Genomic DNA, 42,145 nt, shown 5'->3' on the forward strand with positions numbered 1-42,145 from the left:
TACTGCCCGCCCACCTCGTACAGCGCGCGGGAGATCTGGCCCAGCGTGCAGACCTTACAAGCGTCCATCAGCGCGGCGAAGATGTTCCCGTTGTCGAGCGCGGCGCGCTTCACGGCCTTCAGCGCCTCGGGACCGGCCGCCTCGTTGCGCTTCCAGAACGCGTCGCGCGAGCTGATGGCGTAGTCCTTCTCCTCCTTCGTGGCGCGGATGACTTCCGGCGGGATGATCGTCGGAGAGCCCTTGGGATCCAGGAAGGTGTTCACGCCGATGATGGGCAGCGTCCCATCGTGCTTGAGCGTCTCGTAGTAGAGCGACTCCTCCTGGATCTTCGAGCGCTGGTACATGCGCTCCATCGCACCGAGGACACCGCCGCGCTCGGAGATGGAACGGAACTCCGTCAGCACGGCCGCCTCGACCAGGTCCGTCAGCTCCTCGACGATGAAGGAGCCCTGGTTCGGGTTCTCGTTCTTGGAGAGACCGAACTCCTTGTTGATGACGAGCTGGATGGCGAGGGCCCGCCGCACGCTCTCCTCGGTGGGCGTGGTGATGGCCTCGTCGTAGGCGTTGGTGTGCAGCGAGTTGCAGTTGTCGTTGAGCGCCAGCAGGGCCTGCAACGTGGTGCGGATGTCGTTGAAGGCGATCTCCTGGGCGTGGAGGCTCCGGCCAGAAGTCTGGATGTGGTACTTGAGCTTCTGCGAGCGCTCGTTGCCGCCGTACTTGTCACGGAGGGCCTTGGCCCAGATGCGCCGCGCGACGCGCCCGAGCACGGTGTACTCGGGGTCCATGCCGTTGGAGAAGAAGAACGACAGGTTGGGCGCGAAGTCGTCGATGTGCATGCCTCGCGAGAGGTAGTACTCGACGAAGGTGAAGCCGTTGGCCAGGGTGAAGGCCAGCTGGGAGATGGGGTTCGCCCCCGCCTCGGCGATGTGGTAGCCCGAGATGGAGACCGAGTAGAAGTTCCGCACCTTCTGCTCGATGAAGTACTGCTGGATGTCCCCCATCAGCCGCAGGGCGAACTCCGTGGAGAAGATGCAGGTGTTCTGCGCCTGATCCTCCTTGAGGATGTCCGCCTGCACGGTGCCGCGCACGGCCTGCAGCGTGGAGGCGCGGATCTTCTCGTACGTCTCGCGCGGGAGGACCTCGTCGCCGGACACGCCGAGCAGCAACAGGCCCAGGCCGTCGTTGCCCTGGGGCAGCTCGCCCTGGTAGCGCGGCCGGGGAACACCGCGGCGCTGGTAGAGCTCGGCGATCTTCTTCTCCACCTGCTCGGCCTGGCCCTGGGCGCGGATCCACTTCTCGCACTGCTGATCCACCGCGGCGTTGAGGAAGAAGCCGAGCAGCATCGGCGCCGGACCGTTGATGGTCATCGACACCGAGGTGGACGGATCCGCGAGATCGAAGCCCGAGTAGAGCTTCTTCGCATCGTCCACGTTGGCGATGGACACGCCGGAGTTGCCCACCTTGCCGTAGATGTCCGGGCGGTGATCCGGGTCCTCGCCGTAGAGCGTGACCGAGTCGAACGCCGTGGACAGGCGCTTGGCGGGCAGCCCACGCGAGACGTAGTGGAAACGCTTGTTGGTGCGCTCCGGACCCCCCTCCCCCGCGAACATGCGCGCGGGATCCTCGTTCTCACGCTTGAGCGGGAAGACGCCGGCGGTGAACGGGAAGGCACCCGGCGCGTTCTCGCGCAGGAGCCACGTGAGGACATCGCCCCAGTCCTCGTACCTGGGCAGGGCGATCTTGGGGATGCGCAGGTGCGAGAGCGACTCGGTGAAGAGATCGATCTCGATGACCTTCTCGCGCACCTGGTACTGGTACTTGGCCGCGGCGTAGCGGCGCTTCGTGGCCGGCCACTCGTCCAGCAGCCGCTTGCACTCCGGGTGCAGGCGCGACTCCAGGTCCCCGTAGAGCTCCACCAGCTCGGACAGGAAGGCCGGCTCGCCCTCGACGCGCTGGGTGACGTGCACCACGTCCGAGGCGTCGCGGGGCTCGACGATCTCCAGCCGCTTCTTGCCCACGTTGGCGCGCAGCGTCTCGATGGTGCCGTGCAGCTGGTACATGCGCCGGGCGATGGCCGCCTGGGCGCGGACGAACTTGTCGTAGGACTCGCAGGTCTCGACGATCTCCGCGAGGTACCGGGTGCGCTCGGGCGGGATGATCCACTTCTTCTCGCTCATCCCCGGGGTGAGCTCCATGTGCGACTGGAGCGGGGCCCCCGTCTTCCGGACGAGCGTGTCGATGATGGCCCGGTAGAGCTGGTTCATGCCCGGGTCATTGAACTGCGAGGCGATGGTGCCGTAGACGGGCAGCGCGTCGTCCGGCGTGGAGAACGCGTTGTGGTTGCGCTTCCACTGCTTGCGCACGTCCCGCAGCGCGTCCAGCGAGCCCCGCTTGTCGAACTTGTTGATGGCGATCACGTCCGCGAAGTCGAGCATGTCGATCTTCTCGAGCTGCGTCGCCGCGCCGTACTCGGCCGTCATCACGTAGAGCGAGATGTCCGAGTGCTCGGTGATCTCCGTATCGGACTGGCCGATGCCGGACGTCTCCACCACGATGAGATCGAACCCGGCGGCCTTGCAGATCTCGATCGACTCGCCGACGTGCTTGGACAGGGCGAGGTTGCTCTGGCGGGTGGCCATGGAGCGCATGTACACGCGCGGGTTGTCGATCGCGTTCATGCGGATGCGGTCGCCGAGCAGTGCGCCGCCGGACTTGCGCTTGGACGGATCGATGGAGAGCACCGCGAGCGTCTTGTCGGGGAAGTCCGCGAGGAAGCGCCGGACCAGCTCGTCCACGAGGCTCGACTTGCCCGCGCCACCGGTGCCGGTGATGCCGAGCACGGGAACGCGCTGGGCGTTGGCGTTGAGCTTCGTGAGCGCCTCGCGGAGCGCGTCACCCGCGGAGGCGAAGTTCTCCGCGACGGTGATGAGCGAGGCGACCTTGGACGGCTCGCGCTGGGGCAGCGAGGACAGCACGGGCTCGAAGTCCGGCGAGCGCTTCTCGAAGTCGCACTTGGAGATGAGGTCGTCGATCATCCCCTGCAGGCCGAGCGCGCGCCCGTCGTCCGGCGAGTAGATGCGCGTCACGCCGTAGCGGTGGAGCTCCTCGATCTCGGTGGGGAGGATGGTGCCGCCACCGCCGCCGAACACCTTGATGTTCGCGCCGCGCTCGCGCAGCAGGTCGATCATGTACTTGAAGAACTCGACGTGCCCGCCCTGGTACGAGGTGATGGCGATGCCCTGGGCGTCCTCCTGGATGGCGCAGTCGACGATCTCCGCCACGGAGCGGTTGTGCCCCAGGTGGATGATCTCCGCGCCCGAGGACTGCATGAGCCGGCGCATCACGTTGATGGCGGCGTCATGCCCGTCGAAGAGCGAAGCGGCCGTCACGATGCGTACGTGATGCCGGGGCTTGTAGGGCGTGGGGATGGGGTTGGGTTGGGGGTTTCGCATGTGGAATGGCGTCAGGTGGTGGCCCGGCGATTCGCCTTCTTCTCGCGCTCGCCCAGGGCCGCTTGGAGGAACTTGCCCGCGAGCTTCCGGCCGATGAGCTCCTGGGCGACCATGCCCGCCTCGACGAGCTTGTCGAGCTGGATGCCCGTCTTCACGCCCATGCCATGGAGCATGTAGACGAGATCCTCGGTGGCGAGGTTTCCGGCCGCACCCGGGGCATAGGGGCAGCCGCCCAGGCCGCCGATGCTGGCGTCGAAGGTCGTCACGCCCAGTTGCAGGCCGATGAGCGCGTTGGCCAGGGCGGTGCCGCGCGTGTCGTGCAGGTGCAGCGCCAGCTTCTCCACCGGCACGTGCTCGAGCAGCGCGTTCAGCAGGGTCTCCGTCTGCCGCGGCGTCCCCACCCCGATCGTGTCACCCAGGCTGAGCTGGTAGATGCCGCCGTCCACCAGGGCGCGGCTGATCTCCACCACGCGGGAGACGGGCACCTCGCCCTCGTAGGGGCAGCCCCACACCGTGGACAGGTAGCCGCGCACCCGCAGGCCCGCCTTCAGCGCGGCCTCGGTGGTCTGCCGAGCCTCGGCCACCGCCTCGGCGATGGTCTTGTTGATGTTCTTCTTCGAGTGGGCCTCGGACGCGGAGATGAAGACGGCCGCTTCCTCCAGGCCCGCCTCCTTGGCGCGCGTCAGGCCCTTGAGGTTGGGCACCAGCGCCGAGAAGGTGACGCCCTCGCGCCGCCCCACCAGACGCAGCAGCTCCTCCGCGTCGGCGAGCTGCGGAATCCACTTGGGTGACACGAAGGAGGTCACCTCGATGCGCTTCTCCCCCGCCGCGATCAGCGCCTCGATGAGGCGTGCCTTGTCGCGCGTGGGCAGCGTGCGCAATTCGTTCTGCAAGCCGTCCCGAGGCCCCACCTCGTAGACGTCCACCTTCTCCGGCAGATTGCCGAGCCCGGTCACGCGCGGGCGGCGTTTTTCGTTCGAGTCCACTGGACGATGTCCCGCGTCGAGCTTCCGCTCATGTCGAGCTTCCACTCCTGTAATTCACCGTTTCGGATCCCTGGTGCAACCGCAGCCCGGCGCCCACGATGAGATCCATCGATGTGTCCGAGGGCCGCTCCTCCTCCAACCCGCCGTGCACCCAGCACACGGAAAAACCCGTGGCTTCCAACAGCCGCGTCAGATCCGCAAGAGGATAGTAACGAATGGCATAGTGGCCAGACAGAACACGACCATCCGGCATCGTGAGCCTCCTCGTGGCCTCGTCGCGACCACGCACTGCGTCGAACCGGCTCCGCTCCTCGAGCAGGCCGCCGTCCGGCAACCGGGTAGAGAAGGATGCCTCCGGTTGTGACGCCAGGCGCTCGTACGGCACGGTGTGCAGCACCAGCAGGCCGCCGGGCCTCAGGCACCGTGCCACCTCTCGCAGCAGTGCCGCATGCTCCTCGTCCGAGAAGACGAAGAGCGTGGAGTACCAGGCGTACGCCCCCGCCAGGGAGCCCGTCCGGAATGGAAGGGAGCGGAGGTCCGCTCGCACCGCTGGAAATCCGGGCAGCCGCTCCTGGAGGGACAGCGCATCCAGCTCCAGGCCGATGATCCGGTCCGCCAAGGGGCCCCGGGCATTCAGGCGCGCGGCATGCCGGCCATGGCCACAGCCCAGATCCACCACCGGGCCGGGCACCTCGAGCTGCTCGAAGCGCCTCGCGAGGTACGCCACCTCCTTCGCCGTCGTCTCCTCGGAAAGGAACGGCAGTGTGGAGCGGAGGTAGAGTTCGCCGAAGAAGCTCACGGTGTTGGCGCGGGGGTGTAACACCCGGGTGTAGGGGTCGCAAGCCGCCCGGCCCCCGAGCAACCAGGCGTCAGCGGCCCCGAGCCAGCCCCGCCTTCAACCGGCGCACCGCCTCATCCAGCACCGCCTCCGTCTTGCAGAAGGCGAAGCGCACCATCCCCTGCCCCAGGTGCTTGTGCTCGGGACTGTAGAAAACACTCGGAGGGATGGCCGCTACTCCCACCTCCGTCACGAGGTGCCGGCAGAAGGCCACGTCATCCGCGAAGCCCCTGCCCGCGATGTTCGCGATGATGAAGTAGCTGCCCTCGGGCGCATACGCCTCGAGCCCCGCCTCCGCGAGCCCCGCCAGCAGCCGATCCCGCTTGGACAGGTACATGGCGCTCAGCTCCTGGAAGTACGAGTCCGGGAGCCGCAGCGCCGCCGCCGTGGCCGCCTGCAGCGGCGAGGCCGTGGCGAACGTCACGAACTGATGGGCTCGCTGCACCGCGTCACGCAGGGGCGGCGGTGCGATGACCCATCCAATCTTCCACCCGGTGAGGCTGAACGACTTGCCGGCGCTGCTCACCGTCAGCGTCCGGTCCGCCAGAGAGGGCACCAGGGCGGGCCGCACATGACGCGCCGGGCCGAAGAGGATGTGCTCATACACCTCGTCCGAGAGCACCTTCACATCGTGTTCGGCGCACAGGCCGCCGAGGAACTCGAGCTCCTCGCGGGTGAAGACCTTGCCGGTGGGGTTGTGGGGCGAGTTGAGGACGAGCAGCCGCGTGCGGGGACCGAAGGCCGCGCGCACCTCCTCGCGCTCGAACCACCACGTGGTGTGCGAGCCGTCCGGCGGGCGCAGCGGCACGTAGCGCGCCTTCGCCCCGAGGAAGGCGACGTTGGCGTCGTACGAGTCGTAGAAGGGCTCGAAGAGCACCACTTCATCGCCCGGATCCACCAGGCCGAGCATCACGCAGAGGATGGCCTCGGTGGCACCGCTGGTGACGGTCACCATGGTGTCCGGATCGATGCCGGTGTGTCCGTGGAAGCGCGCGCCGTGCTCGGCGATGGCCACGCGCAAGTCCCGCAGGCCGGGGCTGGGAGCGTACTGGTTCACGCCGTCGGTGATGGCCTTGCGAGCGGCCTCCTTCACGGCCTCGGGTCCGTCGAAGTCAGGGAAGCCCTGCCCCAGGTTCATGGCCCCGTGCTCGAGGGCCAGCGCGCTGAACTCGGAGAAGACGGTGGTACCGAGATGGGCCACGCGGCCCGCGAGGATCTGCCTGCTCATGCATACGCTCCCTTGCTCAGGGGCGTACGATAGCGTCCATCGTCACCGGGCGCGCTACGGGATCGCGCCGGGCGAACGTCCGGCTCCACCCCATGGACAGGCCCACCACGGCGATCACCAACGGCACCGCGCACAGCAGATCCGTGGCGTAGTGGAAGCGGCCCACCAGGGTGGCGGCGATGAGCAGCAGGCCCGGCACCAGCATCACCCGGAAGAACCGGGGCGCGAAGCGCAGCGCGTACACGAACACCACCAGCGTGGTCCCCGTATGGCCCGAGGGGAAGCAGTCCCGCGTGAAGGGCGGCAGGCGCATCACCGAGTCCAGGAAGGACGTCACCCACAATCCCTGGAGCGGCTTGTCGAAAGCGGAGAAGAGGAAGTAGCGCGGGCCGATGGCCGGCACCAGCGCGTAGAACAGGTAGTTGAAGGTGAAGAAGAGGCTGAGGGCCAGCAGGTACTCGTCGAAGCCCTCCCGGCGGCCGGTGAAGTACAGCACCACGCCCAGCATCAACGGCCAGACGAAGTGGCCGTAGTAGCAGATCATCAGGATGTCGGTGAGCCAGGGCGGCACCAGGTGCCCGAGCACCACCGAGGCCTGGAAGCCGAACAGCCGCTGATCCAAGGCGACGAGCTGGGCATCGCGCAGCACCGGGGTGACGGCGGTCACCAGGGGGCTGAGCACCCCGTGGCTGAGGCTGAGCACCGGCAGCAGCCAGAAGTTGGCCGCGAAGGCCACCAGCCGGTGCCGGGGGAAATAGGACTCCAGGGTGCGCAGGACCAGGGGGCCGAGCGCGAAGATGGCGAAGTGAACGGCGGACCTCGTGGAGCCAGGAGCCCAGCTCGCTGGCCCCAGGAGCGTCAGAGCGGCGAATGCGCACGAGACGACGATGACGACGTCGACTGCTCGCAGGTGGACGTTCCTGACGCCCGCTCGGGCGCGCTCATACGAGGTCCAAGCGTTCACGCAGACTTACGCTCCCCCGGTTCCGCGGCGGGTTCCTTCACGCCGATGTCCAGGCTCCGAATCATGCCCCCACCCTTCTTCCGGTCCTTCCAACGCTCCAGCAAGGCGAGCATCGCCGGGAAGAAAACCGTTGTACCCAGGAAGGTGCACATCACCCCCAGAAGTGCAATCTGTCCGATGGACCGCAATCCGGCGTGATGGGAGATCAACAGAGCCCCATAACCGGCCGCGTTGGACAGCGTGGCCACCACCGCCGCGAAGCCCGTATTGCGCACCACATGGCCGAGCGAGCCAGGGCCCTCTTCCTCGTAGCGGTGGAAGAGGTGCACCGAGTTGTCCACGGCGATGGCGAGCAGATTGGGGAGCACCACGGCGTTGATGAAGTTCAGCTGCACATCGAAGAGGTACATGCCTCCAGCCAGGCACAACATGCCCAGGAACAGAGGGCCCGCCACCAGGCAGGCACGCTTGAAGCTGCGCAGGCTGAGGAGGATCGTCAAGAACACCACCGACGCGGCCGCCCAGAGGATGAAGGGGCCGTCCCCCCGCACCATCGAGAAGATGCGGGCGGCGATCCGATTGCTATCCAACACCGCGAGATCCACGCCCCGGGCCTTCGCACCGGTGATGACCTCGTCCAGCTGCGCGGCCCACGCCGACAGCTCCCGCGTGTCGTGGTTGGACACCGAGGGGAACAGCAACAGGAACATGCCCTTGCCGTCCTGCGCCTCGAAGCGGCGGCGCACCTCGACGGGAAGCTGCTCCGCCCCATACGGCTGGGCCTCCAGCATCTTCTTCACGTTCTCCAGGCGCGGATCCTTCTGGGCCTCCTCGGGCAACTTCTCCAGCGTCGCGCGCAGGGCGGCGAGCTGCTCCTGATGCCCCGGCACGTCCTGGGGCAGCAGCTCGTTGAGCGAGGCGTACTGCTTGAAGGTGGACTCCGCGCCGTGCCGCGTCTTCACCTCGGTGATGACTTCCTCGACCACCTGGGCCTGCTTCAGGTCGTCCACCAGGAGGATGGCCGGATTGAGGTGCGTGCCGAGCTGCGCGCTGATGTGGTCATCGAGCACGACCGAGGGCGACTCGCCCCGGAGCTTGCGCATGTTCGTCTCGAAGCCGATGCGCGGCAGCACGTAGACGGAGTACGCCGCGAAGCCGAGCACCGCCACCAGCAGGCCCGCGATGACGGACGTGGGCCAGCGCTTGTGGGACGTGGGCGGCACCTGCTTCGCCGGAGCCTCGGGCGCGTGGACCTCGGCCGCCTTGCGCCCACCCGGACGCAGACGCTCGGCGAGCACCAGCAGCGCCGGGCCCAGCCCGTACGCCACCAGCACCGCCATCAGCACGCCCACGCCAGCCAGCAGACCGAACTGCTTGAAGGCCTCGAACTGGGCGAACACGAGCACGAAGAAGGCCGCCGCGTTCGTCAGCGCCGAGGTGAGCGCTCCGGCGAAGGTGCCCCGCACGGCCTCGCCCAGCGCCTCGGCGGCCGGGTGCTCGCGCCGCTCCTCCCAGTAGCGCATGGCCAGGTGGATGCCGTACTCCAGGCCCAGGCCGATGAGGATGGCCACCAGGAAGCCCGTGACGATGTTGAGGTGGCCGATGGCCAGCTCCGCGAAGGCGAACGTCAGCGACACGCCGAAGACGACGGGCACGCCCACCACCGCCAGCGCCCACAGCCGCCGCGTGGCCAGCAGGATGATGCCCACCGCCATGATCGCCGAGAGGATGGCGGCGCGCGACAGATCCTTGCGCATCACCACGTCTTCCTCGATGCGGGCCTGGAAGGCGCCAGCGTAGTCCAGCGTCACTCCGGGGAAGCCCTGGGCCACCTCGGCGGACACGCGCTGCACGTCCTCCACCAGCTTCTGCGCGAAGACGATGTCGCCCGCGGTGCCGCCCGGCTTCACCATCAGGTACACCTCGGAGCCGTCCGCGCTGCCGAGGTACTCACGCATGGGCGTGTCCGGGCTGTACTTCTTGACGATGGCGTCGAAGTCCGGCGGCGCGTCCGCCTCGTCGAGCAGATCCACCGCGATGGCCTGCTGCTTCTCGTAGCGCAGCCGCGCGTCCACGTCCGCGCGCAGCTCCTTCAGCTTCTCCGTGGGCAGCAGCAGCAGGCCGCGCTCCTCGAAGAAGCCCACGTCGAAGTGGTTCTCCACGTAGCGGACCTCGGGAAGCGTCTCGAGCTTCCGGGACAGCGCGTTGGAGAGCTCCCGCAGCTTCTCGGGCGCGGCGCCGCGCGCGCGCACCACGAGGTAGCCGTCACCGCCGGCCTTCTGGGCCACCCGGTTCAGGTCCTGGACCTCCTGGGTCTCGCTGGGCAGCAGCTCCACGAAGGAGCCGCGGAAGTCCAGCCGTCCAGCCAGCAGCGCGCCGCCGAGCGCCAACACCGTGAACGCCAGCAGCACCCGCCAGGGCCGCGCGAGCGTTCCCCGGATGAAGGCCTCGGACCCACGCCGTCGAAGAGAGTCAGCCACGCATTTCCCCAGTGGAAGGAGGCCCGCCAGAAAGCAGACTTCCCGCCCCCTGTCACGGCCTCAACGAATCTGGGAACGAACACCCCCCAGCCTGGAAGCCTTCCACCCCGTGTGGGGGAGCCATCCGTGTGACATCCCCCCCTGAACCAGGGCACCCGGATCCCGGTTGTGCAACCGGTTGCGCACTCGCCTGCCCTGCATCGGGAATAACCGCAGGTGTCAACTCCTACCCGGGGATTCCCGGCCAACCCCGGGGCTCGCGGGCCACGGTCCGTGTCTTGACACTCGAAGGTCGACTCAATAATGACGGCGACTCCTAGCCCCCCGAGGAGGAGGTCGCGCGCTTGTGGTGCCCCGGATCGGAGAGAACACCGCAAGAAGCGCGCCCTGGAGATCCGCGGAGGCGGAGCTCCCCCATGAGAGAAGAGCGCCATGAGTGACGTATTCGAGAAGTGCCGGAGCTGGAAGGACTACCGCATCGCCAAGGCCACGGGACTCTATCCCTACTACCGGGCGATCGAGGAGTCGTACGGTGCCACCGAGGTCCAGATCGAGGGTCGCCGTATCATCATGGTGGGCTCGAACAACTACCTGGGACTGAGCGCGGACCCCCGGGTGAAGGAAGCGGCCATCAAGGCGGTGGAGCGCTACGGCACCACGTGCTCCGGCTCGCGTCTGCTCAACGGCACCCTGGCGCTGCACGAGGAGTTAGAGCAGCGGCTGGCGAAGTTCCTCAACCGCGAGGCCGCGGTGGTCATCTCCACCGGCTTCCAGACGAACCTGGCGCTCTCCTCCATCCTGGGCCGCCACGACATCGTCTTCGCGGACCGGCAGAACCACGCCTCGCTGGTGGATGGCATCCGGCTGTCCTTCGCCACCGAGCGCAAGTTCCGTCACAACGACCTGGAGCACCTCGAGCAGCTGCTGCAGCAGGCCGCCGAGAAGGAGCCCAAGGCCGGGAAGATCATCATCACCGACGGCGTGTTCTCCATGGAGGGAGACGTCTGCAACCTGCCCCGCATCGTGGAGCTGGCGCAGAAGTACGGCGCGCGGGTGATGACGGATGACGCCCACGCCATGGGCGTGCTGGGCGAGAAGGGCCGCGGCACCTCGGAGTACTTCGGCCTGGAGAAGGAGACGGACCTCGTCATGGGGACGTTCTCCAAGAGCTTCGCCTCGCTGGGCGGCGTGCTGGCGGGCCCCTCGGACGTCATCAACTACATCCGCCACAAGTCGCGCTCGGTCATCTTCTCCGCGTCCATGACGCCGGCCTCCATCGCCTCCGCGCTCAAGGCGCTGGAGATCATCGAGGCCGAGCCGCAGCGGCGCGCGCGGCTGCTGGACATCGCCGAGAAGATGCACAACGGCTTCCGGGCCATGGGCTTCGACACGGGCGTGTCGGTGACGCCGGTGGTGCCGGTGCACATTGGCGATCAGGTGAAGTGCTTCCGCTTCTGGAAGGCGCTGCACGAGGCGGGTGTGTTCGCCAACCCGGTGATTCCGCCCGCGGTGGAGGCGGGCCACGCCCTCATCCGCACCAGCTACATGGCCACGCACACGGACGAGCAGCTGGATCGGGTGCTCGACATCTTCGAGCAGATTGGCAAGAAGATGGACGTCATCCCCCAGACGCGGCCCTCCACGTACACCCCGGTGCAGATCGCCCGCCCGGGCACGATGGTGCGCAACAACAAGGCCTCGGAGAAGTGGGCCGCCGCCAGTGAGGGCCACAACAGCCACAACGGCTTCACGCTGGATCAGCTCTCGCGCATGTCCTCGCGCGAGGTGGCCGGCAGGCTGTTCGACGCGGTGGAGACGCTCACCTGGCGCGCCGCCAACCTCCAGCCGGAAGACATCCGCAAGCTGGGCCAGATGCCAATGAAGCTCTGGGAGAAGCGCGCGAACATCCCCGGCATCCTGCTGGAGAAGGGCGCCAACTTCTTCATCCGCAACGGGCACGAGGACAGGAGCTAGGACACCCCATGGCCGCCGCCGCCGAGATGCAGAACACCGATTCCAAGCAGCCTCCCCTGCCCTCCGACGTGGAAGTGACTCCCGTCCGGAGCTCGGCGGACCGTACGGCCTTCATCCGCCTCACCTACTCCATCTACGAGGGCGACCCGAACTTCGTGCCGCACCTGGAGATGGAGCGCCGGGACTTCATGGACCCGAAGAAGCACCCCTTCTTCGAGTTCGGCGAGGTGGAGTTCTTCCTCGCCCGCCGGGCCGGGAAGACGGTGGGGCGCATCGCGGCGGTGAGCAACCCCCGCTACAACGAGTTCCAGGGCACCAACGTCGGCTTCTTCGGCCTCTTCGAGTGCGTGAACGACGCCGGCGTGGCCCGCGCCCTCTTCGAGAAGGCCGCCGAGTGGCTGCGCGCCAAGGGCTTCACCTCGGTGATCGGCCCGATGAGCTACTCCACCAACGGTGAGGTGGGCCTGCTCATCGAGGGGTTCAACACCCCGCCGGCCATCATGACGACGTACAACCCGTCCTGGTACGCCGCCCTCATCGAGGCCAACGGCTTCACCAAGGCCAAGGATCTGTACGCCTGGGAGCTCTCCTCCTCCACTCCGCCTCCGGAGAAGGTGGCGCGCATCGCGGAGAAGATCCGCCAGCGCGAGGGCGTCACGGTGCGCCCGGTGAACCTCAAGGATTTCGACGCCGAGGTGGCCCGGGTGAAGACGATGTACAACTCGGCCTGGGAGAAGAACTGGGGCTTCGTCCCGATGACGGAGGGCGAGTTCGACCACCTGGCGCGCGATCTCAAGCAGATGGTGCGGCCGGAGCTGGCGCTGGTGGCCGAGGTGAAGGGCGAGCCCGTGGGCTTCGCGCTCACCATCCCCGACGCCAACGAGGCCATCAAGGCCGCCAACGGCCGGCTCACCACCTTCGGCCTGCCCATCGGGCTCGCGAAGCTGCTGCTGGCCACGCGCCGCATCCGCCGGCTGCGCCTCGTCCTGCTGGGCACCGTCGAGGGCTACCGGCGCCGCGGCCTGGATGCCATCCTCTACCTGGACACGCTCAACAAGGCGCGCGAGCTGGGCTACGAGGGCGGAGAGATCTCCTGGACGCTCGAGGACAACCACCTCGTCAACCGCGCCATCGAGTCCATGGGCGGCAAGCAGTCCAAGCGGTACCGCGTCTACGAGAAGCCCCTGTAGGGGCGGGCACGTGGACGCGGCCCGGGCGGGCGCTACTCGAGGGACTTCTCGAGCTGCGCCCGCTTGGACTTCAGGGTGGTCAACAGCCCGTCGAAGCCCTTGTTGGCGAGGATCTTCCGGAACTGGCCCTGGTACGTCTCCAGCAGCGAGATGTCATCCGTGACGATGTCGTAGATGCGCCACTCGCTCTTGTCGTTCGCGCGGAAGAGCTTGTAGCGCACGGGCAGCCGATCCCGGCTCATGATGACCTTGGTGTCCACGGTGGCCTCGTTGCCCTGGATGGACTCCTGGCCGTACTGGATCAGCGCCCTCCCCTGGCTGAACGCCTTCTGGGCGTAGGAGGCGCGCAACAGCCCCTGCATCGTCTCCGAGAAGTCCTTGCGCTGGGCGGGCGTCAGCTTGTCCCACGTCCCGCCGAGGGCCCTCTTGGACAGCTCGCCCCAGTCCACGAAGCGAGCCACCGCCTTGGAGAGCTGCTCCGGGGTGCCCCCCTTGGACGTGATGATCTTCTGGACCTCGGCGTTGCCCGACTTCACGACCTCGAGCGGAGCGGGTGCCGCGGCGAACAGCACGGCGGCGAGCAGGGAAGCGAACATAGGCGATGTGACTCCGGAACGATGATGGGACCGACCAGAGGGATGACCCTCCAGGGCGCGAACTTATTCACGAGGCCACCGCGTGATCTCCGAGCGTTCGCGTCGCGACGAAGCTACGAATGATCTGCTTGGTACATGGCGCGCGCATGGGCAGAATCCGACCCGCCAAGTCAAGGGGGCCTTCCGCCCCCAACCCGAGGAGCACATGGCGTATACCGACCGCGTCAAGCAGATCCTCTCGTGGTACCCCTCCGATAACCCCGGCACGCTGACCAACCTGGCCCGCCTGCTCAACACCGGTACGCTCGCCGGCACCGGCAAGATGGTCATCCTCCCGGTGGACCAGGGCTTCGAGCACGGCCCGGCCCGCTCCTTCGCCCCCAACCCGGCGGGGTACGATCCGGACTACCACATCCAGCTCGCCATCGACTCCGGCTGCAACGCCTACGCCGCGCCCCTGGGCTTCCTGGAGTCCGTGGCCGGCAAGTACGCCGGTGAGATCCCGCTGATCCTCAAGCTCAACAACTCGGACACGCTGGGCAAGCCCGAGCACCCCATGTCCGCCGTCACCGGCTCCGTGAAGGACGCGGTGCGCCTGGGCTGCGTGGCCATCGGCTACACCATCTACCCGGGCTCCGGTTACCGCAACGAGCAGTACGAGGCCCTGCGCGATCTGATCGCCGAGGCCAAGGATCACGGCCTCCCCACGGTGCTCTGGGCCTACCCGCGCGGCAGCATCTCCAAGGAGGGTGAGCAGGCCATCGACGTGATCTCCTACGCGGCGCAGATCAGCGCGCAGCTCGGCGCCCACGTCATCAAGGTCAAGCCGCCCAAGGACTTCCTGGAGCAGGCCGAGGCCAAGAAGGTCTACGAGAAGTTCAACATCCCCACCAAGACCATGTCCGACCGCATCCGCGACGTGGTGAAGTCCGCCTTCAACGGCAAGCGCATCGTCATCTTCTCTGGCGGTGAGTCCAAGACCACCGAGGACCTCCTGGAGGAGATCCGTCAGATCGCCGCGGGCGGCGGTTTCGGCTCCATCATGGGCCGCAATGCCTTCCAGCGCCCCCATGACGAGTCGGTGAAGCTGCTGAAGGACGTGATGAACATCTTCAAGAACGCCAAGTAATTCCACCCCTGGCGGATCCGAGCGGCCGACGTCCTTTTGGACCGGCCGCTCTTTTTCCATGAGGATGTACAAACAGGGGGGTGAGTCAGAAAAGACATCTGGGTAAATCAAGACCCGTTACGTCTTTTTCCCTCTGAGAGGCTTCCGTCTCTCCTCAAACGGCAATATTTCTCCACGAGATTCCACGATTGCCTGTATAAAAGTTTTCTGATATTAAAATCCGTAAGAATATCCATGGGGCTTGCCCGACCCCCCAAGCTGCACAGCCCCGGAGGTTCGCTATGCTGACGTTGGTTGCCGCTGTCCAGGATACGATGCCGACGCGCGGAACCTCGGGTGACACCTCCCCCGTCATGAAAGAGCGGAAGTCTCCACAGGCCGGGCCTCCGGCGGCAGAGCAGCAACAGTCTGCGTCCCCGTCGCCCGTGGACTTCGTGTCCTGGGCCAAGACGGTGCAGTACCAGACGCAGGTGGTGCTGCATCAGATCCTGGAGCTCGAGGACGAGCGGCACCTGGATCCGGCATGGAACAAGGTGCTGGAGCAGGTGCGCAGCTACAGCCTGCGTCCCTCCAAGCGCATCCGTCCGGGCCTGGTGCTCGTGGGCTACGCGCTGGGGCGCGGCGACACGCGGGCGCCCTCGGGTCTGTGGCGGTTCGCGGCGGCCACCGAGCTGCTGCACACCTTCATGCTGATCCACGATGACGTCGCGGATCAGGCGGACACGCGCCGCGGCGGCGCCGCGCTCCACAAGATGCTCGGCGAGGGCAGGCTCGGGGAGAACCTGGCGATCGTGATCGGAGATCACCTCTATGGGCGCTCGCTCGAGGTGATGCTGGGCTGCAACCTGCCGGACGCGGACGTGGCCACGCGCTACTTCCTCAAGGTGTGCCGCTACACCGCCGCCGGGCAGTACATGGACATCCGGCTGCCGCACCAGCCGCTGGCCGAGCTGTCCATCTACAACGCGCTGCGCGTGGCCTACCTGAAGACGGCCCTCTACGGCTTCACCGCGCCGCTCGTGTGCGGGGCGATGCTCTCCGGCGGGGATCCGGAGCTGATCAACAAGCTGGAGCGTTTCGGCCGCTACGTGGGCACCGCCTACCAGCTTCGCGACGACCTGCTCGGCCTGTACGGGCAGTCCTCCGTGGTGGGCAAGCCGACGGACTCGGACCTCGCGCAGGGCAAGCGCACCTTCCCGCTGCTGGCCGCCTACCTGCGCGCCACGCCCGAGGCCCGCCAGGAGCTGGAGACGCTCTGCATCCCCGGCCCCAAGGACGAGACGATGCTGCAGCGCGCCCGTGAGCTCGTGGAGCAGCACGAGGGCCGCGCCGCCACCGAGCGTCTCATCGAGCGCTCCACCAACGCCGCCTCCCGCATCCTCCACAGCCTGCCCGAGGCCGGCGGCCTCAAGCAGATGCTGCGCGATCTGCTCCAGATGCTGATGATCCGCGAGGCCTGAGCGGCGACGCCCCGAGCGTCGCCCCGGCCGTCCGCGGACACCCTCCCCCGTCACCCTCTCCTCGAGCTGAGCGAGACACACCTCGCCCGTGGGGATGGCGTGCGCTTCCCTTCACTCCGATTCCGTTGATTCAGTGGATGCCACCGGCCGCGAGCGTGCGCTCGAGCGGTGCGGCGGAAATGAAAAGGCCCGCCTGGTTCGCACCGGGCGGGCCTTCTTCATTGTGGAGCTAATCGGGATCGAACCGATGACCTCTTGAATGCCATTCAAGCGCTCTCCCAGCTGAGCTATAGCCCCGTATTCACTTGTGCCTTCGAAGGAGAGAGACGAGGCCCGTCAGCTTTTCCTGACGGGCCTCTTCTCTGAGTGGAGCTAATCGGGATCGAACCGATGACCTCTTGAATGCCATTCAAGCGCTCTCCCAGCTGAGCTATAGCCCCACAATGTGCAACCGCCTGGGGAGCGGTTGCCAACGTCGAAAGCGGCGCCCTTCTACAACTTCTTCGTGCGGGACGCTACTCCCGAATTCGCCCCACCCGCGTTTTTTTGCTTCAGCCGCTGGGCCGTCTCCTCTCCTTCCTGGAGGAGATCGCTGATCTCCCGGGCCTGGGCCTCGGCCTTCTGCTGCGCCTGCTCGACCGCCTTGAGCAGCGGGGCGAACGTGGAGGACAGCTCCAGCTTGCCCTTCTGCACCTGCTTGAAGACGGCCTCGCCCAGCTCCCGCAGGGCGCGCTCCTTCTCCTTCTGGATGAAGTCGTTCTGCGTCTTCGCCCGGGCCAGCTCGGCGTGCTTCTCCACCTGCTGGCGCAACTGGGTCATCTGCGACTGGGCGGACTGGAACGCCTCCTGGATCTGACGGAGCGTCTCGGACTGCTTTGGGTCGGCTGCCACCGGATGCGACCTCGCGGAAAGAAGGATCGCCTTCCTGCGTAACGTGCGGCCACCAGGACTGTCAATCCTGCCTGCCCTCGGGCCCGCCCGCGCCCCTCAGGCCTTGCGCAGCCGGGCCGCGAAGAAGCCCCCACCCGGCACCCTCGACGGCAGCGCCCGGAGGAAGGGGCCGTCACAGAGCACGGCCGCCCGCTCGGGGCCAAAGAGAGGGGCCAGGGGCTCCACCGTGAAGCCCGGCACCTTGGCGAGGAAGTCGCGCACCACCACGTCATTCTCCTCGGGCAGCAGCGAGCACGTGGCGTACACCAGCAGCGCCCCCGGCTTCACCTGGCCCGCCAGCTCCTCCAACAGCCCCAGTTGGGTGTCGTGGAACTCCTGCACCGACTTCGCGGTGAGCTTCCACTTCTGATCCGGCTCCCGCGCCAGCGAGCCCGTCCCACTGCACGGCGCGTCCACCAGCACCACGTCCGCCTGCTCCAGCGGCAGGGGATGCGGGAAAGACACGTGCCGCAGGGACAGCTCCTTCGCCCGCTCGCGCGCCTGCGCCAGCCGCCGACGGGAGCGGTCTCCCGCCACCACCCGCCCTGCCCTCCCCACCTCGTCCGCCAGCGCGAGCGTCTTGCCGCCCGCCCCCGCGCACACGTCCGCCACCACCCGCCCCGACAGCGTCCCCTCCAGCGGCCGGCACGCCTCGACGATCAGCTGGCTGCCCACGTCCTGCACCTGCAGGCGGCCCTCCTTCATCACCTTCGTCTCGAAGACGCGGTGGCTCGCCTCCGTGATGCGCACCGCGTCCAGCGCCACGTCCACCGGCTCCACCGCCACGCCCTCCTCCACCAGCCGCGCCACCACCTCGGCCCGCGTCCCCGAGGGCCTCACCCGGAAGTGCAGCGAGGGATCCTCGTCCAGCGCCGCCAGCATCGCCTCCAACAGGGGCTCCGGGTGCAGCTCGGCCAGCCGGTTCACCAGCCAGTTGGGGAACGAGTAGCGCGTGGCCAGCCGCTCCGCGGCCGACTCCGGCAGCGGCGGCTCCGGCAGCGGCGACTCCGCCACCTGGATCAGCAGATCATCCTTGATGGTGCGCGGGCGCACCGGGCCGGGCAGCTTCACCTCGGGGCCGATGCGCGCCCAGCTCGCCCCGCAGAACAGCCGACGCCAGAGCACGTAGCGCACCAGCGTCTGATCCTCGAGCAGGCCGATCTTGCTGGGAGGGTGCCCCAACGTGCGCGCCGCCAGGTCCAACAGCCGCTGGTGCCTCGAGAGCTCGCGCACCGCCAGCGCCGTGAAGCGCCGCTCCTGGCCGCCCAGGCCCTCCGCGTCCTTCAACGCATTGGCCAGCGCCGCCTTGAGGGGATCGCCCTTCAACACCGCCAGGTGTGCCTCGAGCGCCGCCGTCGCCGCGCGCCGCGAGGGACGCCCCAGGCGATCCTCATCCACGAATGTGCCAGGCCAGAGAGTCGTGCTCACGCTCGAACCGCCAGCGCTCCGCTACGCGCGAAGCGCCATCGAGACGGCCAGACATCCTTCGTGGGTCCGCACCTCACGCGGTCCGGCCGCCAGATAGAAATATTGGTGCCCCGTCCGCCGCTCGCCCTCCACCTCCAGCGAGCCCTCCACCACCATGAAGCCCGCCCGCCCCCGGTTCACCGGCCGGCCCTGGCTCACCCCGGGCTCCATCCGCACCCACAGACACCCGCCCGGCTCCTCCACCACCCGCACGCCCGCCGCCTCCTCCGTCCACCCCTCGCGCGGTGGCTCGCGCCGCGCCGCCGTCTCCACCTGCTGCCGCAGGGTGACGAAGCGCTCCACCAGGTCCAGGATGTCCTCGATCTGGAAGGGCTTGGCCAGCACCGCGTCCGGCTCGTGCGGCCGCAGCACCTTCACCACCTCTTCGGCCGTGGCCGCGCTGACGATCGCCACCGGCTGCAGCCGCTGCCGCGCCGCCTCCAGGATGATCCGCCCGCCCTCGCCCTTGTCTCCAATGCGCAGGTCCGTCACCACCAGGGCGAAGCGCTCCTCCTTCAGGGCCTCCAACGCCTGGGCCACGCTGCCCGCCTCGCGTACCTCGGCCTGCTCGGCGATCAGCTCCCCCATCCCCTCGCGGAGACTGGCGTCATCCTCCACCAGCAACACCTTCATCAGAGGACCTCCCGCCTGGGACTCCGGAGTCTCACTGCACGCCTGGGGGGAGTAGTTGCCCCTTCCCATCGGGCGAGAACTCCCCGGAATGGCCCTCCCCGGACTCGAACCGGGACGCGGGGTCAGCCGCAGCGGATTTTGAGTCCGCCTCGTCTACCAATTTCGACAGAGGGCCCCTTGGGGCTGGAACAAGCGAACGTATACCGCGATGCCCGCCCGGACGCATCTGAAGATTGCGGTCCTACACACTGATGGATAAACGGGGCGCCATGTACAACCTTCTCATCGCCCTGGGTGTGGGTCTCGTCATCACCCTGGGTATCAAACTCTCTGGCGTCGGTTCCATCTGGGCCGGCATCATCCCAGGCTCCATCGCCTTCGTGGCGACCTACCTCCTGCTCGCCCGGCGGATCGGCAACCAGCTCCAGGTCCTCATGGAGTCCGTCCAGAAGGAGCTCCAGGGGCAGCCCACCAGCCAGAAGGAAGCCCAGGCGCGCGTCGAGCGGGCCATCAAGATGCTGGAGGGCGGGCTCGCCTACGACAAGTGGCAGTTCATGGTGGGGCCCGAGATCCACTCGCAGCTGGGCATGCTCAAGTACATGTCCAAGGATCTGGACGGGGCGCAGGTGCACTTCAACAAGGCCAGCCCCCGCAACTACATGGCCAAGGCCATGCAGGGCGCCCTGTACTACCAGCGCAAGGACTTCGGCGCGATGAAACGCTCCTTCGAGACCGCGGTGACCGCCGGCAAGAAGGAGCCGCTGCTGTGGGCCGCGTACGCGTGGTGCCTCGTGCAGAACAAGGAGAAGGACGAGGCCCTCCGGGTGCTGGGACGCGGCGTGGAGGCCAACCCCTCCGATGAGAAGCTCAAGAACAGCCTGTCCGCCCTGCAGAACGACAAGAAGCTGAAGATGAAGCCGTATGAGCCCGGGTGGTGGCAGTTCGGCCTGGAGGCGCCTCCGCCCCAGGTTCTGGGCGGCGGTGGGGGCCGGCGCGTTCAGTTCACCCCCCGACGCTGATCCCGCTCCCCGGGAATTCCTACTGGTGGGATAACCGGGAACGCTGCAACTCTTGCCTAGTCGGGGGCGCCTTCTCCCGAGACGGATGCTGCAAGTCCCTGGAATCACTCCCCCCTCTGTCGCCGTGAAGAGGGGCACGGCCCTTGCTCCTGGGCTGACACATGATCGGGCCCGAGCGGCCCGGCGAAGTGGTGGAGATCGGATTTGGCAGCCGGGGGTCTCGGGTGAAGGAGGCGGAGGACGTGGGTGCGCCAGGGGCGACGGCCGGGGACGGGCGGGATGGCTCACCCTCTAGCGGGCGTGGCACTCGAGACTTTCGGCCTGCCATTACCAGGCAAGCGCGGGAAGTGGAGCGGACCATGGAACGGCACGAGCGCCCCAGCGAGAGGGCCCTGATCCTGGTCGTGGAGGACGACCCGGGGACACGCGACAGCCTGGTGGAGCTGCTCGCCGCCCGGTTCGATGTGCTGGGCGCCAGCGACGGCCAGTCGGGCCTGGTGCTCGCCCGCGAGCGTCACCCGGATCTGGTCCTGCTGGATCGCTTCCTGGATCACGAGGACGGCCTGGCGGTGCTCGAGTCGCTGCAGCACGACAAGGCGACCGAGTCCGTGCCCGTCATCTTCCTCACCGGCGACTCCGACGAGGCCACGCTGGAGAAGTGCCTGGAGATGGGCGCGGTGGACTTCGTCCACAAGCCGGCCAGCGCGCGCGAGTTGATGGCCCGCATCGACCGGGCCCTGCGCCAGAGCGAGCAGCAGCAGCGGCTCCAGGTGCTGGCCCAGACGGACGCCCTCACGGGCCTGGCCAACTTCCGGGCGCTGTCCATGCGGCTGGAAGAGGAATTCAAGCGCGCCAACCGCTACGAGTACCCGATGTCCGTGGTGGTGATCGATCTGGATCACCTCAAGGCCATCAACGACGGCATGGGCCACGACGTGGGCAACCGGGCGATCCTCGCGCTGGCCAGCCACCTGCGCACCAACCTGCGCGAGGTGGACTTCGCGGCCCGCTTCGGTGGCGATGAGTTCGTCGCGCTGCTGCCCCACCAGACGGCGGCCGAGGCCGCGGTCTTCGCCGAGCGGATCCGCGCCGGACTGCGTACCGTGAAGGTGACGCGCAGCGACGGGCGGCCGGCCCCCTTCGGACTGAGCGTGAGCGTGGGGATCGCGGATCACTCGACCGCCCAGCCCAAGGAGAGCACCGAGGCCCTGCTGAGGGCGGCGGACGCGGCGCTCTACGAGGCCAAGCGCGAGGGCCGCGATCGGGTCGTGGTGTACGGAGCGGCCGAGCTGCCGCCCCCCAAGGTTCAGCGTCACTGACAACCAGAAACCCCCAGAGGACCGATGGACGGTGGAGTGAGGGCGCGGATGAACGGGAGCAAGCTGGCGAGCGGTTCGAGGGTGGCCATCGTGGGGGGTGGAATCGCCGGTGCGGGACTGGCCGCCTCGCTGCTCTTCAATGGACGGGCCCGCGGCTGCGCGCTCGACGTGCGGGTGTACGAAAGCGGGGAGCCGGGCGCCATCGCCCCGCCCGCCCTGCTCACGCCGGAGTGCCGTTCCCGGCTCGCCGCGCTCGGCTGCCGCGTGCCTCCCGAGTGGCGCGCCCATGAGCTGCGCGGCGTGGAGATCCTCTCCCATGGCAACCGCGAGGTACTGCCCTCCACACCCGGCGGCCTGTGGGTGGTGGACGCGTGGCCCCAGGGCCAGGGTGGCCTCGCGCTGGTGAGGGAAGTGCTCGCGGGCGCGGCGACCGCGCAGGGCGCGCGCTTCGTGCCCCGGCGCGTCGAGCGGGTGGAGAATCAGCCCTCGGCGCCGGACGCTCCCGCCGCGGTGCGCAAGAGCGGCCCCCTCGTCGTGAGGGCCCAGGGCAGCGGCGAGCGCTTCCACGCGGTGGCCCTCGCCACGGGCGCCGGGCCCTCCATGGGCGATGCCTTCTTCCCGGGCTTCAAGCCCGCTCCCACCATCGCCGCCGTGCAGGCGCGGCTGCGGCACGCCTCGCCCCGGCTGTCCGTGGCGCCGCTCGCGCGGCTGTGGCTCTCGCCCATGGGCTCGGTGGATGGGCTGCTCCTGCTGCCCGGCGCGCATTCGGTGTACGCGCTCGCCTTCGGGGCCTCGGTGACTCCGGCGGACCTGTGCCAGGTGCTGATGATGGCCGCCCGCGATGGGCTCGTGGAGGAAGGTTTCGAGCTGGCCGCGCTGGAGACGACGCGGCTGCCCTATGGTCCCGGCCGCACGATCGTCGCCCCCGGGCAGCTCGCGGTGGGCGCGGTGGCGTTCGGCCACCCGCTGCAGCTCGGGCTCTCCGAGACGCTGGCCTCCTGCAGCCGCGCCGCCGTGGCGCTGCTGGACGCCGGACTGGAGGGCACGGCCCTGGAGCGCCGCTACGTGCGCGAGGGCCTCAATGAGATGCTCGAGGACTCGGCCGCGGGCGCTCGCTCCATCTCCTGGCTGCGCCGCGCCGGACGCCGCGCTCCCCAGGCCTTCCTCGCGGCTCGCAACCGCGGCACCTCGGGCGGCATGGGCGGTGGTGGGGTGCTGGGGCTCTCCTCCCCCACTCCGCTCTCCCTGCTCAACGCCGCCCGCTGGGCCGGCATCCGCGAGACCATGGCCTCCTGGGTCCGCACCGCCGTGGAGCCCATGCCCACCACGATTCCCTCGCTCGAGCCGGACCTCTACTACATCGTGGATGACGATCCGGATCAGCGCGAGGCCATGACGCAGCTCCTGGAGTCCACGGGAGCCCGGGTGGTGGCCTTCGCCGATGAGCTGGCCCTGTTCTGCGCGGTGGCGCGCCGCCCGCCCACGGCCATCCTCCTGGACGTGGTGCTGCACTGGGTGGACGGGCTCCGGCTGTGCGAGGGCCTCAAGCAGCACCCGCTCACACGCGACACCCGGGTGGTGGTGATGAGCGGGTTGAACCGGCCCCACGTGCGCCAGCGCGCGCTCGACGCCGGCGCCGAGGCCTTCCTGCCCAAGCCCGTGGACCCCGAGCGCCTGCTGCGCCAGCTCATGGGCCATGTCTCCACCAGCGCGCAGGTGGCCCAGCCGGGCCGCTCCGCTCAGGACGACGTCGTCTCCGACGAGTCGGGCCGCTACGCCTCCTGAGTGCGCCTCAGGGCAGCGCGGTGGTGACGTAGTCCCTGCCACTGGCATGGCACCCGTGGCAGGTCGAGTGGCCCCGGCCGTAGTAGTTGCTGGAGTACTCCGGCCCGAAGCCCTCGTAGAAGAGCCACGTGTCCTTGCCGGTGCCCTCGGCGATCTTCACGTCCAGGGCATGGCCCCGGAGCGTCTTCCCGTCGCTCTCGTACAGCTCCTTCACCAGGATGCTGCCCACCGGGTGCGTGGCATTGCCCGCGCGCAGGGACTGGACGACCGTGTCATTGAAGAAGACGCGCACCTTGCTGCCATGCGGCGCTCGCGTCTCGTGGACGCCAGGCTCGGCGAGCCAGTCCTTGTACCGGCCCTCTCGCACGAAAGCGGTGATGCCGGCTTCGGAGGTGTCGAGCTCCTGGATGACGCCCGTGCCCTCGTCCACCGTCGACGAGGGACCACAGGCGCTGGCGGCGAGCACGGTCAGGAGGAACAGCGAACGCGGGTGCATCGGGCAATCCTTTCGGCGGAGTGCCCTGCCATACGGTGGTGACGCGCCTCCGGTTACCTCGGAATTCTGAGGACTCGTGCGCACGCAACCTCGCGAAATCCCGGGGCGCTGGCGTGGGAACGTGCTTTGCAACCCGCACTGTCCACCATGAGAAAATACCTCTGCGCGTTCCTGGTGTTCGGTGTCTCCGCGTGTGGCCCGGAGGGCTCCATCTTCGATGACATCTTCCACGATGCGAGCAAGGTCCACGGCCCCGGCACGTACCGGCTCTCCGACAGCGGTGTCCGGTGCGCCCAGGCGCCCTGCCCCACCCTCCGTGTCTCGTCAGTCAGCTCGCACACGGAGTTCCTGGTGAGCGAAATCGAGTTTCCAGCCGGCATGCCGCAGAACACGCGGCAGCAGGCCACCGCGCTCATCTCCACACCCGACGGACTGGTGGTCTACGGCGCCCCGCGCGGCCAGGGTGATGGCCGCGTGTTCGTGGTTCAGTCCCTCATGGAGCGGTAGGCACCCGGCTCGGGGTTGGGCATGCCCGAGGACACCTCGGGCTCGGCCCGTCCACTGGAGCCGCCCTCTTTCAACAACACGTCATACGGTGGCTCCACGAAGCCCGCTCCCGCTTCCTTGCGGAACCACGTGAGCTGCCGCTTGGCGTAACGGCGCGTCTCCTGTGCCGCCTGCTGGATGGCCTCCTCCACCGGGAGCGTCCCATCCACCACCGCCTTCGCCTGCACGTACCCCACGCTGCGCATGGGCGCGGCCTCACCGTAGCCCCGGGAGATCAACCCACGCACCTCCTCCACCAGCCCGCCCTGGAACATGGCGGCGCTGCGCGCGTCGATGCGCCGGTACAGCTCCTCGCGCGGCGGCGACAGCACGTGCATCCGGAAGGGATACCGATCCGCGGCGAACGCGTGCTCCTTGCGGAACTCGGAGGCCGGCTTGCCCGTCTGTTTGTGGATCTCCAACGCCCGGATGGTGCGCACCAGATCCTTCGGCGGCAGCTTCGCGGCGGTCTCCGGATCCACCTCGGCGAGCTTGCGGTGCACGGCCTCCCGGCCCTCGGCGGCGGCGAGCGCCTCCAGCTCCGCGCGCAGCTCCGGGTCCGCTCCCGGCGCCTCCACCAGGCCATGCAGCAGGATGCGCAGGTACATGCCCGTGCCCCCCACCACGAAGACGCGCTTGCCCCGCGAGACAATGTCCTCGATGGCCGCGTCGGCCCGGCGCTGGTACTCGGCGGCCGAGAAGGGCTCGAGCGGCTCCACCACGGAGATGAGGTGGTGCGGCACGGCGGCCAGCTCCTCCGCCGAGGGCTTCGCCGTCCCGATGTCGAAATACCGGTACACCTGCTGCGAGTCCGCGCTGACGATCTCCCCTCCCTCGCGGCGGGCGAGCTCGATGGCGAGCGCTGTCTTCCCAGACGCGGTGGGCCCGGCGATAACGGTGAGGAAGGGCTTCATCTCGGAGGAACCCCATGACTCCCATGACTCGGCCTCGAAGAGCGAGACGCCTGCACGCCCTCCGGGCCCGATGTTCACCAACTGGTCCGACTGTTGGACCAGTTGCGTCTCAGGAGGCGGGAGGAGCCGCGGGCCGGGCGATCGCCTCGCGAACGGCGGAGGCCAGGTCGTCGAGCCGCACGGGGATGGCGTCTCCGCCAGCCATGGGCTTGAGCTGCGCCTGGCCGCTGTCGCGCTCGTTCTGTCCGAGCACCAGGGTGAAGCGGGCGCCCGTCTTGTCCGCGCGCTTCATCTGGCTCTTGAGGCTGCCGCCGCGCGTATCGAACTCCACGCGCAGTCCCTCGCGGCGCATGCGGCTCACCAGCCCGAAGGCCACGTCCGCCGAGCCCTCGTCCGCCGCGGCGATGAAGAGCTCCACCGGCGGGGCGAACTGCTGGCCGCTCTCCTTGAGCAGCAGACAGAGCCGATCCAGGCCCAGGCCGAAGCCCACCGCGGGCACGTCCGGCCCGCCGAGGCTCTTCACCAGCTTGTCGTAGCGGCCGCCCCCGCCCACGGTGCTGGCGGTGCCCAGCGCCGGGTGCGCGGCGATGAACTCGAAGGTGGTGCGCGTGTAGTAGTCCAGGCCGCGCATGATGCGCGGGTTGACCACGTACTTGATGCCGAGCACGTCCAGCTTGCGCTGCACCTCGGCGAAGTGCGCACGGCACGGCTCGCACAGCGACTCGGTGATGTTGGGCGCGGCGTTGGCTATCTGCTGGCAGCGCTCGTTCTTGCAGTCGAGCACCCGGAGCGGGTTCTTCTCCAGGCGCACCTTGCAGTCCGCGCACAGCTCGTCGGCGTGGGCGCGCAGGTGCTCCACCAACCGGCTCTGGTAGGCGGGCCGGCACGTGTCATCGCCCAGCGAGTTGATGTTGAGCGACACGTCGGTGAGCCCCAGCTTCTGCAGGAGCTGCACGACCATGTCCATCATCTCCACGTCGTGGGCGGGCTCCTTGGAGCCGTAGCCCTCGGCGCCGATCTGGTGGAACTGCCGGTAGCGGCCCGTCTTCATCCGCTCGTAGCGGAACATGGGGCCCATGTAGAACCAGCGGGTGATGGGCTCCTGGTTGTTGATGGAGTGCTCGATGTACGCGCGCGCGGCGGGAGCGGTGCCCTCGGGGCGCAGGGACAGGCTGCGGCCGCCCTTGTCCTCGAAGGTGTACATCTCCTTGCCGACGATGTCGGTCGTCTCGCCCACGCTACGCACGAAGAGCGCGGTGTCCTCCACGATGGGCGTGCGCACCTCGCCGTAGCCGAAGCGGCCGAACACCTCCCGGGCGGTGCGCTCGACGTGCTGCCACACCTCCACGTCGCCGGGGAGGATGTCGTTCATGCCCTTGACGCCACTGACCTTCTGACTCACGGAATCTCTCCAATCCGCCGGCCCATGCGGACCACGGCCTCGGGCTGGAAGCTGTCGTCCCACTTCACGCGGCCCGGCTCGAACACGAGGATGACGGTGGAGCCCATCTCGAAGCGGCCCAGCTCGCCGCCCTTCTCCACCGGGATGGCCGTGTCGTAGCGGTGCACCTTGCCCGGCTTGCCCTGGTGGGTGATGACGTCCTCGTACGCGGCTTTGATCCGCGACACACAGGTGGCGCCCACCTTCACCACGGCGCACTTGCCGGCCACCGTGTCCAGGTACGTCACGAGCCGCTCGTTGACGCAGAAGAGCGCCTGCTTGTTCTTCACCGAGGCCGGGTTGACGGGCCAGAACTCACCGGGAATGTACGCATAGCCGGTGATCTTCCCGCCCAGCGGCGAGTGGATGCGGTGGTAGTCGCGCGGGGACAGGTAGATGGTGGTCCAGGCGCCGCCGTGGAAGGGCTTCGCGGCCTCCTCGTCACCGAGCAGCTCGCCCACGGTGTAGTGGATGCCCTTGGCCTGCATGACGCGGCCGTGCTCGGCGTAGCCCACCTGGGACACGGCGCCGTCCACCGGGGACACCACCACCTTCGCGCCCGGATCCACGGGACGCATGCCCGTCTTCAGGCCGCGGGTGAAGAACTCGGCGAACGTCGGGTAGTGCTCCAGGGCGTGCTCCGCCTCGGCCACGTCCACCTTGTACATCTTCGCGAACGTCCGGATGGCGGCCCGGTGCAGCGGGGCCGGTGCGGGCAGGCGGGTGGCCATCCCCACCGCCGTGGACAGGGCGGACTTGGGGAGGATGTTCATCAACTTCATGAAGGTCTGTTCGTTCATGGAGACGGTTCAGCGTGAAAGGTCTGGAAGTGGGATGCGCGCCTAGCGGCCGGCATCCGGGGTGGGGCCCGTGCCGCCATCCACGGGGATGGCCTGGATGGAGCTCTTCGGCACCTGCGCGAGCACCTTGCCCTCTTCGATGATCAACGCCTGATCCTGGAGCGAGGCATACTGCTGGCGACACGCCGGGCGGTCCGCCAATTCCCAGCGATCCCTGCGGCCGCGGCCCTTCACCTCGAGCGGCTCGCCCTTCTGGAAGCAGCCGGAGCTGGCCAGCTGGGCCTCCGGGGTGCCGACCCCGGGCACGCCCGTGCCCGTGCCCGCGTCCTCCGTGCCGTCATTGGAGCCCTCGTCGGATGGCTCGGAGTCGGAGGGAGCGGGCGCCGACGAACCGGTATCCGAGCCGAAGCCAGTGGAGCCCGGGCCGGGCTCGCGCGCCTGGGCCATGGCGTCTTCCCGGGCCTTCTCATGGGCGGCCGCCTGCTGCTTGCCGGCCTGGATGCGGGTACGCAGCTCCTGGGCCGCCGGGGCGTCGAGGCTGTCCGCGGGCACCTGGGCCAGCAGCGACTCCACCTCGGCGAGCGCCGGGTCCAGGAAGGCGTCATCACCCTTCTCTCCGTACAGCTTGCCGAAGCGCGTGTGCGCCTGGGTATAGGCCTCGGAGGGCTGGGCGGGCTTGCGGCAGGCCACGGGGGCCGCCACCACGAGAAGGGCCGACAGGAGGCCCACGACGATCCGGATAGGGGGGCTGTAGGGGCGCACGGGTCCGGTTTTCTACGCCATTTCCGGACCGCCGCACCCCTTTTTCGACCGGGAGGGGGCCCCTGATGTCAGGGCCCCGGACATTCAGGCGCGTTCCACCCGGAGCCGCGCGGGCAGGCCGTTGAGGTTGAACTCCTCCTCCTGGCCCGTGAGCCCCTCTGGACCCACGTGCACCTCCAGGGCGAGCGTCTCGCGTGAGATGAGCGCCCGGGCCTCGTCCGTCACCTTGCGCACCCGTGCCTCCCCATCCACCCACAGGCGGATGCGGTCCGTGTACCCGAGCGCCATGTCCTTGCGCGCCGCCTGCACCCGGGCGAGCAGCTCGCGCACCAGGCCCTCGTCCACCAGCGCCTCCGTCAGCTCGGTGTGCAGCACCACCACGCCCACGCCCGCGCCCGCGGCCGCATAGCCGGGGTTGGCCTCCACCAGCACCTCCAGCTCCTCGGACGGGAACTCCATGCGCTCCCCGTCCACCGTCAGCGCCACCCTCCCCTCGAGCGCCAGCTCTCGCTGGAGGGCGCGGCCGTTGGCGGCGTCGAACGCCTTGCGCACCGGCGCCAGCTTCGGCCCCAGCCGGCTGCCCATGGCCCTCAGGTTGGGCCGGACCTTGTAGCGCACCACGTCCGCCTCCTGGCCCGACTCCAGGAAGCGCACCTCGTGCACGTTCAGCTCGTCGTTGATCAGCTCCTGGTAGACGGCCACGCGCTCCCGCAACTCATGGCGGGCCAGGATGACGTCGGCCCGGGCCAGGGGCTGGCGCACCTTGAGCCGGTTGTCCGTGCGGACCTTGAGGCCCAGGGACACCAGCTCGCGCACCGCCCCCATCTCCGCCGAGAGCCCCTCGTCGATGAGCGCCGTGTCGGCCTCGGGGAAGCGGCCCAGGTGCACGCTCTCCGGTTGGGACGTGGGCCAGGGCCTGCGCACCAGGTTGCTCCACATCTCCTCGGCGAAGAATGGGACGAACGGTCCCGACATGGCCGCGATGGTGGTGAGCACCTCGTACAGCGTGTAGTACGCGTCGAGCTTGTCCTGCTCCAGGCCCGGCGCCCAGAACCGGTCCCGGCTGCGGCGCAGGTACCAGTTGGACAGCGCGTCCACCAGCACCACCATCCGCTGGGCCGCGTCGTACACGTGGTACGCGTCCAGGTGGCGCGTCACGTCGCGCAGGGCGAGCTGCACCTCGGAGAGGATCCACCTGTCCAGCACCGTGCGAGCGCCCGGCTCGCGCCAGCCCTGGCTCTTTCGGATGGCGCGCCAGGGCACCTCGGTGGCGTCCGCGTTGCCCCGGGCCGGCGAGAAGCCGTCGATGTTCGCGTAGATGGTGAAGAACGAGTAGACGTTGCGCAGCTTGACCTGGAAGTCCTTCTGCAGCAGGCGCACGTTGCTCAGCGAGTGGCGCGTGTTGGACCACGTGGGGCTCGCCGCGTAGAAGAACCACCGGAACGCGTCCGCGCCGGGAGCCCGGCTGGCTGGATCCTTGAGTACCACGCGCTCGGTGGGTGCCAGCCGGGGCACCTCCACCGGCATCACGTCCGCGCCGCGCGCCGACGGCGCCACGCCCAGCGCCTCCAGCTCCTTCTTGCCCAGCAGCAGCACGCGCCGCTTGAGCTTCTTGTGCGCCTTCACCGTGAGGGTCAGCACCGTGCCCGCGTTGTCCGGGCGGAACACCTGCACCTTCGCGCCCTCCTGCAGGTCCAGGCCCTCCAGGTCCTCGCGGGCGATGAGCGCCTCGCCGGCCACCCCGGGCACCCCGGCCGTCTTGTCATCGAGCACGGCGAAGTCCATGCGGACCTCGTCGAGGATGATCTCCGGCGGGGTGTAGTTGCCCTTGGACTTGGACTCCTTCTTGCCTTCCTTGTCGGAGACGTGGCCCAGGACGATGCAGCTCTTGTACGGGAGCGGCCAGTCCCGCCGTGGGGTGATGCCCTGGCGCCGCTGGGTCTCCTCGTCGAACACCAGCGTGCTGATCATCAGCAGCGAGTAGAACCAGCCGCGCGTCTGATCGATGGCCTCGGAGATGAAGTCCGCGGGGAAGGCCCGGGTGAACTTCTCGTGCGAGCCCGGCGCATGCGGGTAGCCCCACTGTGCGAAGGGCATGCAGCCCGAGTCGAACCACACGTCCACCACCTCGGGCACGCGGGTGAAGCGGCCGGGGGTGCCCGGCTTCTCGTAGGTGATCTTGTCCACCCACGGCTTGTGGACGATGAGGTGCTCGACGCTGGTGGCACCGGGCTTCCTGGCGAGGAACGCCTGGAGCTCGGCCTCCACGGCGGCCAGGTTGTTGCCGGGTTTCTCGCGCAGGGCCTGGAGCGAGGAGATGGCCTCCACCTCGCCCGTCTCCGAGTGGATCCACAGGGGCAGCGGCGTGCCCCAGTACCGCTCGCGCGAGAGCGCCCAGTCCACGTTGTTGGCCAGGAAGTCGCCGAAGCGGCCCTCCTTGATGTGCTCGGGCACCCAGTTGACCTGGCGGTTGTTCGCGATGGCCTTGTCCTTCACGGACGTGGTGCGGATGTACCAGGCGGGACGGGCGAACTGGATGAGCGGATCGTCATCGGCGCGCCAGCAGAACGGGTACTCGTGGCGGTACTGCTCGACGAGCACCATCCGGCCGCGCTCCTTGAGCTCGCGCTGGATGTCCTTGTCCGCGTCCTTGACGAACCTGCCGGTGAGCTGGGGCACGTCCTCGGAGAAGGTTCCGTCGGAGCGGATGGCGCAGAACAGCTCCAGCGACTCGGGCGAGGCGAAGCGGGTGCGCTCGCGGCGGAAGGCCTCGTAGTCGTCCTCGCCGAAGGCCGGGGCGATGTGGACGATGCCCGTGCCGCTGGAGAGGGTGACGAAGTCGGCGCCGATGACGCGCCAGGCGGGCGAGTCCGTACCGCCCGCCGCGAGCGGCAGCTCCGTGCCGCCCACGCGCTGGAAGTACACCTCATAGGGCGGGGTGTAGCGCAGGCCCACCAACGCGCTGCCCTTGCGCGTCTCGAGCACGGGCAGGTCCTTCTTGAGCTTCTTGGCGAGCTCGTCGCGCAGGGCGGCGGCGATGACGAGCTTGCGCTCGCCCGCGTCCACGGTGACGTAGTCCACACCGGGGTTGACGGCCGCGTACATGTTGGACGGCAGCGTCCAGGGCGTGGTGGTCCAGATGAGCAGCGCGGTGTCGGGCGAGTCGCGCAGCGGGAAGGCCACGTAGGCGCTGGGGTCGTCCACGGTGCGGTAGCCCATGCCCACCTCGCCCGAGCTGAGCGCGGTGCCGCCCTGCGGCCACCACCAGACGATCTTGTGGCCCTGGTAGAGCAGGCCCTTGCGGTACAGCTCGGCCAGCGCCCACCACACGCTCTCCACGTAGCTGCGGTGGTAGGTGACGTAGGCCTCCGGCAGATCCACCCAGAAGCCGATGCGCTCGGTCAGCCGCTCCCACTCGTTGGTGTAGCGGAAGACGGACTCGATGCAGCGCTCGGTGAAGGGCTCCACGCCGTAGCGTTCGATCTCCGCCTTGCCGTGGATGCGCAGCTCCTTCTCCACCTCGACTTCCACGGGCAGGCCGTGCGTGTCCCAGCCCGCCTTGCGGGGGACCCGGTAGCCCCGCATGGTCTTGTAGCGCGGGAACAGATCCTTGATGACGCGGGTCAGCACGTGGCCGTTGTGCGGCAGGCCGTTGGCCGTGGGCGGGCCCTCGTAGAAGACGAAGGCGGGCGCGTCCTCCCGGCCCTGGAGCGACTGCTCGAAAATCCGCCGCTCCTTCCAGAAGGCGAGGATTCGGCGCTCGTCGGCGGGAAAGTCGATGTCGTTGGGGACGGTGGCGAACAGGGGTCCGGGGGACTGGGACATGGCGCCCCAGTGATAGCACCCGCCCTCCCCGGCTGTAGGCCTTTTCGCGGCGGCCCCGGTCAGACGCCGAGGAACAGGCGCTTGCCGAAGTTCAGCGCCAGCGAGGCGTCGAAGATCTTCTGCGCGGCCGACTCGATGTCGTACTCCACCCGGAGGTACTCCACCGTGCGCGCCCCGGTGTCGCAGATGACGAAGCAGGCCCGGTTGTCGTAGTCCCGCGGCTGCCCCACGCTGCCCACCGAGATGATGTACTTGTAGCCCCGGCGGATGCCGAACTTCTGCGCCACCACGTCATGCACCTCGCCGTTGCCAATGGCGAACGCCTTGCACAGGTGGCTGTGCCCGATGAACGTCACCTCCGGCAGGTGCTCCACGTACGGCGCCAGCTCCCGCGCCTGCTCCAGCGCGAAGATGTACTCGTACGCCTTGGGCTCCACCGGCGAGCCGTGGCTGAAGCCCACGTCACCAATGCGGTACGTGTACGGCAGGCTCTTGAGCCACTCCATGTTCTCGTCGGAGAGCACCCCGGCGGACCAGTCCAGCGCGTGGCGGGCGGCGTCGTAGTAGTACGAGTAGTCCATCCGCCCGGCCACCGCCGCGTCGTGGTTGCCCAGCAGCGTCACCTCGGTCACCGAGCGCACCAGGTCGCAGCACGCGTTGGGCGAGGCCCCGTAGCCCACGATGTCTCCCAGGGAGACGATGCGATCCACCTTCTGTTCTTCCGCGACGCGGAGCACCTCCGTCAGCGCCTCGATGTTGGAGTGGACATCGGAGATGATCGCGATTCGCATGGTGGGTTCTCACCGGTGCCCACGTCCGGAGGACTTCAGTTTCCGAACGTGGTCCCTCGTTGCTCTTCGGAGATGATGCGCCGCAGCAGTGCCAGCGCGCCAGAATCCAGCACTTCGAATTTCAGCCCCATCCCCGGCGGCCCCTTGTCCTGCCGCTGCGGCCGGCTCCACACCACCGTCGCCTCGGCCATGACCTCGCGCACCTCGCCGCTGCTCAACCTCAGCAGCGTCCGCCGCCCCAGCGCAAGCGGGGTGTGCGTCTGCAGGAACAACCCACCCTCGCTCAGATTCGCGATCTTCGCGTAGAGCGTGATGTTCTCCGACTCGCACCAGCACCGCAGGCGCGAGGGGAAACGTGCGTGCTTTCGGTTATCCGTCCGCAACCCCGGCGTCCTCCGCGATGCTCGGCCGCCAGGAAAATCCCAGCGGGCCCAAGCGCTCCCCAGGAAGGCGGGAATCGCGGGAACCAAGGATAGGGACATCGTAAAATTCCGTCAAGCCGGACGAGGGGCATTCTGCCCCACCGGTGCCGGCCCGGCCGACTCAGCCCTCCAAGGGGCCCAGGTCATCGAAGTGGGTGAGGCGCTTGAACTCGGAGAAGCGGGCGCGGATCTCCGAGCGGGTGACCTCGCGCAGGCGCTCGAGGCTGAACTTCTCCACGGTGAAGGAGGCCATGACGCTGCCCATGACCATGGCGCGGCGCAGCGTCTCGGTGTTCAGCTGGCTGGCGATGGCGAGCGTGCCCATGAAGCCGCCGGCGAAGGTGTCCCCGGCGCCGGTGGGGTCGAACACGTCGGCAATGGGCATGGCCGGGCAGGCGAAGATGTGATCCTTCTCGAAGAGGAGCGCGCCGTACTCACCGCGCTTCACCACCACGCGATCGGGACCCATGCCGAGGATGGCGCGGGCGGCGCGGACGATGTTGTGCTCGCCGGTGAGCTGGCGGGCCTCGGCGTCGTTGACGAAGAGCAGGTTGACGCGCTCGAGCGTCTTGAGGAGCGCGGGCCGGCTGCCGTTGATCCAGAAGTTCATGGTGTCGGCGGCCACCAGCTTGGGCGCCTTCACCTGATCCACCACCTGGGACTGGAGCTCGGGGTGGATGTTGCCGAGGAAGACGTACTGGGCGTCGCGATACTTCTCGGGCAGACGGGGCGAGAAGGTCTGGAAGACGTTGAGCTGGGTGTCGAGCGTCTCGGCCTCGTTGAGCTGGAAGCCGTAGCGGCCCTTCCACCGGAAGGTGCGGCCCTTCTCGCGGGTGACGCCCTCGAGGTCCACGCCCCGGGCCTTGAGGAAGTCCAGGTGGGCCTGGGGGAAGTCCTCACCGACCACGGCCACCACCTGGGTGGGGGTGAAGAAGGAGGCCGAGGTGGAGAAGTAGGTGGCGGAGCCGCCGAGGACGTCCTCCTTCAGGCCGAAGGGGGTTTCCACCGAGTCCAGCGCGACCGAGCCAACGACGAGAAGAGACATGGGGCTTCCAGGGAGAGAGGCCTTCGAGAACCAGGCACGGAGCTCCCAGGGGACAGCCCGTGCCGTGGCGAGGTACGACTTTTGACCCGGTCAGGTCAAGCCATCTGGTGCCGGACCCACACTCAGGGCGTGGGCAGGACGGGCAGCATGGCCTTCAGGTCGTCATCCGTGAAGTAGACGCCGCCGCCGAAGAAGAAGTCGCGGCCGGCGAGCATCCGGCGGGTGTTGGTGTCGCGCCGGGGATCATTGAGGATGTCATCCATGCCGGCGACGACGAAGAGCCGGTCGAACGCCTGGGCCCGGAGCGAGGTGCGGATACGGGGGTAGCGCAGCTCGGCCACGGAGAAGTTGAAGGCGTCCACGGACAGCTTCAGGTGGTCCTTGAAGAAGTGGAAGTCCGCGCCCACGCCGCCGGTGGACTCGATGATGCCGAAGCGCAGCGTGGTGAAGTAGTAGCGCTTGGCGAACTGGGCGCTGAACTTGAAGGACTCCTTGGTGATGGTCTGCTTCTGCACCACGGGCTCGCCCGAGGAGGGCGGGTTGGCCTGGACGTACTGCGTCTCGGTGGTGCCGCGGGGATCATCCACCAGCTCCAGCAGGTAGTACTTGTCCGGCTTGGGGGCCAGCCGCAGGGTCAGCATGTTCTTCGAGGAGCCCTGCTCCATGAGGTAGGTGGCCTGGATGCCCACTTCCGTCTGGAGGCCGGTGAGCCGCGAGGAGAAGTCCGACAGGTCCTCCACGGACTCGGACAGCTTCTGGCCCAGGCGCTTGTCGGTGAGCAGCGTGCCCACGGCGCCCTCGCCGTTCTTCACCTTGGTGGTCACGTCCTCCAGGTTGGCCAGCGTCTTGTCCAGCCGGCTCATCGTCTGCTTGAGGCTGGCCACGCTGTCCTTCAGGTCCGCTTCCCCACCGTTGCCCACCAGCTTGTTCACCGTGGCCAGCACCTCGCGGGTGTCGCGGGTGATGACCTCGATGTTGTCGACGATGTTGTTGACGCTCTGCTCGTTGGAGGCGGTGATGCCGCGCACGTCCGAGCTCACGCCCTCCACGTTGCGCAGGATGGCGTCCAGGCGCTCGGAGCTGGCGCGCACCGTCATATCCACCGCGTCGGACACGCGCACGAGGTTCTCCACGATCCGCTCCATGGAGCCGGCGCCCTTGTCGCCGCCGAGCACGTCCCGCAGCGCGCCCGTCACCTGCTGGATGTCCGAGGTGATCTGGCTGAGCGAGGCGAACACGGCCTCCATGCCCTGCACGTCGATGACGCGGCGGATCTCCGCCCCCTCCTTCAGGGGGGGCGCCATCTCCGTGCCGGGGTTGAGATCCAACAGGTAGTCGCCGAGCAGGGACTCCGAGCGCTTGGCCAGCGTGGCGTCCTCGAACACGGGGACGTCGCGGCGGATGCGCACGGTGACCTTGGCGCGCGTGCCCTCCAGCTTGATGCTCTCCACCTCGCCCACGGGGAGACCGGCGATCTGGATGCGGCTCTTGGGCCCCAGGCCCGAGGCGTCCCGGAAGTAGGCATGGGCCTGGAGGGCCTCGTCCTCACCCAGCCCCCCCTTGCGGGTGAACAGGATGAAGCCAAAGAGGAACCCTCCGGCGACGAGCACCAGCAGGCCTACTCGGAACGGTGTGACGAGCTTCTTCACCGGGTGTGACTCCTAATCATTCTTTCCGAACCAGGTCTGGAGGAAGACCTTCACGGCGGGGTGCTGGGAGGAGCGTAGCTGCTCCGGGGGCCCCTGCTCCAGGATCACCCCCTTGTTGAGGAAGGCGATCTGGTCCGCGATGTTGAAGGCGGAGGCGATGTCGTGGCTGATGACCACGCTGGTGATGCCCAGCTCCCGCTGGGCCGCGAGGATCATCTCGTCCACATAGTCGGTGGTGATGGGATCCAGCCCCGTGGTGGGCTCGTCGTAGAGGACGATCTTCGGATTCATCACGATGGCGCGCGCCAGGCCCACGCGCTTGCGCATACCGCCGGACAGGTCCGCCGGGAACTTGCGCTCGGCGCTCTGCGGCAGGCCCATGAGATCCAGCTTCGAGCGGACCAGCTTGCGGATCTCCTCCTCGGAGAGGCCCCGGTGCTCGCGCAGGGGGAACGCCACGTTGTCGTAGACGTCCATGGAGTCGAAGAGCGCGGCGGCCTGGAACACCATGCCGAACTTGTGGCGCACCTTCTCCAGGGCCTCGGGGCCCATGGGGACGATGTCCTCGCCGTCGATGACCACCCTGCCCTCGTCCGGCTTGAGCAGGCCGATCATGTGCTTCATCATCACCGTCTTGCCCGAGCCCGAGCCGCCGAGGATGACGCAGGTGCTGCCCGCGGGCACGGTGAGATCGATCCCGGTGAGGACCTTGTGCACACCGAAGGACTTGTGCAGGCCGGAGATCTCGATCATCGGCCGGGAGCTCGTGTCCGCCATGTCAGTGCAGGAGCACCCCGACGATGAAGTCGAGGATGAAGATGGAGAGGGCGCTGGTCACCATGGCCTCGGTGGTGGCCTGACCCACCCCCTTGGCGCCGCCCGTGGCGTTGAAGCCCTTGAAGCAGCACACGAGCGTCACCGCCAGGCCGAAGACGGCGCCCTTGATGAGGCCCTCGTAGACGTCGATGGGATCCAACCACTGCTGGGTGCGGGTGATGAAGGTACCGGCGGACACGCCCTGGGTGCCCACCGCCACGGCATAGGCGCCGAGGATGCCCGAGGTGTCGAAGAGCAGCGTGAGCAGGGGCACCATGAAGAGGCCGGCCAGCACCCGGGGCACCAGGAGGTACTGGATAGGGTTGACGGCCATGGTCTCCAGGGCGTCCACCTGCTCGGTGACGCGCATGGTGCCCAGCTCGGTGCACATGGCGGAGCCGGCGCGCATGGTGACCATCAGCGCGGAGAACACCGGGGCCAGCTCGCGCGTGAGGACGAGCGCCACCGTGGGGCCCACCAGGCTCTGCGCGTCGAACATGGCGAAGGCCCGCGCGGACTGGTTGGCGAACACCATGCCGGTGAACAGGCCCGTCAGCAGCACGATGAAGACGCTGCCCACGCCCACGAAGTCCAGCTGGAAGAAGAGGTTCACCCAGCGGTAGGGCCGCCGCACGCCCCAGCGCACCACGTCCACCCCGAGGGTGATCAGGTGCCCCAGCTCCTCCACCATCGAGATGACGCTCTGGCCCACGCCCTCGATGGATCGGGTCAGCACCGAGGGCTGTTCGGGCTGTGATTCGGCGTTCTGTGCGTTTTCGGATGCCACGTGGGGCCCTACTCTACGTTTCCCGCCAGCCGGAACAAGCAAACGCTCTGGCTCCAGAGCCCCCCTTCGCTTCCAGGCAACCCAGGCATCCAGGCGCCCACCCCCCCGTCGTGACACGCCACGACAAAGGGGTTTCTCCCGGGAGCGCTTGCCGTTATGTTCCGCCGCCCTTTTTCCCTCCCCCCTCAAAAAAGAGAAGCGAGAAGCAACACCCATGGCGACCCAACACAAGGTCGGCGGCGAGGTCGACGCGTTCTGTACCCGGTGCCGGCTCACGCTGGCCCACACCATCCTGGCGATGGTGGGCACGAAGATCGCTCGAGTCCGGTGCAACACCTGCGGCGGAGATCACGCCTTCCGCTCGGCTCCGGGCACCACCGACAAGCCCGCCCCGTCGGCCCGCTCCAGTGCCGGCGGGAGCAGCGGCACCAAGGCCCCCCGGGCCAGCAGCCGCTCCGAGGACAAGGTCATCATCACCTTCGAGGAGCAATTGGCGGGCAAGGACATCGCCAATGCCCCCCGCTACAGCCCCAAGGACACCTACAAGATGGATCAGGTCATCCAGCATCCCACCTTCGGGCTGGGGTTCGTGACCGCGGTCCGCGGGGACAAGGTGGACATCACCTTCAAGTCCGAGACGAAGACGCTCGTCCACGGACGCGGCGGAGCCCCGGCCGAGAAGCCCGCCTTCAGCCCGCCCAGCGCGAAAGCTACGGGCCCAGCGGACAAGCCGATGGCGGAAGCGGAGGAAGCGCCTGCTTCCCCGCCGGGCAACCCCGCCGAGGGTTGACAGAGACGCCAGGGAGGCTGGACGGTAGGCCCCCTTCATGCGTGCGCCGGTCCTCCCACTGCTGCTGATGCTCGCCCTGCCCCTGGTGGTGGAGGCGGCGCCCTTCCCGGCGACGGCCTCTCCCACCCAGGTGGTGCTCGGCCGGGACAAGGCGGTGGTGGTGCAGGTGAAGGTGCCGCGCGGTACTCCCTCGCTCCGGGCCGTGGCCTCCTCGGGCAACCTGATGCCGCTGCCCGCCACCGCCCGGGGCGTGTACGCGTACCGCTGGATTCCCCCGGACATCCGCTACCCGCTGCTGGCCGTGCTCGCCTTCTGGGTGGACGCGGCCGAGGGCCCCCCGGAAATCACCACCGTGCGCATTCCCCTGCTGGGCCGCACGGAGCTGGACGTGGCCACGGACGTGGGCGCGGGTGCCCAGGTGGTGGTGCAGGTGGCGGACATGCGTTTCGGCCCGGTGACCACCAACCGCAAGGGCCGCGCCCGGGTGCCCGTGGAGGTGCCTCCCGGGGTGCGCGAGGCCATCGTGCTCGCCACCGCCAAGGGCCAGGAGACGCGCCGCACCACCCCGCTGGACGTGCCTCCCGAGCGGCCCCTGGTCGCGGTGCTCAGCCCGGACGTGTTCCCCGTGGACGGCACCGGGTGGCTGACGCTGCTGGGCGAGGAGCTCGTGCCGCGTGCACAGGTGGATCTCCAGGTGCAGGGCGGCGGCGTGGAGGAGCAGGGCCCGGGCGTGTTCCGCGTGAAGCCGGAAGCCGGGGCCAGGACCGTGGTGGTGGATGCCCACCTCAAGGACGGCACCGGCGCGGCGCGCGTCATGGCTCCGGTGGCGGCCCCCATCGTGGCCATCGTCCCGCCTCCCGAGGCGCCCGTGGTGGCACCGCCCCCCGCGCCTCCCGCTCCCAGGGTGGACTGGCGCCAGTACCTGAGCTGGCACCACCTGTCCCCGCACCTGATGGCCGGAGGCTTCTTCGCCGGCGGAGACAACCGGGGGCCCCTGCTCTCGCTCGGCCTGGGCTACCGCCTGCCGCCACTCGGGGGCCGTCTCACGGTGGAGGTGGAAGGCGGACTGCGCCATTTGTCGAGCCAGCCCACCCTCGGGCCCGCGGGGCCCGTCCTGGACTCGCGGGTGGTGGCCCTGCCCCTGCTGCTGGCCGTGCGCGTGCTGGCGTTCGAGCGGGGGCCCCTCTCCCTCCACGGCCGCGCCGGAGCGGGCGACCTGTATTACGACCAGAGCGTGACGAGCACCCTCTTCCCCGAGCCACACAGCCAGCGGGGCCATACGTTCATGGCCTTCGTGGCGGCCCAGGCCGCCTGGCGCCTCGGCGCGGTGAGTGCCCTGCTCGAGCTGCGCGGCAGCTACGCCGAGGTGAAGGCTCAACAGATCGATGCACAGCTCGGGGGGCTGTCCGCGTCCCTGGGCGTAAGGTACGCCTTATGAGCAAGCTCCTCCCCTTCCTCTTGGCGCTGTGCGCGTGCCAGACGCCCGTGACGACTCCCGAGTCCTTCCAGATCCTCGAGATCTCACCCCGGGAACAGTTCACCAACGAGCCCACCCGCGTCATCGTCCGGCTGGACCAGGAGCCCCGCTTCCTCGTGGACTACGGCAACAAGTCGGTGCGGATGCTCGAGGAGCCGGTGCTGGAGCTGGGCTCGCGGTTGGTGGTGCCGCTGGACACGTACCTGGGCCACGGCCAGTTCCAGGGCACGGTGGGCCCGGGGCTGGGGATCGGGTTGCATGAGGCCCGGGTCAAGCTGGGGGACGGGCGGGAGGCCACCTTCTCCGGGTCCTTCGAGGTCAGGAACCCCAGCGAGCAACCGGTCCAGGGCTATTGGTTCGATTCCATCTCGACGCAGTACGTGAACGAGCGCTTCTCCATCATCATCCATGCCGAGGGCCCCAACGCGGAGCTATTCGAGGGCCGGGTGACGGTGGAGCTCTACCGGGGGGGCGTGCCCACCGGAATCTCCGCGCGGACCGGCCGTTTCTCCAAGGGCATCGGCACCCAGGACCTCACCATCGATACGCCCGGCAACTACATCGTCGTCGTCGAGGACGATCAGGGCCATCACGCCACGTCGAACGCCTTCGATGTGGTTCAGAAGAACTGATTCACGAGACTCATGAACATGGATTCCACACCTCCCTTCACATGGCAGTTCAACCTCGGCCGCATCCCGGTCCTCGTCGAGCCGAGCTTCTGGGTGATGACGGCCATGTTCGGCTTGATGGGGAGCTCGAGCTGGCAGACCGTGGTGTCCTGGGTGGCCGTGGTCTTCGTCTCCGTGCTGATGCACGAGATCGGGCACGCGCTCATGGCCATGGGCCTGGGCTGCGACATCGCGGGCATCCGGCTCTACATGGGCGGAGGCCTGACCTACTTCGATCGGACGCTCAGCCGCTGGAGGGATGTGGCGGTCTCCGCGGCCGGGCCGCTCACCGGCTTCCTCTTCGGCGGGCTCATGCTCGCCGTCTACGAGTTCGTCCCGCCCAAGAGCTACATGGGCTACGTCATCCTCCGGCAGTTGATGTGGGTGAACTTCGGCTGGGGCATCATCAACCTGCTGCCGGTGCCGCCGCTGGACGGAGGGCACATCGCGCGCGGCGTGCTGGGGCCCACCCGGCAGCGCATCGCCCTGTGGATCGGCGTCATCACCGCGGGGGGCGTGGTGGCCCTGGCGCTGACCTTCAAGCTCTTCTTCGTCGGCTTCATGTTCGGCATGTTCGGCTACCAGTGCTGGCAGGCGCTCCAGGTGGCGCGCGACATCAAGCCGCTGGAGCCGGTGAAGGTGGCGGAGATCGAGCCGGAAGCGCTCTCGCGCGGCTGGCAGGCGCTGCGCTCGGGGCATGAGAGCGAGGCGGCCCGGCTGGGGCACCTGGCGCTGTCGGCGGCGAAGCCGGGCGAGGAGAGCAACGCGGCGAGGGATCTGCTGGCGTGGGTGGCGCTGAGCGAGGGCAATGCGCGCGCCGCGGTGTCGCACCTGGAGAAGGTGCAGCCGCCCGAGGCCGCGAGGCCCTACAGCCTGGCCATGGCGTACGAGGCGGCGGGCCTGCACGAGCGCGCCCTGCCCCACGCGCTGGCGGCGCTGGAGAAGGAGCGCACGGAGGCGGTGACCGCGCTGGCGGTGCGCCTGTTGGTGAAGGCGCAGCGGCTGGACGAGGCCGAGCGCACCGCGCGGGAGTTCTCCTGGAAGGCGACGGCGAAGCGGGACACGCTGCTGGCGGACGTGGCGGTGGCCCGGGGAGACTTCGGCGCGGCGGCGGCGCTGCACGCGAGCGCCTTCGAGGCGGGGGGCAACGCGGAGGACGCGTACCAGGCCGCCCGGGCTCACGCGCGAGCCGGCCAGGTGGCACAGGCCTCCGCGTGGCTCGCGCGCGCGCTGGAAGCGGGCTACGACGACTACGAGGAGATCGCCCAGGATCCGGCCCTGGCCGAGGCCCGTTCCGCCCCGAAGATCGCCGAGCGGATCGCCCGGCGCGGCAAGGGCGTGGCCTGAGAGCCCAATATCCCCTCTCCCCTCGGGAGAGGGTCGGGGTGAGGGTATCTGTGCCTGTTCTCCAACCCGTGGACCCGAGTGTGGACCAGGGGTTCAACCCGGGATGCGTGGCACNC

At 68.5% G+C, this 42,145-nt stretch carries 34 protein-coding genes and 3 tRNA genes; 12 read left to right on the forward strand and 25 right to left on the reverse strand.

All coding sequences use genetic code 11. The features are described from left to right. The 6 genes from Q664_RS10770 to Q664_RS10795 form a co-directional block, all read right to left on the reverse strand. Nucleotides 1-3,452, reverse strand: a 3,452-nt coding sequence (locus tag Q664_RS10770) for a methylmalonyl-CoA mutase family protein (protein WP_043393161.1), incomplete at its 3' end; no start/stop codon positions are given. An 11-nt stretch (nucleotides 3,453-3,463) separates the two neighbouring features. After that, entirely contained in the window at nucleotides 3,464-4,438 is a 975-nt protein-coding gene (locus Q664_RS10775) for a hydroxymethylglutaryl-CoA lyase (RefSeq protein ID WP_043393163.1), read from the reverse strand. A 28-nt stretch (nucleotides 4,439-4,466) separates the two neighbouring features. Further along, the gene (locus Q664_RS10780) at nucleotides 4,467-5,237 is read right to left on the reverse strand and encodes a class I SAM-dependent methyltransferase (RefSeq protein WP_052517948.1); all 771 of its coding nucleotides are present in this window, start codon (nucleotides 5,235-5,237) and stop codon (nucleotides 4,467-4,469) included. A 70-nt stretch (nucleotides 5,238-5,307) separates the two neighbouring features. Then, a complete protein-coding gene (locus Q664_RS10785) occupies nucleotides 5,308-6,504 on the reverse strand; it encodes an aminotransferase class I/II-fold pyridoxal phosphate-dependent enzyme (protein WP_043393165.1) in 1,197 nt (398 codons plus the stop codon). A gap of 16 nt (nucleotides 6,505-6,520) precedes the next feature. After that, nucleotides 6,521-7,468, reverse strand: a complete 948-nt coding sequence (locus Q664_RS10790; RefSeq protein ID WP_052517944.1) for a phosphatase PAP2 family protein — start codon at nucleotides 7,466-7,468, stop codon at nucleotides 6,521-6,523. Continuing rightward, nucleotides 7,465-9,948: an efflux RND transporter permease subunit gene (locus Q664_RS10795; RefSeq protein WP_043393169.1), complete on the reverse strand. Its 2,484-nt coding sequence runs from the start codon at nucleotides 9,946-9,948 to the stop codon at nucleotides 7,465-7,467. The genes Q664_RS10790 and Q664_RS10795 overlap by 4 nt, the downstream gene beginning before the upstream one ends. A gap of 432 nt (nucleotides 9,949-10,380) precedes the next feature. On the opposite strand from Q664_RS10795, the gene Q664_RS10800 reads away from it, so the two are divergent. Together Q664_RS10800 and Q664_RS10805 are read left to right on the forward strand one after the other, a co-directional pair. After that, complete coding sequence (locus Q664_RS10800) at nucleotides 10,381-11,922, forward strand: aminotransferase class I/II-fold pyridoxal phosphate-dependent enzyme (RefSeq protein ID WP_043393172.1); 1,542 nt, start codon at nucleotides 10,381-10,383, stop codon at nucleotides 11,920-11,922. An 8-nt stretch (nucleotides 11,923-11,930) separates the two neighbouring features. Further along, complete coding sequence (locus Q664_RS10805; protein ID WP_043393174.1) at nucleotides 11,931-13,112, forward strand: GNAT family N-acetyltransferase; 1,182 nt, start codon at nucleotides 11,931-11,933, stop codon at nucleotides 13,110-13,112. A gap of 32 nt (nucleotides 13,113-13,144) precedes the next feature. Here the strand turns inward: Q664_RS10805 and Q664_RS10810 are convergent, their stop codons facing one another. Continuing rightward, nucleotides 13,145-13,708, reverse strand: a complete 564-nt coding sequence (locus Q664_RS10810) for an MlaC/ttg2D family ABC transporter substrate-binding protein (RefSeq protein ID WP_052517945.1) — start codon at nucleotides 13,706-13,708, stop codon at nucleotides 13,145-13,147. A gap of 205 nt (nucleotides 13,709-13,913) precedes the next feature. On the opposite strand from Q664_RS10810, the gene Q664_RS10815 reads away from it, so the two are divergent. Both Q664_RS10815 and Q664_RS10820 read left to right on the forward strand, forming a co-directional pair. After that, complete coding sequence (locus Q664_RS10815; RefSeq protein ID WP_043393178.1) at nucleotides 13,914-14,837, forward strand: class I fructose-bisphosphate aldolase; 924 nt, start codon at nucleotides 13,914-13,916, stop codon at nucleotides 14,835-14,837. A gap of 425 nt (nucleotides 14,838-15,262) precedes the next feature. Then, complete coding sequence (locus tag Q664_RS10820; protein ID WP_052517946.1) at nucleotides 15,263-16,297, forward strand: polyprenyl synthetase family protein; 1,035 nt, start codon at nucleotides 15,263-15,265, stop codon at nucleotides 16,295-16,297. A gap of 224 nt (nucleotides 16,298-16,521) precedes the next feature. On the opposite strand, the gene Q664_RS10825 is transcribed toward Q664_RS10820, so the two are convergent. The 6 genes from Q664_RS10825 to Q664_RS10850 form a co-directional block, all read right to left on the reverse strand. Beyond that, nucleotides 16,522-16,594 (reverse strand) — tRNA-Ala (locus Q664_RS10825). A gap of 70 nt (nucleotides 16,595-16,664) precedes the next feature. Then, nucleotides 16,665-16,737, reverse strand: a tRNA-Ala gene (locus Q664_RS10830). A gap of 52 nt (nucleotides 16,738-16,789) precedes the next feature. Beyond that, nucleotides 16,790-17,188 carry a hypothetical protein gene (locus tag Q664_RS10835; RefSeq protein ID WP_052517947.1) on the reverse strand — a complete coding sequence of 133 codons (399 nt, stop codon included), beginning with the start codon at nucleotides 17,186-17,188 and terminating at the stop codon, nucleotides 16,790-16,792. A gap of 96 nt (nucleotides 17,189-17,284) precedes the next feature. Next, nucleotides 17,285-18,655 carry an RsmB/NOP family class I SAM-dependent RNA methyltransferase gene (locus Q664_RS10840; protein WP_235216647.1) on the reverse strand — a complete coding sequence of 457 codons (1,371 nt, stop codon included), beginning with the start codon at nucleotides 18,653-18,655 and terminating at the stop codon, nucleotides 17,285-17,287. Nucleotides 18,656-18,676: 21 nt separating this feature from the next. Continuing rightward, the gene (locus tag Q664_RS62110) at nucleotides 18,677-19,327 is read right to left on the reverse strand and encodes a response regulator (protein ID WP_043393184.1); all 651 of its coding nucleotides are present in this window, start codon (nucleotides 19,325-19,327) and stop codon (nucleotides 18,677-18,679) included. 89 nt (nucleotides 19,328-19,416) lie between these two features. Continuing rightward, a tRNA-Leu gene (locus Q664_RS10850) sits at nucleotides 19,417-19,502 on the reverse strand. A gap of 94 nt (nucleotides 19,503-19,596) precedes the next feature. On the opposite strand from Q664_RS10850, the gene Q664_RS10855 reads away from it, so the two are divergent. From Q664_RS10855 to Q664_RS10865, 3 genes are all read left to right on the forward strand, one after another. Continuing rightward, nucleotides 19,597-20,346, forward strand: coding sequence for a tetratricopeptide repeat protein (locus Q664_RS10855; protein WP_043393186.1), 750 nt, complete (start codon nucleotides 19,597-19,599; stop codon nucleotides 20,344-20,346). Between the two features lie 359 nt (nucleotides 20,347-20,705). Then, the gene (locus Q664_RS10860; RefSeq protein ID WP_043393189.1) at nucleotides 20,706-21,665 is read left to right on the forward strand and encodes a diguanylate cyclase; all 960 of its coding nucleotides are present in this window, start codon (nucleotides 20,706-20,708) and stop codon (nucleotides 21,663-21,665) included. Between the two features lie 48 nt (nucleotides 21,666-21,713). Then, nucleotides 21,714-23,450, forward strand: coding sequence for a response regulator (locus tag Q664_RS10865; RefSeq protein WP_043393192.1), 1,737 nt, complete (start codon nucleotides 21,714-21,716; stop codon nucleotides 23,448-23,450). A 7-nt stretch (nucleotides 23,451-23,457) separates the two neighbouring features. Here Q664_RS10865 and Q664_RS10870 read toward each other — a convergent pair whose 3' ends face one another. Continuing rightward, nucleotides 23,458-23,946, reverse strand: coding sequence for a hypothetical protein (locus tag Q664_RS10870; protein WP_043393194.1), 489 nt, complete (start codon nucleotides 23,944-23,946; stop codon nucleotides 23,458-23,460). Between the two features lie 147 nt (nucleotides 23,947-24,093). On the opposite strand from Q664_RS10870, the gene Q664_RS10875 reads away from it, so the two are divergent. Beyond that, nucleotides 24,094-24,453: a hypothetical protein gene (locus Q664_RS10875; protein ID WP_152622027.1), complete on the forward strand. Its 360-nt coding sequence runs from the start codon at nucleotides 24,094-24,096 to the stop codon at nucleotides 24,451-24,453. Here the strand turns inward: Q664_RS10875 and miaA are convergent. The 11 genes from miaA to Q664_RS10930 form a co-directional block, all read right to left on the reverse strand. After that, complete coding sequence (gene miaA / locus Q664_RS10880) at nucleotides 24,432-25,406, reverse strand: tRNA (adenosine(37)-N6)-dimethylallyltransferase MiaA (protein WP_084609722.1); 975 nt, start codon at nucleotides 25,404-25,406, stop codon at nucleotides 24,432-24,434. The two genes, Q664_RS10875 and miaA, sit on opposite strands and share 22 nt — an antisense overlap. A 109-nt stretch (nucleotides 25,407-25,515) precedes the next feature. Then, nucleotides 25,516-26,778 carry a histidine--tRNA ligase gene (gene hisS, locus Q664_RS10885; RefSeq protein ID WP_235216648.1) on the reverse strand — a complete coding sequence of 421 codons (1,263 nt, stop codon included), beginning with the start codon at nucleotides 26,776-26,778 and terminating at the stop codon, nucleotides 25,516-25,518. A 26-nt stretch (nucleotides 26,779-26,804) separates the two neighbouring features. Beyond that, nucleotides 26,805-27,647 carry an archaetidylserine decarboxylase gene (gene asd / locus Q664_RS10890; protein WP_043393202.1) on the reverse strand — a complete coding sequence of 281 codons (843 nt, stop codon included), beginning with the start codon at nucleotides 27,645-27,647 and terminating at the stop codon, nucleotides 26,805-26,807. A gap of 42 nt (nucleotides 27,648-27,689) precedes the next feature. Beyond that, nucleotides 27,690-28,409: a hypothetical protein gene (locus tag Q664_RS10895; protein WP_043393205.1), complete on the reverse strand. Its 720-nt coding sequence runs from the start codon at nucleotides 28,407-28,409 to the stop codon at nucleotides 27,690-27,692. Between the two features lie 84 nt (nucleotides 28,410-28,493). Beyond that, nucleotides 28,494-32,234 carry an isoleucine--tRNA ligase gene (gene ileS / locus Q664_RS10900; RefSeq protein WP_043393208.1) on the reverse strand — a complete coding sequence of 1,247 codons (3,741 nt, stop codon included), beginning with the start codon at nucleotides 32,232-32,234 and terminating at the stop codon, nucleotides 28,494-28,496. A 59-nt stretch (nucleotides 32,235-32,293) separates the two neighbouring features. Then, on the reverse strand, nucleotides 32,294-33,025 hold the full coding sequence (locus tag Q664_RS10905) for a metallophosphoesterase family protein (protein WP_043393211.1): 732 nt from the start codon (nucleotides 33,023-33,025) through the stop codon (nucleotides 32,294-32,296). Nucleotides 33,026-33,060: 35 nt separating this feature from the next. Continuing rightward, nucleotides 33,061-33,408 carry a TIGR02266 family protein gene (locus tag Q664_RS10910; protein WP_043393214.1) on the reverse strand — a complete coding sequence of 116 codons (348 nt, stop codon included), beginning with the start codon at nucleotides 33,406-33,408 and terminating at the stop codon, nucleotides 33,061-33,063. 160 nt (nucleotides 33,409-33,568) lie between these two features. Then, nucleotides 33,569-34,492, reverse strand: coding sequence for a PfkB family carbohydrate kinase (locus Q664_RS10915; protein ID WP_043393217.1), 924 nt, complete (start codon nucleotides 34,490-34,492; stop codon nucleotides 33,569-33,571). Between the two features lie 122 nt (nucleotides 34,493-34,614). Then, the gene (locus Q664_RS10920) at nucleotides 34,615-36,141 is read right to left on the reverse strand and encodes an MlaD family protein (RefSeq protein WP_043393220.1); all 1,527 of its coding nucleotides are present in this window, start codon (nucleotides 36,139-36,141) and stop codon (nucleotides 34,615-34,617) included. A gap of 12 nt (nucleotides 36,142-36,153) precedes the next feature. Beyond that, entirely contained in the window at nucleotides 36,154-36,894 is a 741-nt protein-coding gene (locus Q664_RS10925) for an ABC transporter ATP-binding protein (protein ID WP_043393249.1), read from the reverse strand. A gap of 25 nt (nucleotides 36,895-36,919) precedes the next feature. Then, entirely contained in the window at nucleotides 36,920-37,678 is a 759-nt protein-coding gene (locus Q664_RS10930; protein ID WP_425117414.1) for an MlaE family ABC transporter permease, read from the reverse strand. Nucleotides 37,679-37,958: 280 nt separating this feature from the next. On the opposite strand from Q664_RS10930, the gene Q664_RS10935 reads away from it, so the two are divergent. Genes Q664_RS10935 through Q664_RS10950 form a run of 4 tightly spaced genes read left to right on the forward strand, consistent with a single transcriptional unit; the run spans nucleotide 37,959 to nucleotide 42,029 of the window. Continuing rightward, nucleotides 37,959-38,534, forward strand: coding sequence for a hypothetical protein (locus Q664_RS10935; RefSeq protein WP_043393227.1), 576 nt, complete (start codon nucleotides 37,959-37,961; stop codon nucleotides 38,532-38,534). Between the two features lie 37 nt (nucleotides 38,535-38,571). After that, a complete protein-coding gene (locus Q664_RS10940) occupies nucleotides 38,572-39,972 on the forward strand; it encodes a hypothetical protein (RefSeq protein WP_043393230.1) in 1,401 nt (466 codons plus the stop codon). Continuing rightward, the gene (locus tag Q664_RS58955; protein WP_043393234.1) at nucleotides 39,969-40,643 is read left to right on the forward strand and encodes a hypothetical protein; all 675 of its coding nucleotides are present in this window, start codon (nucleotides 39,969-39,971) and stop codon (nucleotides 40,641-40,643) included. The genes Q664_RS10940 and Q664_RS58955 overlap by 4 nt, the downstream gene beginning before the upstream one ends. Nucleotides 40,644-40,661: 18 nt before the next feature. After that, complete coding sequence (locus Q664_RS10950) at nucleotides 40,662-42,029, forward strand: metalloprotease (RefSeq protein ID WP_160174380.1); 1,368 nt, start codon at nucleotides 40,662-40,664, stop codon at nucleotides 42,027-42,029. Nucleotides 42,030-42,145: the final 116 nt, after the last annotated feature.

It is taken from the genome of Archangium violaceum Cb vi76 (assembly GCF_000733295.1).
Taxonomy (GTDB): domain Bacteria; phylum Myxococcota; class Myxococcia; order Myxococcales; family Myxococcaceae; genus Archangium; species Archangium violaceum.

Excerpts from the sequence above, each read along its gene's own strand:
- Q664_RS10865 (WP_043393192.1), top strand. The coding sequence starts at position 21,714 with ATGAACGGGAGCAAGCTGGCGAGCGGTTCGAGGGTGGCCATCGTGGGG.
- Q664_RS10860 (WP_043393189.1), top strand. The coding sequence starts at position 20,706 with ATGGAACGGCACGAGCGCCCCAGCGAGAGGGCCCTGATCCTGGTCGTG.
- Q664_RS10870 (WP_043393194.1), bottom strand. The coding sequence starts at position 23,946 with ATGCACCCGCGTTCGCTGTTCCTCCTGACCGTGCTCGCCGCCAGCGCC.
- hisS (WP_235216648.1), bottom strand. The coding sequence starts at position 26,778 with ATGAACGACATCCTCCCCGGCGACGTGGAGGTGTGGCAGCACGTCGAG.
- Q664_RS10950 (WP_160174380.1), top strand. The coding sequence starts at position 40,662 with ATGGATTCCACACCTCCCTTCACATGGCAGTTCAACCTCGGCCGCATC.
- ileS (WP_043393208.1), bottom strand. The coding sequence starts at position 32,234 with ATGTCCCAGTCCCCCGGACCCCTGTTCGCCACCGTCCCCAACGACATC.
- Q664_RS10925 (WP_043393249.1), bottom strand. The coding sequence starts at position 36,894 with ATGATCGAGATCTCCGGCCTGCACAAGTCCTTCGGTGTGCACAAGGTC.
- Q664_RS10815 (WP_043393178.1), top strand. The coding sequence starts at position 13,914 with ATGGCGTATACCGACCGCGTCAAGCAGATCCTCTCGTGGTACCCCTCC.
- Q664_RS10810 (WP_052517945.1), bottom strand. The coding sequence starts at position 13,708 with ATGTTCGCTTCCCTGCTCGCCGCCGTGCTGTTCGCCGCGGCACCCGCT.
- Q664_RS10935 (WP_043393227.1), top strand. The coding sequence starts at position 37,959 with ATGGCGACCCAACACAAGGTCGGCGGCGAGGTCGACGCGTTCTGTACC.
- Q664_RS10915 (WP_043393217.1), bottom strand. The coding sequence starts at position 34,492 with ATGTCTCTTCTCGTCGTTGGCTCGGTCGCGCTGGACTCGGTGGAAACC.
- Q664_RS10855 (WP_043393186.1), top strand. The coding sequence starts at position 19,597 with ATGTACAACCTTCTCATCGCCCTGGGTGTGGGTCTCGTCATCACCCTG.
- Q664_RS10805 (WP_043393174.1), top strand. The coding sequence starts at position 11,931 with ATGGCCGCCGCCGCCGAGATGCAGAACACCGATTCCAAGCAGCCTCCC.
- miaA (WP_084609722.1), bottom strand. The coding sequence starts at position 25,406 with ATGAAGCCCTTCCTCACCGTTATCGCCGGGCCCACCGCGTCTGGGAAG.
- Q664_RS10940 (WP_043393230.1), top strand. The coding sequence starts at position 38,572 with ATGCGTGCGCCGGTCCTCCCACTGCTGCTGATGCTCGCCCTGCCCCTG.
- Q664_RS10905 (WP_043393211.1), bottom strand. The coding sequence starts at position 33,025 with ATGCGAATCGCGATCATCTCCGATGTCCACTCCAACATCGAGGCGCTG.
- Q664_RS62110 (WP_043393184.1), bottom strand. The coding sequence starts at position 19,327 with ATGAAGGTGTTGCTGGTGGAGGATGACGCCAGTCTCCGCGAGGGGATG.
- Q664_RS10800 (WP_043393172.1), top strand. The coding sequence starts at position 10,381 with ATGAGTGACGTATTCGAGAAGTGCCGGAGCTGGAAGGACTACCGCATC.
- Q664_RS10785 (WP_043393165.1), bottom strand. The coding sequence starts at position 6,504 with ATGAGCAGGCAGATCCTCGCGGGCCGCGTGGCCCATCTCGGTACCACC.
- asd (WP_043393202.1), bottom strand. The coding sequence starts at position 27,647 with ATGAACGAACAGACCTTCATGAAGTTGATGAACATCCTCCCCAAGTCC.
- Q664_RS10875 (WP_152622027.1), top strand. The coding sequence starts at position 24,094 with ATGAGAAAATACCTCTGCGCGTTCCTGGTGTTCGGTGTCTCCGCGTGT.
- Q664_RS58955 (WP_043393234.1), top strand. The coding sequence starts at position 39,969 with ATGAGCAAGCTCCTCCCCTTCCTCTTGGCGCTGTGCGCGTGCCAGACG.